Raw genomic sequence first — 56795 nt, forward strand, 5'->3', positions numbered from 1 at the left:
CTCCATCGTTTGGTTCATGGTGCTTGGCTTTCTTATGCTTCAGTTTTCCGTCTTCGACCCAATACCAATAGGGTGTGAAGTCTATGTTTCCCACGCGGTCCTGCTGGCTAAAGATAAAATCAAGGAGAACAATCTCGGTAAGCTCTTGCATCCAAAAGGTCATCTGTTGGTCACTGACATCGGGACCGAGATCCTTGTTGATCATCCGGTCTTTACGGCCTTCTTTAACGCCCTCTGCAATGGCCTCTGGCATGGGTTTCGAAGAACGCAAAGCTAAGAAAGCGGGGGTTTCCTGAAAATCGCGGTTCTGACCTTTCCCCCATCCAGATTTGCGTGTGCCGTTGATTTCCGAGCCGTATCTATGCCCAGGACTATCGAGCAGTACACCGTATATTTGCGTTCGATCCGAAGTGAATAAATCGTCGGTTGGCTGGTATGAGGCTGGGTCAGCATCCGCAGCTGCGAAGACCCGCCAGCCTTCATGGTTCATGCGTCCGCCATGAGAGCCACCAGAAATCGCAAGGCCAGGCTCGGCGACCTCGGAAAAATGCGCCTGGGTGTCCATGCTACGCCAAACGGCGACTGGAATTTTTATAGTCGTGTCGAAATATCTGGAGAAATGATAGTAAAGCAGCGACGAGGTGGAAAAGGTTCCACTGGTGCCCTTTTGGTTCATGGTGGATTTGAATTTGGCCACCCTGTCCTTGGCCAGATCTTTCGCCGCCTTCCCCTCTTTGCAAGCGTTTCTCTGGAACTCAGAACGGTTCCCCGTGTAGGGTCCTTCCGAAATATCGTAGACGGCCATTCCTGGGCTGGTGCTCCAGGTTTTCGGGCAAATAGCAATTTCGGAGGCATAGAAATCGATCTCGCAATAGGCTGTCTCTTCCTCAAGATCGCTTTTTTGATACGCGCCCGTTGGAACTTTTTCGATCCGAATGCAGCGTTCCGTAACGCCGTTGGGACTCTCAAATGTCGTGGCTTCACCGAGGACATCGTCGCTCGCCCACAAGGCAGTGGGTGCAATGAAAGCCAGTGACCCCAGAAGATTGAACCTCATTTGGATACTCCTCCCGATATCATTTGGGGCAAATCGCTGCCTGTTGTTCGGTAGAGATCGTCAAATTGGGGTCGACACTGAATTTGGAGAACTTTGAGTCAATCCACTGGTCACACCCGCCTGAACATGGGGCACCGTTACGGGCCTCATTCCAATAATCCTTGGCCCTTTCTTCCGTCCAACCGCAAAACTGAACGAGCGCCATTGCCGACAATGCTCCCGAGGAATGAACGCCCCACATGCAGTGCACCAGAACAGGACCCTTTCTAGGGTTTTCAATCACCTCATGTATGGACGCCATGACGGCACTGGGACGGGAGGATCTGGCGCTCTGATAGTCAAAGGATCCGTTTCCACAACTGGTGCGACCGTATTCAGTGTTTTTGCCAAAGTCGGCATAAAACCCGGTTGAAAACCCTTCACCGCACAGAGTTTCGCGTTGACCTTCACTCAGGCCCGTTCGATCCTTATCGCCACCTTTGAAACCAGAGCGATACAATACTCCGCTTAAGACTGGGCGAAAGAAAGCAACGCCGTCAACGCCTCCGTCGCTAGCTTTTGAGAGCATTTGACTGTTGCTTGGACCGCCATTTCGACTGGTTACGTCAGAATTCGCAGCGGTTGCGAGAACACCAATGAATATGAGGGACGTCAAAAACCGCATGCCAGCTCCTTTCTATTTTTCAGCCTGTTATGCTCACACTCTTCCCACTTGGAAATCTATTGGAGCGGCTCAATCTCAGCAGCCTTATCAAGTGCGCGACAGACTTTCCGACGTGAAGCTTTAAATCGGCCACACCAGATTGATGATAAAGACGACCACGAAGTAGGCCAGAAAAACTTTCCAGTTCAATTGGTGTTTGTTTTCTTCGTTTATCACGCCGGCCGATTTCAATGCCAGGTTTGTTACAATTAGAGCGACGATGGTAACCGCCGCATGTGCCAAGTCGAAATGCAAACTAAAGCTCCCTATTGCAGATATTTGGTTGATGAAAAATGTGTCAGCAGTCACCTGATGGCAGCATAGTTACATCTGAGTACCTTCCCTCAGACGTCGTGATCCGAGCACAAGCAACAGTATCCTTGTTAAACCAGTACGAGGTCAGCCCTTCGCTGCGGACGAGTTCAAATCCGAGACTCTGGATGCCCATTTCAGCTTGGCCCGCTTTTGCCCCTTCAAATGACGAAAGATCGCTAGAGCTGCCCACAGTTGGTGCACTTGCATCCACTGATCCACCACTGTCGTCGCATGCTGCAAGCGCAGTAATACACGCTGTGCCGATCACCAATAGGACCTTGGGTTTCATCTGTTTTTCCTTCGCTTTTTGGACTTGCGTTCCAGGGTCTCTGATTGATCACCTATTCAATTCCGAAAATTACGTTGTAGCCGACGGAAGAGTTGCTGCGATTGATGACCTCCACAACATGATCACCAGATTGCCAAAGCTGTCCTCGATACTCCTTGTCCGCCGACATCAATCCCAACAGTTCAGAACCATCGGGGTTGCGAATAACGTAGTCCAAGGAGCCATTTCGCGGAGCAACGCGAACGTAGAGGAACTGTTCGTTTTTAGCACCCAGAACGTATTGCTGCGACGCTCCGGGCGCGAGTTCACCAACAAGTTCTGCGCCAGTGGAACCAGAATCAAATTTGACACGTTGGCTACCAGTAGACCCGGCGGCGCCTGCCATGGCTCCACCGCCATCATCCATCGCTTCGACAACCGACATCTCGCCGATGCTTCCATCCTTGTACGCGATGCAGCGCCAAAGTGTTCCACCTGCATCTCGCAGCATGACGAGCGTGCCCGCTTCTGAGAACTCTGAGCTTTCAATCGTACCGGACTGACCGTCTGGCCCACCAACCTGCCGCAAATGGTCGATACACGCGTCGTCGGCTTCTGACATTGCAAAGGCAGCTGCGCCCGCGATTGCGAACATGGGTGTGAGGAGTTTGAATAAAACGAGTTTCATCAGATGGTTCCCTGTTGGCTTGTCCTTAGAGATTTGTTCCTTACAAAGCGGAACCTCACTTCGCTTCTCGTAACTTTGACAGAAATTCATCGCATGCCTGTGCGCTGCCGACGATCTCGCCCGTCGTTTCAATTCCTTGCAGTGACGCCATTTCGGAATTTACGCGGTTGAGGATCTGATCCGCTTGCTCGGCGGTGATAAGGTTCTCAGCTTGTGCTCCTTTCAATGTGGTGCAGACACCGGCGGACAAGCCTGTCGCAACGCCGACACCCACCGCGGCCCCGCCACCCAAGGTCATCGCCCCAACCACGCCGAGGACGAGCCCGATCACAATTCCCAAGATTACTTTTCCCATGTTTTCCTCCCATTCGGTGAGAAAGAGTTCAGCCACCACTACTGGCGCAATCTGCGTGCCCATCTGCAAATCAGAACCAGCGCTAACAGGTTGAGCGCCGGTGCAATCGCCGCGAACCACGGCTTGGCGGGCTCCGAAACTAAGTCCGCAACAAATATCCAAGGTAGTCCCAACGGCAGTAGGAACACTCCGGACAAAGGGTCTCGTTCCTGTCCAAACCAGCCAAACGTACCCGTCAAAAACGCAACCAACGCCAACAGGTACAGGACCGCGAATACGATGGTGGTTATTCTACAAACCAAGTAGAGCCTCAGCAGATCAAGCCAGTGCTGCGCAGCCGTTATCGGCTACGCAGCAGACTGCTCACAATGCGCCTTCGTCCCCGAGAAACTCGATACCAGCTGTCGCGCCATCACTGTAAGCAATGCAATTCCAAGGAGCACGATCCTCGCCAACGCCGACAGTGACTTGTGTTCCCGCCTCGCTAAACGCGGATGAGAGTACTACGACTTGCGAGTTGTTCGTCGCGCTGGCTACATCTCGCAAACACGCCTGCTGAGCCGGCGTGAGCTCGGCGGACGCGCTTGATGTACTCGTATCGTCGCAGGCCGCAAGCAGTGCGAAACATGTCGTGCCTGCAATCATCACCATCTTGTTAGACATTTTCTTCTCCCTCTGGTTTCCTTGAAATTAGTGAAATTGGATGGGCTTGTTTGAGTTTCTCGCGTCAGAGCAGGCTATGGAACATACTTCGACCCTGTGATTTCCCTTTCCAACAACTTGTCGCGGGGGGCTTGGCGGGCAGAGCGATTTTACGTTTACTGCTAAGACCTCCAACAACGTGAGATTTCCGAATGAAGTCACTGGCAAAGGCTAGAACAAACTCTGGAAAGAGGGCGAATACGTTAAATCTAAGCATCGCACCCTCCCAACGACTGATCCGTGTAAAGTGCCTTCCGACTGCCAGCACTCACTCCAGCGGCCGGAAGGGCTCGGCGAAGCGAGCAGCAACGACAACAACGGAGGTAAAATGAAAGTTGCGTCGAATTCGCATGTTTGAATCTAATTTTTAATTAATCAACATTTTTTCCGCGCGCAAACTTCGCTACCTTTTCATAGAATAGTTTTTTGGCGTTCAAACACAAAAGGAAGGTGGGAAAACCCAGAAGGGCAAGTCTGTTCTATTAGCTAGCGAGGCGTTCTGAGGCCGCACAGAAACTTAGAAAGGGTTGAAAATGGGGTTTGTGGAAGCAGTAAAAACGTGTTTCTCGAAATACTTCCAGTTTTCCGGGCGGGCGATACGTTCAGAGTACTGGTGGTTCTTCTTGTTTGTAGTTCTCGTGAGTGCTGCTTTAGCCGTGCTGGATACAATCATATTCGGGACTGACCCTGAAACAGGGCAAGGATCTCGGGTCCTGTCCTCTGTTTTCCAACTGACTGTTCTCATACCTATGCTGGCCGCCGGCTGGCGGAGGCTGCACGATACAGGACGACCTGGCTGGTATTTGCTGCTACCGATGGCGCTCAGCATTACAACGCTTTTTGTTATGTTGGGTGGGGTAGCGTTCTTTTCGGTATTGGAGCAAGGGACGGAAAACCCAGATGCATTGCGAGGACCTGCGGCAGTCCTGAGCGTGACCGGTATTATTGTTGTCTCAATACTTCAATTGGTTTTGTCCATTCTGATGATCTGGTGGCTGACCCGACCTTCCCAAGAAGGCGCAAACGAATACGGCGAACCTGTTTCTTGACCTGGCTGCCCGGGCAATTGGCTGGAATCTCTGCTGAACGACAGCGCGAACCGTAACTCCATGGAGAGAAAAAATGAGCTGCAAAACCATTTCCATTGGAATGCTACTGATGGCAGTGGCGACCACAGCATCAGCGGAGTGGTCGTTCAGCTCCGGGCCCAACCCCAATGCGTTTATTCAGACAGGAAACATGACGCTGGAACTTCAGTGTGACCTTATTCGCTTTGCTCCGGCTGGATTCGAGGACAGCCAGGACATTGCGGATAAGCAGGGGCTTTCCATTCGTTTCTTGAAGAACGGCACCACCGAAGTTGGAGCATTTCAGGTTGGCGCAGAAAACGCTGCCGTGCAGATCGTCGAAAACTATCCCGTCGAGGTCAGTTTCAATAGTCAGCCGGACTATGGTTTTGTTCTGGACCAGCTTGCGGCCAATGCATCGGTTAATCTGTCGATGATTGATCAAGATGTCAGCTACGGAATTTTTGACTTGAAAGGTTCCAGCGCAGCAATTCGGTCCCTTCGTTCTGCGTGCGATTCAGAAGTTAGCCAAGAGACCTCCTACGAAGCGCCCGAAGGCATCGTCTATTGTGGTGGCGGAGCGAAAAAACGCGTGATTGAACCCGTAATTTTGGACAATCCAGAGGGGGAGTGGGACGCGCGAGTAGCGGTTAACGGCGAGTCGATCAGAGCCATGACAGCCTACAGCTACTTCGGAAACTCTGAGCCACCGGCCGGATTTGTCGTCGCCCTTCTTGGTGAAGACAGGTCTGAATTTCTGATTTTTAACGAAGGCTCGGCAAACTGGCTGGAATACGGGGACTACAGGTATGAACAATGCAACTGAAGCCACCTTCCAACCGGCTTCCCAATTGGCAAGCTACTTGAAACGTTTGGTATCTGCGATCCTCCTTGGTTCGAGCCTGGTTTGGACCTCACCAGTTGTCGCGGCTGACGTTTCGCAACTTCCAACCGGTTTGCGAGCAAAGGTTGATCTGGCGGCGCAGGCATGCGCGGAGTTCAACAACGGTCAGTTTGACTTAGATTGGGGCGCGGTTGAAAGGGTCGATCTCGACGGAGATCTTCAACACGACTGGGTTTTGAATGAGTCTGGTTTTGCGTGTTCGAGCGCCGCATCTCTTTACTGCGGAACTGGCGGATGCATGTCGCACTTCTTGATTGAAGAGGAGGTTCAATCCTTGCTCAACCAGGGCTGGACGGTTGTTGATTTTGGGCGTCAACGCGTTGTTGTTGCGGATATTCATGGATCCAATTGCAACGGAATAAACCCAACGCCCTGCGTCACCGCCAGTGTTTGGGATGCGGACGCTAAGACGTGGCGCTCGTCTGCTGGCGATTGGGAATAAGTTGCATTTGAGAATTGCAGATAAGCCATAGGAGCTGGTTTGTTCGATGGGTTCTCTGTGGCACGCAAACTTATGGGCAAATCGTGCAAAGTTAGTCTAATAGTGATACTGCGTACATCGTCCTTCAAGACTTCACCGCCAGAAACATTCGTTTTCCTGAAACTGTCGAAAACGCGCACCGGTTTTACGAGCTTGGTCCCCAATCATTTGCAAGCTGCAATTCTGAGCAACGTGTATGAGATAAGACTTGGGTGAATTGAAGCTATGGGCTGGTCAAGACCAGCCCGTCGCATCACGCCCTCGCGTTTGAGGCGTTAAGATGGCTTTTTACATTGTGGAAGACCGAAGCCAGTGGTGTTGGCAAAGCTTCAGTCAGAACATTGGCACTCAGAAAAACTCCAGGACGTGTTGTCCATCTAGAGCTGCGCTAACTCACACCACGTGAAATGAACCCGCCCTTCATCTAACGGTGTTGAAGTGCGGGCTCCGGTTTTTCAGCGACGGTTCCGGATGGACTTCACCCGTGTTGTGAAGTGTCCCACCAATGCGGCTGCATGAACTGCGGGATCGCCACGGTTTTGCCACTCAGCTTCTTTACAGATCCTTCCGTCAACTCAAGCGCCATCCACGCCTCTGGTGCCGACATCAGGCCCGGATATGGTGTCTGCTTATCCGTCGGTACAAATCCATATCTAGGGTAAAACGTCGGAACCCCTAGCACGAACACCGCATCCGCCCCGACGGAACTGAGATGTTCAATGCTCGCCTCCATGATCTCTTTCCCTACGCCGTGGCCCTGATACGTTGGCAGCACCCCGCAAGGTGCCAGCAGGTAACATTTCGCATCAGGGTGGTCTAGGAAGTTAAACGGAGTGAAAAGCACGTTGCCTACGATCTCCCCGTCGCGTTTGGCGCTGACAGATGTCGTGTCCGGGATGCCGAGCTAGTCTCTGGCAAGCCAAGCGATGTCGTTGCCTTCCACTTTTCCGCACGCCAACCGGTGGACGTCTACTAACTGTCGCTGTTTCGAAGCTGCTACAATGGGGCTTTGACCTGCGTCAAAGCATAGGTCTCCTGATTGCAGCTAGGTTGGTTGGCACATGGAACAGAACCGTTGGATCAAGTACTCGCTCAGAGCGGCATTCTTGGCCTTAGTGATTGCATTGTCAGGGTGCACGGGTAGGAACCACCAAGGCAATTGGCATGGCCATGGCACAGAAGGTTGTTATGGACCTCACCACGAGGTTGATCGCCAGGTCCATTGTAGAACGCTCGAGTGAACTTGAGCCATACGCGATGCAACTCACAAAACGTTTGGCGACCAGTGTTATTTGGATTGAGATTCAGATCTTGTATCGAAACTGCCCGTTTGATGCTCAGTCCGGTAACATTGAAAAATTTGGCCTTGGCACAATATCTTTGTATTCCCATGAGGAAGCGGAGAAGAGACCAATGAAACGACGCGAATTTCTATTAGCGGGTACAGCAGCAGTGTTGGCTACTCCTTCCGTCGGACAAGAAGCCCCACTCATCAAAGTCTACAAGACTCCAACCTGCGGCTGTTGTGCCGCGTGGGTAGATCACCTGATTTCCGCAGGATTTCGTACCGATACGCTAGACGTAGGGCAGGAGCAGCTGTGGTCGCTTAAAGAACAAATGAAAATCTCAGATGAGCTTTCCAGTTGCCACACTGCATTTGTTGGGGGCTATTTTGTCGAAGGTCATGTCCCGGCAGAAGACATAAATCGACTTTTGTCCGAACATCCTGAAGGCCTCGGCCTAACAGTTCCAGGCATGCCGATGGGTTCACCCGGCATGGATTTTTCAGACGAACGAGAACCTTATGAAACCTTGCTCGTAGGTCCGGATGGGACGACGAGTTTGTTTGCTCGACACAGCTGAGAGATTGGATGAAGGGCAATCAGACTTCCTAGATCCGTGCTCAGCATCGGATAGCGCTGATTTCAAAAGGATTCAGCTGCAACCGTTGTGTTTTTTCCACATGGCTGGGTCGTGGCCTTCGGGCACATTGGAGCACGGGTCGTTCGCATACCCTCTTAGAATGCTGTACAGTTGGACTTGATCTGCGCTCAACAGCGGAGTTGTTAGCAGGTGCCTGGACAGATGAACCATTCGCAATTCGGCCCTGGCAGCTTCGGCCGCTTCAACAAGTTTGTTTAGCTCGGCTACGTCAAGCTGGTCACTGGCAAACGCTTCACTTAACGCCGCTTCGGCCTCAATAAACCGCTCACCTACGACGATTGCCTGTTCGCGCATTTCAGAATGGATCGCTTCAATTTTTTCCACCTGATCTTTCGAGAGTCCAAGTTCATCTTGCAACTCGAGCAAGTGTGCTGGGCCTGGTCTGCCATTCAGCTCCGCAGGTAAGGCAAAACCCCAACCTCCGCCGCGCCGCAGCTCTTCTAAATCGGTCTCAGATAAGCTTTTGATGATCCTGGATTGCAGACCGGCGTACGGCGTGACTTCAGCGTCGCGAGTGTGACTTTGCGCGAGTGCTACTTGAGAGTATTGGATCGTACAGAGCGCCGTTACAATCAGAAACTTAGGCATAAACTTAATCATGAAGTCTCCTTTATGGCTCACCCAAATGCCTTCTTCCATACAGTACTTCTGCCCGGCGCAGCGACATTCCTGCTCCTTTTTGACCAGTATGTCGTTCCGGATCCACGTGTATTCTAGGCCGTTGAGACAATAACCTCTGCTTCGATTTCAATTGGGAAGTTGATTGGTAGACCTGCCACCCCGACCGCCGTACGTGAATGGCGGCCAATCTCTTCTCCAAAGACGTCAATGATCAAATCCGTGAAACCGTTGAGAACCGCAGGCGTATCGCTGAAGCCAGATTTGCAATTGATCATCCCATGAACTCGGCACCACCCCGTTATTCGGTTTAGACTGCCAAGTTCGCGCTTTAGGCTGCCGAGAATAGAAAGCCCGACTTTGCGTGCTGAGGCGTAGCCCTCTTCCACAGACACATTTTCTCCGACTGCTCCAAATGGCCCGGCCGGAGTACCGTCTATTTCTTGTGGTCCATGACCAGATACGAACGCCCGGTCGCCCCGAACGTTAATCCATGGAAATGGCAACACCATACCAACAGGCAATTTCAGCGGCGCGGGTAAAATGATGTTGTGGTCTATCAATCGTTGTTCAGCGTCGATCATGGTACTCCCTCTCGCAGGACTTGCATGGGTCTTACCATAAACCATGCCCAAAGTCGGTCTCGACCACCAAACTTTGCAAGGTCCGCTTCGTCCGCATTTGAGTCAGCTGGCGAAACCGCGGCGAACGGCTGTTGTTGGTTAGGGCAAACCTTGGCCGCGTTCGCGGGCATGAATGACCGCTCATCGTGGTTACGGGTCATCCGGCAAAAAGTCTCAGATGGCCGAGACGGTCCCGAAGCGGCAATCTTTACTAAGAAAGCGAGGTCCTAAGCAGGAAGCTCTCCGCCAGACTGAAGCCATCGCGCGTCGGCTTCCGGAAGCAACTCTGCAAGACGTTTGTGAAACGCAAGAAGGTCTTCGTCTGAAAGCTTGCCCTCCCACTTGCGACTGCTTGCGCTATCGAAGAAGGCTGACGGGTCTTTGAAGGTTGTGGACCGTTGTGTTTTTTCTTTGGCACTCGCACGTGCATTGGCTTGCATGTTCTCGAACTGCATACTTTCCGCAATTGCGGCCAGCATTTCATCGCCAATTTTCAAACCAAGTACGGAAGCGAGCTTTCTAGTATGGGAGAGCAAATCGCGCCGCATATCGGCGTAATGGAAAATGTGTATGTTGGGATGTTGGATGTTTGACTTGAAGGACTTGAAGTGATGAACGATGGCCTCAAGGGTGATCCCATCGGCCATCTCCTCTCGAACGGTCTCACCAAGAAAAAGGGCGAATGAAGCTGTCGGCTCATCCGGGAACCTGTCTTGGATCAGGTCTTCCTTCAGGTTTGCCACATGTCGGCGCATCGAAAAATGTGCGTCGATAGGGTGTCTGAACACCGCGATGTAGGTGCAATCTGGATCGAAAGGAATGCCGTCAAAAGGCGTATGGGTCTTGATGCATCTTCTGTGGTTTTGAGCTTCGAACATTCGAACTATTGGGAGTTGATCTCGAAACGCAGGGTCGAGCCAAACCGACAGGTCATCCATGACCTTGTCCATACCTGGCTTTTCAAACAAGAGCGACAGCACAAGGGCTTGCGTCCATGTTGTTCCGCACTTTGGCGGTGTTGCAACAATCACATCTCCTTGGCGCAGCGCGAACATGTCCCAAATCCGATTGTCGGTGAGACGTGTTCTGTACTCGAATGCCTTTCTTGAAGACGCCCGTATCGTCATTCTGATTTCCGCCAATGGACCCTTAATGAAACGATAGCAAGCATGCGGCGCTGAACCTAGAATTTTGATGGCACCCGAGTAGGAAGGCCTTTCAAAGTGCCAAGCCAAGACCTTGCATTCGCGGCTAGAAGCTCGTTTTGCCCTCAAGGCAGTCATACGCGGCACCTTGCTCCAGTGCCTGTGCTGCGGTGTAAAGTCGAAATTACAAAGTCCGGTTTTTCGAGGTCCGCTTCTGCCTAATTTACCCAAAAGCAAAAAGCTTGCGTGTCGTTATACGGTCACTGATGTTCATTGAATATTGATCGCGATTTATGCGCGAAACCCCTAATATCCCTTTGACACTCCTTCACAATGGATACGCGGGAGGATTTTGTTTGGAGCGGTACTTGGCTGCCATTCTCGTGGCTGATGTTGTTGGCTATAGCGCGCTTGTCAGTGCTAACGAGGAAGCCGCATTGCACACATATAGGGGCCACTTTAGGGCGCTGGAGCCGCATGTCGGCCTGAATGGCGGACGCCTATTCAAAAGAACTGGTGACGGTTTTCTTGCAGAGTTTTCCTCGGTTGTAGATGCGCTGGCATGTGCGGAAACGATGCAACGTCAGATGGCTGAGCGGAACGGGGCGCGCGGGCAAAGTCCGGAGATGCAATTCCGTATGGGAATTCACGCGGGCGATGTTTTTGATGACGACGGTGATGTTCTTGGTGACGGCGTCAACATCGCGGCCCGGCTGGAAGGTCTTGCTCCTCCCGGAGGGATCATCGTTTCAGGTCGGGTTTACGAAGACCTTGTGGGTAAGGTGGATTTATCGTTCACCGAATTGGGGCCGCAATATCTGAAGAACATCACACGCCCTGTAACTGCTTACTTGGTACAAACAGCATTTGCTACTGAATCCCCGTTAACTCAATCCCGTCCTGACAGGCCCTCAGTGGCGGTGTTGGCTTTTGACAATCTGTCGCCTGACGCTGAACAGGATTACTTTGCGGAAGGTATTACCGAAGACATCATCACCAGCTTATCCAGAGTGCCCTGGATATTCGTGGTCGCCCGAAACTCTTCTTTTTCTTACAAAGGGCTTTCGGTTGATGTGCGTCGTATCGGCAGAGAGCTTGGTGTCCGCTATATATTGGAAGGGTCCGTTCGCGGCGCTGGTGACCGGTTGCGTGTCACGGGCCAGCTGATTGATGCGGAAACCGGATCTCATGTTTGGGCGGATCGATACGATGGCAAGCTCGATGATGTTTTTGAGCTTCAGGACCAGATTACCGAGGCTGTCGTTGCTTCGATTGCGCCAGGTATCCGACAAGCTGAAATAGACCGTGCTGCTCACAAGCGCCCTGACACCCTTGGAGCCTATGATCACTTCCTACGTGCGCAGTCCTTGATCTACAGGTTCAATTTCACTGAAGCAGACGACCATTTGTCAAAAGCTCTTTCACTCTCAAGTGAGTACCCATTGGCAAGCGCTCTTCGAGGTTGGATCCGCACTTTGCTATGGAACCCGGATACACGTCCAAACGAGGCCCGATTTGATTGCGCAATTCAGCTGGCACATGAGGCTCTGGCGACATCACATCTTGACCTAGAGGCGCAAGCATATGCCGGTTACGTACTCGCGTTTCTGTCGGAGGATACAGAGTACGGTTTGTCACTTGTGGATCAAGTCGTCGAGAGAAGCCCAAATTGCGTTTCAGCCTGGGGATCCAGTTGCGTACTGCATGGCCTGATGGGCCAAGCACAAACGGCACAGGCACATGCCAGGGAGGCGCTCCGACTTAACCCGAATGACCCACTAAACTACCGGGTCCACATGGGTATCAGCCTGTCGCAAATCGCGGAAGGGAACTGGCGCGATCTAAGAGAAACTGCCCAAAAAATGCGTGCATTTCATAATACTGTGACTGTCTTTCGCCTGAACGAACTTGTGGCGGAAATGGCTCTCGGCAATGGGAGCCGAGCTAGAGAACTCGCACGTATTCACATGTCACGGGAACCCGATTTTAGCGTTTCAATGTTCCGGCATATGCGCGCTCGTATCTCTATCGCAAAACCAGAAATCTATGACGCCTACTATAAAATGCTGGCAGCCGCAGGCATTCCTGATTGACGACACCAGGTGTAGACCAGCGGCAAGTCATAGCAAGCATGCAACATGTGGAAACATATTTTTTGCCGCTGGAAGAATGCCCAATTTGGTCTGCGAACAGTCGTTGAAGTGAATAGCGGCGAACGGCAATCGAACCTTCGCGGCGCTCGGCGTGAACGATTGCTCTGCGGACAAAGCTAACATTGCCACGTTAGATCAGATTAATAGGTTTGCAGTTTCATGCTCTAATCAGAACAGATGCCCATACGTGCGAATTGCATGCTGTCTGTTTTGCAGTTCAAGTTTGGCGTAGATTTTACTTGTGTGGTTTCGAACGGTTTTTTCACTCATTTGAAGACTTCTAGCAATTTCTTTACCACTCATTGCTTGGCAGATGAGTCTCAGCACGTCCTGCTCGCGCTTTGTCAAATCGTTAAAGTCCGTCGTTTGACCGGAAAATGTAAATTCAAGCAAGCTCTTGGAAAAAGCGCGCCAGGCAGGTTCATCGCGTTGGATAATGTGATTTTTTCCCTCTAAAGCAGACATTGTCGCTCCGGGAATATTCTGAGCGAGACGTTGTCCTTCTTCAAACGGAATAACCTGATCGTTCCTTGAATGGATCACCAGTGTTGGAACTGAAACCTTTGGCAATAGACTTTCAACATTAACGTCAGCGCGCGCCATAAGCAGGTCGGCCCCTGTCTCAGGCAAAACGGTCTTTTGGCAAAGTTCTGTAAACCAAGAGCGTTGTTCGGACGGCGCACCAGGAAGAAATCTTGATGTAAATACATCTTGAAACGCTGGGTTGTCATTCTCCCAACCAAGGCGAAATACATCGATAACAGTCTTGTAGTTTTTGGCGGCAACCGATCCGCGGTGGTTGCTGCCCCTTGCATAGCCTCCAACGAGTACCATCCCGGCGACTCTGCCGGGATACCTCAGCGAATACGCGATAGAAGTCGCAGCGCCCTGAGAAATACCCAGAAGATAAATTGGTTCGTCTATTTCAGCGGCGTCGATTACAGCTTCGAGATCATCAACCCAGTAATCAATACCCAGGTTCTCAACTCGTTTGTCAGATAATCCGCAGCCTCGCTCATCATATCGAACAAGGGTGAATTGACTTTCTAGCAATTCGATCCAGTGAGACCAAATTGGACTGTCTAGATCATAACTGAGATGCGTGAGCCAGTTAGCCGCCTTTACCATTGGTAGGCCGGTTCCGGATTTGCTCCACGCCAGCGACGTACCATCGCTTGAAGAAGTGTATCTAACAGTTCGCATGTCTTTTTTTAGTCAATTTGGGGCAAATGTCCCATCAATTTCCCGTCGGTTTGAGTCTAGCCGGGACATGTGTCCGATAGGTTGAAGGCCAGATGAGTGACACCGTTGTGAAACTCAGAATGGAGGTCATCACATGAATAAGCAATTTGACGCATCACTACACGCTTGGCCGTGCTGGTCCCAAATATCGCCTGCTCCCTGCGTGGGGCTACATTGTTCTGGCGCTGACGGAAGCCAGTGGCGCAATCTGTTTGCCCGGATGAGCGAAGAAACCAAAACAATAGCACCCGACCTAATAGGAACCCTGTCTAGGGGTCATAAAATCCCGGACGGGCCGTTCACATTGGAAAACGAAGCTGCTTCGATTATCACCGAGATAGAGAAGCTTGGCAGGCCCGCTCACTTGATTGGACACTCCTATGGAGGAGCACTGGCTTTGCATATCGCCAGAGCTCGACCCGACCTTGTTCGATCACTTTGTCTCTATGAACCAACTTTGTTCAGCCTACTGAAAGCCGGAGAGGTGACTGACGGTTTATTGTATTCCGAGATTGTTAGCCTCACAAACGCAATACGAACTGGCATAGAAGAGGGATGCGAAGAGTTTAGCGCACAGGTTTTCACTGATTTTTGGGGAGGACTTGGCTCTTGGCAAGCCCTGAGTCGCGAACGCAGGTGCGCTATGATTGATTGGGTTCACAAAGCCCCAAGCGATTTCGATGCGCTTCTGAAAGAACCTGACCCAGAATACATTCTTTCTGAGGGAGTTCCCTCTACGATCATTCGCGGATCGCAGACGCATGTGCACACAAAGCGCATCGCGGAACTTCTGGCATCCCAAGGCAAGCTTGTTGAACTAAAGGTTCTGAAAGGTGCTGGCCATTTGGGTCCCTTTACCTTCAAGGAAAGTTTCGAGATGGAGGTGCTGTCGCATATTAGAACTGTTGACCGCCGCGACATGGCCTCAATGGAAATCAAGCCGATCAGTAGATCGTGAGCCGGGGACACTGGAAATCTAGAAAAAACGACCGACCGATCTGGGCTCCGAGCGGTCGGTCGCTGTACAGCAGCGCTAACGTCTTATGGGCGCCCGCATTGGGCTCGATGTTGTCATTTTCTCAAACGCTAGGAATGTTCTCTTTGCGGATAAAGCAGAAATCGCTCGATCACTAAAAAACCTCAGGCGGCTTAGCCAAAGGTCCCCAAGTTTCAGGGTCTGGTAGACCGACACTTGACCATGCTTCTTGCAAAACTCTAGAGTCCGAAGACCTTGTGCGAGGTAAGTCATCCAAAATATCAAACCATGGCATTTTGCTTTCTATTCCAGAGTGGACCGAAGGAGCAAAGTTTTCTGGTTGGTCGAGGCTCGAAGTATGCAGGACCAGATAGGCCGTTTCTCTTGGCTTAACGAGCTTATAAGTTAGGCTTGCGCCGCATTTGGCACAAAAGCCACGATTTGCTATTGGCGTAGTTGCGAAATATTGAGGTTCCTCGGTGAGAAATCGAACAGCAGAAGCGGGAAAGGCCGCCCATGCATTAACTGCTGAACCAGAAAATTTTCTGCAACAACTACAATGGCAATACCCTGTGCTTATGGCAGGTGCGTTTACTTCATATCGGACCAACCCACAGATGCAGCCACCTGTCACTAAGGTTTTGGCCAATTCATCTTCATCAAAATCCAGAAAACCCCCTTCCTCTCCGGGTTCTGAAATGGTCATGTAGACATGTATTGGAGTATCAGTGCTCTTGAGTCTTTTGTGACCGCAATCCGCCAGCGGAAGATCTATCTTGCCCGCTATTTGCGCCATTACTTCTCCTGAAACCGCGATTCCACCTGGTTCCGCTATTGCCTCAAGCCGTGCGGCAGTATTTACGCCGTCTCCGAGAATATCGTCGCCGTGTACAACGACATCACCGAGCGAAACTCCGACTCGTAAAATGAGTGGGTCGTCACTGTTAGATTGGCGTGCTTCGCGCGCACACGCTCTTTGAATGTTGATTGCACAATTGACCGCTTCAAAGACACTCGAGAACTCAGCCAAAAACCCATCGCCAGTAGACTTAAAAACACGACCCCGGTTTGCTTCCACCTGCATGCCGATGATTTCACGTTCTAGTCGAACCAACTTAGCTAATGTTCCGCTTTCATCGCGTGATACCAATCCTGCGAAACCGACTATATCGGTGGCCAGAATGGCCGCTAATTTGCGTTCCATCTCCGTTGCTCCGAGCTAATAATCTCCAATTGGTGCCTGCTTACTTTAGCATAAAATCGGTCGGAGCGAGCCACGGTAGCTGAGGTTTTATTTCCAGTTTTGAAAGATCGTTCAAGGCTGCGATCAGCCAATCATACTTGCTGCGGAGAACGGCAACACGAGTCCAATTTGTTCGATGCCGCACAGCACACAAATGTCCGGCGTTGACAACTTACTCCATGGTCAGGCGACAAGGCCCAGCTCTTTGTCGGTAGCTGTCGCTGCATACTTTTCCCTTGGAGGCATGGGTCTCGATTGCCAAGGCGGTTCGAAGGTGAAACTTGAAACGCTGCGACCGTCAGGCAGGGCACCGTTTCCGGCCCCGAGCGCGTAGTCGTAGTAAAGCTTGACGATCTCTTCTTCGGTCACCTGCGCTGTTTCTGGATGCGCCATGCATGCATCACGCCACACTCGTACCCGGTCAACCTCCGCCGCGCCGCCTTCCACATTGTATTTTAGCCCGGATACTGAACTTCGCACCGTTCCCTTATGGATTTATCGCAGACTTTTAAGACACCATTCATCAACTTTGGGTTGCGGATAGCGCCTATTTAATTGAATTTTTTGCGTTCGTACCGTGCTTCCATCATGAAGGCTGAAAGATGTGGATTCTCCGGTCCTTTAGTGACCAGATGGGAAACCTGTCTCAAGCTCTACTCAGACAACAAAGCGCCGCTCAGGTCAAAATGCTTCGGGAACATCGCCCGCAGAAAACGAAAAACAATTCTCATCGCTTCGTCGCGGTCAAATGAATCCGGGTGGAGTAGGTAATCGGTCCACATGCCTTCCAGCATTGCGAGTGTGCCGTGTGTAGCGTCGCTGGCAACTTGATTAGGGTGTTCGGTTCCGGCTTCTTTCGCAATTCGAGCGAAAGCGTTGAAAACCAGATTACGAAGCTTAGCGTCGCGGGTATCTGAAAACGCAGCGATTGCTGCTCTATTTCGGGCCTCGCCTCGAAACGCGTACCAAATGGAAACGTTTTTCTTATTGAGAATAGTTTCACTCAAGTCGCCCCGAACAATCATCTCAATATGTTCCTGTCCGGTTTGCCCGGTCGTTTCCAACAAGTCATAAATTCCATTGTAGTATTGTTCGGATGAGTAGCGGGCGGCTTCGTCAACCAAGTTGTCCTTGCCGCCGAAATGAAGGTGAATCATGCCACGGGACAGCTCGGCCCGTTGAATGATTTCGCTGACTGAGGTCTCGGAAATCCCTTTCTCTGCGACCGAGTCGAGTACTGCCTCGATCAGGGAAAGGCGGTTTCGCTCGCGTATTTCTTGTCGTCTTCCAGTCATTCGATTAGGCGGCTCTGTTTGTTTTCAGTCTCTTGCGGTGCCTTCTAGCGGCCAGTGTAAAATTGGCCATCCCCGGTTTCGAAATTATCAGTTGACACAACTAGTCCAAAAATTCCAGATTTAAATGGACGATTGTCCATTTTGTGATCGACATGGTCGCGCCACCAAAAAGCAAAGTTCAGCAGGGAAGAATGGCCGGAGTACTACGAAGTGAAAAGGGCAAGGGCCTCGCACTGAGCGCACCTGCGACGCTCTACGTCGGTCTGCTTGTCGCCGTACCTCTTTGCATTCTCGTCGCTTACAGTTTTTGGACCCAGACCTATGTCGAGATCGACCGGACCTTGACTTGGGCAAACTACCAAGAGGCGTTTACCGACCCATTGGTTCGACACCTAATGATCCGTTCTGTCGCAATTGCAGGCGCGGTGACATTGGCAACGGTTTGTCTTGCCTATCCGATTGCATACTTCATCGCGTTTCGGACACAGAAGACGACCCTCTGGCTGTTGCTGATCACTATTCCCTTTTGGAGCAGCTACCTTCTGCGCGTGTTCAGCTGGAAACTAATTCTTGGCTTCAATGGGGTGTTGAACTCTGCGCTGATTTCACTTGGTTTGATACAAGAGCCGCTGACATTCTTGCTCTACAACGAATTCGCTGTTGTCCTTACGCTCGCCCACGCCTGGGCACCGTTTGCTATCCTGCCGATCTATGTATCGCTGCAAAAGATCGACCGCAGCCTATTGGAGGCTGCAACCGACCTTGGCTGCAACAAGCTTGAAAGGTTCGTTCGCGTGACACTGCCTCTGACGGTGCCGGGGGTCATTGCGGCCTGCCTGATCATTTTCATCCCAACGGTGGGCGATTACGTCACTCCGGCCTTAGTCGGTGGATCGCAGGGCAAAATGGTGGCGAACTTGATCCAAGTGCAGTTTGGTGCCGCCAATAACTGGCCGTTGGGTGCAACCCTGTCTCTTCTTGCCATGCTTTCGGTCGGCTGCGTTGCAATCCTGTTCGTGGTGGTCGTCACCGCATTGGGCCGGAGGATCAGATGACCAAGGCATTTCGTTTCTCATGGTTGCTGGTTTACGCGATTGCCTATCTGGTGTTTCTCTACCTGCCGGTTTTGCTATTGCCACTGTTTTCGTTCAACGACGGAACTATCGTAGCCTTCCCACTAAAGGGATTCACGTTGAAGTGGTACGCACAGTTGGGGCAGCAGGACACGCTGCTACAGGCTATGGTGAACTCGTTGATCGTCGGCAGTGTGACTGCGCTGATGGCAACATCTCTGGGTCTCTTCGCGGCTCGCGCCTACGTTCGGTATCGTTTCACGGGGCGTGAGTTGTCTGAGGGACTGGTCATGCTTCCACTGGTCATTCCCGGCATCATCGTGGCCAGTTCGATGCTGGTTCTGTTCATTAGCATCGGCTTGAAACCATCGCTGACCACCGTGATCCTTGGGCATGTGTTCGTAGCGTTGCCATTTTCCGTGTCGATAATGAAATCTGCATTTGACGATTTCGACCAGTCCTTGGAGGAGGCCGCGTTCGATCTTGGTGAAAGCGTCGTAGGAACGTTTCGGCGTGTTACCCTCCCAATCGTAGCGCCGGGTATTGTCGCCAGCCTTTTGGTCACGTTTACGGTGTCGTTTGACGAGTTCGTCCTGGCCTTTTTCTTATCCGGGAACAGCCCGACATTGCCGGTCTATATCTGGAGCCAGATCCGCTTCCCGGCAAAATTGCCCAACACGTTGGCCCTAGGATCGCTGCTTTTGCTGTCCTCGGTGCTGCTGTTGTTGATCGCCGAATATTTCCGCCGCCGTTCCATCCAATCGTCAGATTGAAGCCAAAGGAAACAAGCAAGATGAGCGAACAGAACATCATCGAAATCAAGGGCGTTGAGAAGCGCTTTGGAGGTTTTGTTGCTGTGTCCGATCTGAACCTGACCTTGAAAGAGGGTGAGTTCTTTTCGCTGCTTGGCCCTTCGGGCTGCGGTAAGACAACGGCTTTGCGCATCATCGCGGGTTTCCAGGATCACGAAGAGGGCGAGATCCGGATTGATGGTCGAACGATGGGAGAGGTGCCTGCGAACAAGCGTCCTACCAATATGGTGTTCCAAAGCTATGCGATCTTTCCGCACCTGAATGTCGGCGACAATGTTGGCTTCGGATTACGCAAGACCAAGCTTTCGCGGAAGGAAATTAAAGAACGCGTTGCCGAGGCGCTTGAGATGGTTGAACTGGGCGGCCTGCAGGACCGTAAGGCCAACGAGTTGTCGGGAGGTCAGCGGCAACGAGTAGCGCTCGCCCGCGCGCTCGTCATGCGACCCAAGGTTTTACTGCTAGATGAGCCTTTATCTGCGTTGGACAAAAATCTGCGCGAAGCGATGCAATTGGAAATGCGCCGTCTTCAGCAGAAGCTTGGAATAACTTTCGTGATGGTCACGCATGACCAATACGAGGCGATGACCATGTCTGACCGTATAGGCGTCATGTTTGCGGGGCAGCTCAAGCAGGTGGATAAGCCAGAGGTCCTGTATTCCCAACCGTGTAACCGGGAAGTGGCTTCTTTCATCGGTGGAATGAACTTTCTGGATGCCGAAGTGACTGCAGAGAATGCTGAAACGCTTGAAGTCAACGTTAAGGGCTTTGGGAAGATGGAAATCGGGGTGAACCCCAACGTCCAGGTGCATGACAAGGAACTTCTTGTCGGCGTTCGTCCTGAGCAATTGGAAATCAGTGCGGAAAAGCCGGATGGGTACGATGCTCTTGTTCAGGGCGAGGTTTCGGACGTCGCCTTTTATGGAGAGAGTGTCCACTACTATGTGCGCGTCGATGGTCTGAAAGACAGTATCGCCGTCGCAGTACCAAACTACTTTCACACGGTCGATCACACGCGCGGCGATACCGTCTGGCTTGGCGTTCAAAGCGCCTCGGTAATTGACTTGGGTAAACGTGAAACTTTGGGAGGAGACAAATGAGTAAAACAGCACCACTTATGGCAGCAGTAGTTGCCACCTTTGCCGCCAGCCAAGCTCTGGCGAACGCCGCTGATCTGACCGTTTTTGACTGGTCCGGATATGAGGATCAGGGTTTCTACGGCGACTATGTCGAAAAATACGGCGGCGCGCCTAGCTACACCTATTTTGGCAGCGTGGAAGAAGCGTTCACAAAGCTTCAGTCCGGTTTTGAAGCTGATTTGGCCCATCCCTGCACGGATGCCCTGAGAAAGTGGGTAGCGGCAGACATGATCAAGCCGATTGACACCAGCAAGCTGGAAAACTGGGACAAGCTGATGCCCAAGATCAAAGAGGTCGATGGCATCACCATTGATGGGCAGACCTACATGGTTCCGTTCGAATGGGGCAATACTGGTCTTATCTATCGAACAGATATGATTTCGGCAGATGACGTTTCGCTGCAATTGCTTGCTGATCCTGCATATCAGGGCAAAGTCGCTATTCCGGACGCCGCTTCCAGTGCCTTTGCAATGGCGGCATTGGCAACCGACGCCTCCAGCTATACCGATATGAGTGACGAGGAATTCCAAAAAGCGGCGGACTACTTGCGCGCGATTCATCCGAACGTGCGCTTTTATTGGTCTGACGCCGGCCAACTGGATCAGGCAATTGCCAGCGGTGAGGTCACGCTGGGTTGGGGATGGAACCAATCGGAACTGAACCTGATCTGGAATGAAACGCCAGCGGTCATGATGCGTGATGTAGACAAAGGTATCGCAACTTGGGTCTGCGGTTATGTGCATCTGAAATCTGCCAAGCAGTCGGATGAGCAAGTCTATGACATGCTGAACGCGCTCAGCTCTGCGGCAAGCGGTAAATACATCATTGAAAGCTGGGGTTACGCCCATGCCAATGAAGACGCTTTTGCACAGGCAGACCCAGAGCTGATCGAAACCTACGGGTTTTCGGATGTGGACAGCTTCTTTGAAGGCAGCCTGTTCTTTGACGCTGTTAACCCCGAGCTGGAGGCCAAGATGTTGAAGGAATTCGAGCGCATCAAAGCTGGCTTCTAAGGGCACTCTTACAACACAGCCGGGAATGGTGGGGACGTAGAAATCCTTCCATTCCCACGAACCAATTTCCAATTTCCTTGGAGGAAGCGCGGCAATGTCAGGCGCTGACGAATATTCTGTTCTCTTCGAACCGGTCAAGATCGGGCCAGTAACCGCTCGAAACCGGTTCTACCAGGTGCCCCACTGCAATGGTTTGGGTCATTTGCGACCTCAGGCCGAAGCTGCCATGCGGGCGATGAAAGCCGAGGGCGGTTGGGCGGTTGTATCCACTCAGGAGGCCGAGATTCATCCGACTTCAGATTTGTCTCCTTATTCTGAGAACCGAATTTGGGACGATCAGGATATTCCCGCACTGCGTCTGATAACCAACTCAATTCATGAGAAGGGCTCACTCGCGGCAATCCAATTGGCGCATAACGGGCACCATGCCCAAAACCACCTGACCCGCGCGCCTCTGCTGGCCCCATCAGAACTTGTCTTGCAGACTCCATACCCGAAACAGGCAAGGGCAATGGACAAGGCTGACATTCGAGAATTTCGCAAGTGGCATCGCGCGGCGGCTCGTCGCTCGCGCGAAGCCGGGTTCGACATTGTGTATGTCTATGCGGGGCATCACATGACATTGCCTCATCATTTTCTGCTGCCACAGTTCAATGATCGGACGGATGAATATGGAGGTTCGTTGGAGAACCGGGTGCGACTGACCCGCGAGCTTCTGGAAGAAACCAAGGAAGAGGTCGGAGATGATTGCGCCATTGCCCTTCGGTTTGCGGTTGATGAAATGCTCGGGTCAGAGGGGATGCAAGCGCAGGAAGAAGGCCGTGCAGTAGTCGAATTGCTGGCCGAGCTTCCAGACCTTTGGGATGTTAATGTGGCGGATTGGAGCAACGACTCTGCGACGACCCGGTTCGAGCCCCGCGACGGCTTTCAAACTTCATATATCGAGTTCGTGAAACAGGTGACTTCTAAGCCTGTTGTGGGCGTCGGGCGTCTTACGTCGCCGGACTTGATGGCGTCACTGGTCAGGAAGGGCATCCTTGATTTTATCGGCGCGGCGCGACCATCCATCGCCGATCCGTTTCTGCCCAACAAAATTAGGGAAGATCGCATCGAAGAAATACGTGAGTGTATCGGTTGCAATATCTGTGTTTCATCCGACTCTCTCGGCGTCCCAATACGCTGCACTCAAAACCCGACTATGGGTGAAGAGTGGCGGAGGAAATGGCATCCTGAGATCATTGAGCGTCGGGTAAACGAGGAAGCTGCGCTTGTTGTCGGCAGCGGACCAGCCGGACTTGAATGCGCCATGCAATTGGCGCGGCGGGGCTACGAGGTAACTCTGGCGGAAGCAAAGCAAGAGTTCGGCGGCCGTGTGATGCAGGAAGCTGCCCTGACCGGGCTATCCGCTTGGAAGCGCGTGACAGATCACAGAATCTACGACCTGCAACAACGCGGGAACGTTCAACTGTTCACCGACAGCCGTTTGTCAGCCAGTGAGGTCATCGAGTTGGGTATACCGAACGTCTTTATTGCAACCGGCGCAAAATGGCGGCGAGACGGGCGTGGGAAATCTGCATTTCACGGTGCACCAATCGGTTTAGGTTCTCAGATTTTCACTCCGGATGACATTGTGGCCGGAGTCATGCCGCAGGACGGCCCGATTGTGGTCTACGATGATGATCAAGCCTATCTCGGTGGAGTCTTGGCTGATCATTTGGCTCAGGTTGGGCGAGAGGTTGTCTTTGTAACGCCGGCCTCAATCGTTTCGCCGTTTACCGAATTGACGTTGGAGCAGACTAAAGTGCAACGCAGTCTGTTGGAAAAAGGCGTTCGTCTGAACCTGTCCCAGACCTTGGCCGGTGTCGCGCCCGGCCAGGCGACATTGCATTGCGTCTACACGGGGCGAGAGAACTCCATTGAATGCAGCTCCGTGGTACTGGTGACGCAGCGAATGCGAGAAACCACTCTTTACGACGAGCTTTGCGGTTTGACAGCAAGTCCGCTGAAAACGTTGGAATTAATCGGAGATGCTGCAAACCCCGGCTTGATCGCGGATGCTGTATATTCGGGTCACATGGCTGCCCGAAATTTCGAACGTAACGCGGACGACATCGACCGTGAATTCTTCCGCCGGGAAGTCATTTCCCTTGAATCTGCATGAGGTGCGCAATGCCAAAAGATGACCTGCAAGTAATGCGCGATTTGATGGACGCGCAACAGGAAGGGTTCGCCCTGCCTCGTCACTTCTATACGTCTCAAGCAGTATACGAGAACGATATCGGCGCGTTCTGGAACCGTAACTGGATCTGGGTCGGCCATGTTAGTCAGGTCGCAGAACCGGGGGACTATTTCCTGTTCGACTATGGGCCCGAGTCCATCATCATCGTTCGGGATCGCGAAGGCGAGGTACGCGCGCATCTGAACGTTTGCCGCCACCGGGGATCGCGGGTTTGCATTGAACGGAAAGGCAAGGCACGCAATTTCATCTGCCCCTATCATGCGTGGACTTTTGATCTGAACGGCAAGCTACGAAACGGACGTTCAATGGGGTCGAATTTCGACCCGGGCCAATACGGATTGTTCCCGGTTCAGGTGAAGATATTCCAAGGTCTGATTTTTGTCTGCGCAGCTGAAGACGCCCCACCGCTAGATGCTGCGTTGGTGCAGTTGGCCCCACTGTCAAAACCGTTCGACTTTGAAAACCTGAAGGTCGCTCATGAAGCCTCATACCCGGTTCCAGCAAATTGGAAACTGGCGTTGGAGAACTACTTGGAATGCTATCACTGCGCGCCGTCTCATCAGGACTATTCACGCAGCCATTCGTTGAAAGACCCCGCTCAGGTTCTGGAGTTCAGCGGCGCACTTCATGAGCGGATGAAAGAAGCCGGAGTGCCCGTTGAGGAGCTGGACCTGACCGGAGATAACGCGCTCGCCCCGGGTGCAGATGTCTATTGGCGCCGCTACCCGCTGTTTCCAGGCTATTTGACCGGTAGTAAGGATGGCGCTTCGTTGGCGCCGCCTTTGGGTGAACTGAAAGGTCACGATGGCGGTGCCACCGATCTGGGGATAGGGACACTGAACTACTTCCTTGTTTATGCAGATCACGTAGTTGGCTACCGGTTTGTCCCGCGCGCGCTGCAGGAAACGGATATTCAGATCGTCTGGTACGTGCGCGGCGATGCTGAAGAAGGACGGGACTATAACAAGGAGACCCTGACATGGCTCTGGCATGTCACGTCTCTCGATGATGAGCGGATCATCCGTCACAACCAAGAGGGCGTGAACTCCCACCGCTTCGTGCCGGGACCGCTGTCCGAGATGGAATGGAGCATTCCGGGTTTCTATCGCAATTACTTCAGCATGATCTGACACGCTCAGAATTCGGAGAAATACTATGACAGAATTAACGAAGCGCAGATCAAGACGGCGCGGGGGTGGGCGCGAAGCACGTGCAGCCGTGCGAACCAGCAACGTCGCTTCGCAAGCAATCTGGCCGGGCATTTCGGGTGGGCGCTACAGGCCCCTTTCAGATACTGACATGTCAAATATTCACGAGGCCGCCCTTAGCATTCTGGAGCGTACGGGCGTCGGTGACCCAACGCAGGAAGTTCTCGATCTCGTGCTGCCTAAAGGGGCGACGGTGAACGAGCATGGTAGGCTGTGCTTTCCTCGCGCGTTGATGGAAGATCTTTTGGCTAAGGCGGCCAGCGAGTTCTATGTCCATGCACGCGGATCGCGGGCCGGTAAGGATGACATGCACTGCACCAAAGACAAGGTGTACTATGCGAACTCCGGCACCGCTGTGACAACGTTTGATGCGGAAACTCGCAGTTACCGGCCGTCGACGCTCAAAGACATTTACGACTTTACCCGATTGGTTGACCGGCTCGACAACATCCACATGACCGGTGATACGGTTCTGGCAACGGATGTGCCGCAGGACTACGAGCACGACATGAGCATGCTCTACGCCATTCTGGCGGGTAGCGAAAAACCATCTTGCCTGACGTTCCGCACTCGAGAGCACATTCAGGACGCAATCCATCTGTTCGATCTGGCATCAGGCGGCGAGGGTAAATTCCTCGAAAAACCCTCGGTCATTTTTGGCGGTTGTCCCATAGTATCCCCGCTCCGGTTTGGGCGGGAGAACTTGGAAATCCTGATTGATACAGCGAAGATGGGGCTTGTCTGCGATTTGGCTGTTCCGCCACAAGCTGGGGCGACGTCGCCTGCGCCTCTGGCCGGGACTTTGGCGCAAGCCGTAGCCGAGACCCTATCTTGCGTCGCAATTGCCAATCTGATTAACCCGGGCACCCCCGTCGTCTTTGCAGCTTGGCCGTTTATTACTGATCTGCGAACTGGTTCATTCACGGGTGGCAGTGGTGAGCAGGCGTTGATATCCGCGGCAGCTATCCAAATGGGCAATTTCTACAACCTCCCGACCAGCGTCGGTTGCGGCATGACGGATTCCAAGATCCCTGACGCACAATATGGTCTGGAAAAGGCATTAACTTTCGCATTGGCGGCCCATGCCGGGGCCAACAGGCTCTGCGAATTTGGTGGCATGCTCGGTAGCCTGATGGGTTGCAGCTTTGAGTCCATGGTCATCGACAACGAGGCAGCGGGCATGATCTCACGAACCCTGCGTGGTATCGAGGTGAGCGACGACACACTGTCGGTCGACGTCATCCACGAATGTGCAATTGATCCCGGTCATTTCCTCGGCAACACGCAGACCTTGCAATACATGGAGACTGAGTATGTCTATCCAACCCTGATGGATCGGGAGCTAACCGATACTTGGGAAAAAGCAGGTCGTCAGGATATGTTTGAACGGAGCCGGTCAGTTGTGAACGATATTCTATCCAATCACTATCCAAACTATTTTGGCAGCAAGGCGGATGCGGAGGTTCGGTCCAAGTTCCCGATCAAATTGCCACCAGAGGTGATGCGGGCAGGGTAAACGTAGCGCACTTAGGCGAAGGCATCGCAACCATGAAAATTGCGATGGCGCGCCGAGGCAGTTCCTAAGGTTTAAACGTACCCTGCTGCTTTAGGTCTTCGGTTGCCAGCCGGATACCTTTTTCAAGGATGTCGAACATCTGGCTCAACTCGCCTTCCGTAATGATCAGAGGTGGGGAAAACACGCACATGTTGATAATCGGCCGCAGGATCAACCCGTTCTCCTGACAATGACGATCAATCAGAGCGCCGACAGATTTATCTAGGTCCAGTGCATTATCTGCTTTTGCGTCTGCAACACATTCGACGCAGCCAACCAGCCCCATGTCGCGCGTATCATCGACGAGCGGCAAATCTGCCAGAGCCTGGAGGCGCTCTTCGAAGAGCGGCGTGATTGCACGGACATGTTCCAGAACGCCGTCGCGCTCCATGATTTCAATCGTCTTCAGGCCTGCCGCCGCGCTTACTGGATGGCCTGAGTAAGTGAAGCCGTTTGAAAACGTGGCGTTCTGCGCATTGTCTCCGCTTACATCTGCAATCAGCCGGTCAGAGATGATACAAGCCCCCATGGGTACGTACCCAGACGTCATGCCTTTGGCGCAGGTTATGATGTCGGGCTTAATCCCAAAGACGTCTTCGGATGCAAACCAATGCCCAAGTCGCCCGAACCCGGTGACGACCTCGTCTGAAATGTAAAGGACGTCGTACTTCCGGCAGATTTCAAGACAGCGCTGATGATACCCCCGCGGCGGCACGATGACGCCTCCAGAGCACAGGATCGGTTCTGCGATGAAAGCGGCGACTTTGTCTGCTCCAGTCTGCAGGATCATGTTTTCCAGATCCGCTGTTTTCTCGTCCAGAAAATCGTCGACCGTCTGATCGGAGCGACGTGTATACGGATTCACATTCGGTAGGAAACGCGTCAGGTGACTTGCCTGGTCCAGCCAACCTTTGTCGCGCTCTTTTCCGGACACTGACGCCGCCAGATAAGTCGATCCGTGATAAGCTTTCTGTCGCGATATCACGATTTTCTTTTGAGGTTTTCCCAGCAGGTTATTGCGGAACTGTACAAACCGCAGCGCACTATCCACGGCCGTTGAACCACCGGTCGTGAAGAACACATGGTTCAAATCTCCCGGCGTTCTCTTGGCGATTTCATGTGCCAAACGGGCTGGAGTTGAGTTGGCGTTGTTGAAGGGCGAAAATACGCCATCTCTTTCGCCTGCTGAGCCATCGCATCGGCAATCTCGGTGTTTCCATAGCCCAATTGAACGCACCACATGCCAGCAGGGCCGTCTATCAGGCGCTTTCCGTCCTCTGTGACGACATGAACGCCAAGTCCGCTTTCGGCAAAGGTTCGTTCATTTTGGCCAAGGTGTGACATACCTTCCCACGGGTGCAGGAAATGTTCGTTGTCCCATTCTCGTATGGACCGAAAGTCGGAGTTGAAAAGGGTCATGCAGCACCTTAATGTAATATAAATCACAAAATGAACAAGCATTCATTCAATGTCAATCCTTGAACTGTCGTATTGCTAAATGCGAGAAGACAAAGGCGACTACCCCAGCGAAGGAGAAATAAGATTACTCTCGAGCGTGATACCCCAACCAATGCCCGAGATCTGGGTAAATTGCAGAACCGAAAACAGCTGATCCAATCGGCTGCGGACGCCATTTATAGATACGGAATACGCGGAACAACTTCGGCAAGAATCCAAGAGTTGTCGGGATTATCGCAAGGGATGGTCAACCTACACTTTGGTTCCAAGGAAAAGCTGCTGCTTGCGGTGGCTGAGGAACTATCAGTCCGCTACGCGGAGCAGTGGAAGGCCATTGCAGTCAATCCGGAGTTAGACCCGGCAGACAAGCTAGTCTCTATCATAAAGGCAGATTTCGACCCCTTGGTCCTTAATGCGCGGGACGTCGCGATCTGGTTTTCCTTTCGGGCTGAAGCGCTCTCAAACCCTCACATATTTCCTTTTATCGACTCGCGAGACAAAGGTTTCCGCGCGGTGATCCTGGAGTTGTTGGAACAAATAAAGCGCGAAGGCGAGTACGAGGATGTAAGCGCCAAACTTGCAACAGACGCGTTGGTTGCTTTGCTGGAAGGGCTTTGGACCGACTACCATTTGCACTCAGATATTTTCAAACCCTCGGAGGCTTTGAGGATCTGCCTGTTTGTGCTGCAGTCGATGTTTCCTAAACACTTTAAGCCGTCAGAGATTGACGAGAGGTGTTGAAACACTGGTTAGGGTCGCCGTTGCAAACAGGATCAGGACAACGGTCAACATTTCTACTGAAATCAACCGCCGGAAAATAATTGACACGCCACGCTTCTCAGCCCTGAGAGCTGGAAGAAGCCGCAGCTTGTTCAGCGCCGCCAGGCCAAGAAGCATTCTGAAAACCATTTGTTTCATCATATCGAACTTTTTGGCTGTTCAGAACTCAGGCTGCCGACAACCGGTAAAGCTGCCGGCAGTCTTCAATCGTCAACTCGTCATGATTTTTGGGCTATGGCGATGATCAGCCAGACTTCGCCATGAACTCCGCGAACGCTTCCTTATAGTCTGGATGCCATCGGCTGAGAGGTGGGCGATTTTCAGTGATGTCTCCAGCGCTCCAAGCGATGCGTTTCTCGTCAGTGTCGCGTGAAACGTCATTGTCGGGGCAGAGGATGTAGAAATCCCCGCGGTTCACGCTTTCGACAAAGAAGTCGACAGTTTGCTCAGCGGTCCAGGCAGAGGCAGGCTTCTCAGGCGCCGAGATCATGCCGGTATAGACGAATCCAGGGATCAGTAGATGCGCGGTAATCTGATGACCTGGACCCGTTCTGAGCTCGTGGGACAGTGCCTCGGAAAAGGCTTTGAGAGCCGCCTTTGAGACATTGTAAGCCGGGTTACCTGGCGGGGTCGTGATGCCTTGTTTGGACCCTGTATTGATAATTGCGCCTGGTCTGCCACGGGCGATCATGTTTGGCGCGAAGACCTGGGTGCCGTGGATCGGACCCCACAGGTTTACACCCAGCATATTGTCCCAAGCCGCGGTGTCCCCAATGGTCGATGAATTGCCTCCGACACCGGCATTGTTCATCAGGATATCTGTCCCTCCGTAGCGGTCTGCCACCATCCGCTCCAACGCCTCTAACTGCGAACGATCACTGACATCTGTCTGAGACGTCATGACATCGGCCGCGCCAGCGGCAGACACTATGTTTGCCGCGGCCGCCAGTTTCTCGGTGTCTCGATCAATAATAGCAATGCGCATTCCCATTTGCGCGAACTTCACTGCGGCGGCGAGGCCAATGCCGGAAGCACCCCCGGTGATCACGGCCACAGAGTCTGAGGTAAATGCGGGGTGTGTCATCGGCCAAGCTCCTCCTAAGCCTGTCTTGGATCGAAAGGTCCGTAAAATCCAAACCCGCCTGATGGTATTAGGCAGCGTTGGCAACGTTAGTTTTCAGCTTCATCATACCTTCCATATCGTAGGCGGTGAATAGCACCTCGGTTGCCTTTTCCGTTTGCAAGCTTGTCGGAAAGACAGGGTCTGCCATACCTCTCTTGGCCACTTCATTTTGGAATTTTTACTACCTAGGTGTGGTATGGGTTGAGTCTAGCCAATTAGAATACACTTTTGATTGAGATTTGGCGTGTTTAAGTTGATAGAGTGGCGCTACAACAGCCCCCGATTTAGTGTGTGTGTCGCGAAACGCGCAAACTTTTGGGTAAATCGTGCAAAGTTATGCGCAAATGCTGTGCAATATCATGGGCAAAGACACCCATATTTTCTGAACAAAATTAATGGTAGGTATGCAACGTTATGCGCGCACCTACACTGATATAGGCGCGCCTTGCGCCTATATTCTTTCTGTTTGGGTTCAACGACACCGGGTCATCTTTTCCCAGTGCCATAGCGAAGGTATGAGAGGCAGCCGCAGACCGAGCTATTTAGTTCTCAAGCGTGTTTTTATAGATAACGCCATCTTTCATAATGATCAGAAAGTTAGCTTCGGGTTCGACCAGCAGGTTGATGTCCTCAACCGGATCTCCGTCAACGAGTATCAAATCGGCATATGCCCCTGCCTCAATCACCCCCAGCGGACCTTGCTGATAGGGATTTCGTGGACCTGACATCTCGACGAGTTTTGCTGTGTTGTATGTGGCCTGTTGCAAGACTTCTGCCCCTGACCACCAACGACCACGACGCTCGAATTCAAGGTTCTGCATGGCCATAAGCTCGGGCGCGCCAAACAGGTCCACGCCAAAGGCAATCGGAAGGTCGTACTTTTTGATCAAAGCAACATAGTTTTCAACATTTTCGCGCAGCGGTGCGCCCTTTTCGATGGTAGCGGGATCACCCACGGCCAACATCTCTTCATCCGGCGTGAAAATAAGAAACTGCGGGTTGAGGATGGCACCAGCATCGCGAATGGCGCGAATGGTTTCCTCCTCGAATATCATGTTGCCGTGATCGATGCTCTTTACGCCACCCCTGAGCGCCCGAATGACTGATTCATCAGTGTAGGCATGAACAATGACGTAGGTGTTCCAATCCTCAGCAGCTTCCACCGCGGCGCGGATTTCTTCTGGGCTGTAATGGGTCGTATCCAGGGGATCATACGGGGTCGAGTTGCCCCCGCCCAAGCTGATTTTCACCTGAGTGGCCCCAAGGCGCAGCACCTCGCGCGTCGCCGCCCGCACTTCGGACACTCCGTCGGCGATGAATGACCATTCTCGCTCGAATGCCGTGCGTTCAGTGCGCTGCCGGTGATGTGTGTCATTGTAGAGGCGGAAATCAAAGTGACCCGATGTCTGGCCGATCCAGTGACCCGAAGTAAATATGCGGGGTCCGGGAACGATACCGTCGTCGATGGCCTTGGCGATGCCATAGGATGGCCCGCCCGCGTCCCGCAACGTGGTGAAGCCTCGCATCAGCATTCGTTCGGCCTCACGCGTGACAAGGGCGCCGGTGTATGACCAGTGGAGGTTATATGCCAAAGCCAGAGGAGAGGTCGGCAGCATGATATGGTTGTGGCCGTCTATCAGCCCTGGGATCAAAGTCCGCCCTTGGCCGTCTATGACGGCAGCACCATTCGTTTCTATTGGGTCGGTCGAAACCCTGGAAATCAAATTTCCTTCGACAAGGACGTTGGCGTTTTCGATGACGGCGGCGTTTTTGCTGTCAAAGACGTCAACATTCACAAACAAAACCCGAGACAGGTTTTCTTGCGCGGTCGCTTCGACAACAAATAAGAACGTGAGTGCAGCAGAGAGAATTGCCCGTATTGAGGCGGCAGTCATTGATTGAATCCATCCGTATATGTTCGACCTCGATCAAGAATTGCTTTCGAGTGCCTTGAAGTCAATGTCGCCTCAAACCTCAGACCGATGCAAACTGCTGAAAAGCCGACAGAAGGTTCATTAGGGGGTTCGTGCAGACAGCAGAACGGCCTAGAAAACCGCATCCAATTTATGTGAGAGTTCCCTCATGGCCGCAGCGGGTGATGCATCTGGATGAAATCTCTCAGGCTGGCGAATGAATTCGGAATTGGAGTTTATAGTGAGTGGCGAAGATAACAAACCGATCCCAGCACATGTGGAGCTAGACCCCGATCACGAAGACGCCATCGTTCGATGGTGCAACCGCATGATCCGCCACGGGGTTAGGGCGCTGTCCGTGCTCATGCTCGGCATCATCCTTTTGGCAATTATCGATGCGGGCTTCACAACCTACCAAAAGTTGCTGGAGCCGCCTGTTTACATCTTGGAGGTCAGCGACCTGCTTGCGGTTTTCAGCGCTGTTCTGGTTGTTCTTATCGCAATCGAGATCTACACAAATATCACTCTTTATCTGACCGCTGATGTCATCCACATCAAGCTGGTTGTCGCGACAGCATTGATGGCGGTTGCGCGAAAAATCATCACCCTCGACGACAAAAGTTTAGACCCGGAGTACTTTCTGGGCTATGCAGCAATCGGTCTGGCGCTGGGCTTAACATACTGGCTTATAGCGAGAAAACCCTGAGGTCCTCGGCCAACACCACGAAAGACAGCTCTGTCGCGCGTCTCGCGTATGGAACCTGCTTTAGGTTTCGCCCAAGACGCTAAGGGCAACGGTTCGATCTGTGACCGCAACAATCGAGGTATTGGGTCGGGGTCAGCCGTGGGCGGTTTGTGCGGCGACAGCCCTAACCTCGCAGGGAATGTCAAAGAGACCCGAATGAATTTCGTCACTTGGTCAGGCGATCTTCCCCATAAATTTCAGGATCGATCAGGGCGATAATGTCCTGTCCGCTGTCGACTAGACCCAGACCTTCGCAAAGCCGCGCTGAAGGGGTGTTTCCCGGCGCGATACCGGTCTTGAAGCCAGTTGCGCCAAGAACTTCGTGGGAATGGATCAATGCCCTTGCTCCCAGCACCTTGGCAATCCCCTGACCCAGACGGTCCGGTCTGGTCGACAATTGTCCCCATTGCGCGCGGCGGTGGAGCGGGCTGCTTGGGGGATGGCAAAGGACCGACCCGGCGGTGGCGACCGGAGAACCTGAGTTGTCAATGGCGACCATCGCAAAGCCCGGGCGGGAAATGCCGCGCATCACCGGGCCGATTGGAGGCAACACCCCGTGGATCATTGCAATTTCAGCAAAGGCTTCAAGCCATTCAGTCGGGGATTCGCGATCAATTATGCGAACCGTCAGATCGTCAGGCAGTGACCGAGTGGCCAATACTTCACGCGCGCGGTCGACGCTGCCAAGGTCGCCCAGATAGCAAGAGATGACGTCTGATTTCAGACCTTGCCGCTCAATTTCGGTCCGAGTTTCATCCACCTTGGCGCGCTGTACGGACTCGATCGCTGTGATGCCGAGAACGCGGGCCAATGCGATCGCATCTGTCAGTGCGCCGTCGTATTCGTTAGCCACCTGAATACCGCGCCCGTGGCTGCAAAACCTTGGATCGTCACCGATCAGATTGATCAGGTGCTCGCCAGCGACGGCCATACGTTTTTGCGTGTCGGTTCCAAAGGCTTCCAATGTTACTTGTTCTCACTCTGTCGATCGCTGGATGATCATGACTTTAGCCGATCCGAAATACAACTGCAGTGCCCCGATCAAGCGGACCGCGAACGGCGGCTAGGTCCAAAAACCCAGAGTGGCCAAACTTGCCTGCCAATCAGTTGAAAGCGGTCCATCAGATTAGGCCTCTCAGAATGGGCTGGTCTACTCTACAGACGGGCTAAGTTGAGCGGCGAATTTGCGGCTCAGTCCCGCGGCGGTTGCGTCAGTATTTCCCCAAGGTTTCACGGATCAGATCCCGTGTTGCGTCATCGTTGTGAAATATCCTGTCTACCAGAAATTCCGAGGGAAATTCGGGCCACGTTTTGTGCAATTCCTTCACGAGCGTTTCTGCCTCGGCAGAGTTGCCTAACTTATCATGTGCGACTGCTTGGAATATTAGAGATGGCGCACTTACCGGCGCACCTGCGGCGGGTGCCCCTTGAAAGGCTTCGACAACATTTTCGTAGTTTCCCAGCATCAACTGTGAGACCCCCCAGATATTCCTTGCTCCAAATCTGCCGGATCCGGTTCTGGGTCTCTCAGGGTTGCTGGCTTCTGCGGCGAGGTCAGGGGCATTGGCAACAATGGCCGTAATGCCAACAAGGTCCAGAACATGGCCATCCACAGGCGCAAGTTCGGCAGACATCCTTGCGAATTTCAGGGCTTCGCCTGGTTGATCCGAAATGGCCGATACCCAACCATTTGCGGCGTTTGCCCAGGCATCTGCCGGGGACAAATCAAGCGCCTTGCCGGACATTGCCAACGCTTGAGTCAGGTAATCATCTCTTTGTGTTTCATCCGGGGACAACATGGCCAGGGTCGCCAAGACCTGCGCAGACCCGGCATACCCATCTGGCAGCGCTGGGTCGAGCTCTGTCGCGTGCTGAAACATTCCCAAAGCCATTTGCTGACGTTTGACATCGAAAACGGGGAAAAACATGCCGCGCGCCTGGTCCGCAAGGTTGGCTGCCTGTAATCTTGTCAACGACTGCTCACCAAGTGCGGCCCGTTCTGCCTGCGCGCTGGAGTGAGGGGCTGGAAGGCGCTCGGCGCTTTCGCGAGTTATCAAGAAACTAAGGAAAGTGACGCTTACGAGGACCCCCAAACCAGCCAATAACAAGCGCCGCGACGGTGTATAGGGCACGCTATGACCCGGTTTGCCCGAGATGCCCTCTTTTTGCGAGGGGTCGTATGAAAAACGGGGCTTGTATCCGCCGGGATCGACAAAGATGCGAACACCAGTTCCGTCCCAGTGATCCTCGTAAAACTCGCGTAGCAAACGGCGCAGTCGCCGGGCTTCGACGCGAACGAGATTTTGACCGCCGGTCCCGTCAATGCGCCGGCCATAGACTTCGACGGCGATAGCCTTGCCTCGTATCTGCGCCCCTCGACCCGCCAGCGTTTCCTCAACGACGTAAGTGAGGAACTGCTGGAGCCGAGGCGATGCTTGAAACTCGTCGCTGGAAACCACGCGACCAAGCGCCTGTCGGACCAGATCCGGTGAAGGTTGTTCAACATCTTGATCTATCAACAAATCACTGGCTTGGTTCAAAGCAAACTTACCCCCAACTCACGGTGACTCACTTGGCCTTGGTGGTCAACCGAACTCAACTCAATGCGAGAATAGATAGTGGGAACCGGGAATTTTCCAGTGTCGGTAGAGCTGAGTGTAGAGATTCCAGAACTTTCTGATGCGCTGTCAGGGCGTGTCAAAGCGGATGCATTCCTCAGCGAGGCCATTGAAGACTTCAGGAAAGTCTCAGCGCTGCTGGATGACGCATCAATCACGGCCGCTGAGCGGGCGGAATGGACCCACATCAGATCTGAACTCGTGAACGAACTTCGTCGGATGGCGAAGCGAAATCTCCGTAACACTTCCGATTGAGGGCATCGCAATGACAACAGAAGATAATGGCAAGGATCACGAAACCGAACAGAACCAGCAAGCTGAGGAAGTTCAAAACCCTTCGCGTCGAAAAGTGATACAGGGTCTGGCAGCGGGCGCGGTGGCAACAGGTGCGGTCAGCTATGGCTCGGGACCGGCACAGGCGCATCCCGGCAACGGTCCGCTGGGGGAAAACCTGGCCAACCCATATGGTGGCCGACCGGCTGGCGGCATTACGCTGCCAGAGTATTTTCGACCTACAAAATACATGACCGGTTCAAACGCGAACTACTTCCCGCTGTCTGAGGAGATCGGGCCAGATGAAATGCGGATTTCGTTCTGCGGGTCAACGCCGTTTCCGCCGCGTGAAGATCAGGCCGGCACCTGCATCATGGTCGAGCTGGGGAACGGCAAGCGGTTCTTCTTTGATTTCGGGTCCGGATGCGTTCGCAATATCATCGGGATGCAGGTGCCCGGTCAGTTGATCAACGACATATTCATCACGCACCTGCATATCGATCACTACGCGGATATCCCTTACATTTATCCGTTCCGGGCGTGGTCCGGTGGCTATACTCCGTTGCGTATTCACGGCCCTTCGGGCCGGACGCCCGAACTTGGAACAGCGGGAATGGTCAAGGGGATGCAGCAGATGCTCAAGTGGCATCTGGAGGCTTTCGACGTGTTCCCGATCGGCGACGGTTACGAGATCGACGTCAACGAATTCGATTTCCGGCAGGAGGGCGGCATTGTCTATGACGAAGATGGCGTCACAGTCCGGTCCTGGCCCAGAAGCCACGCCAAAGATGGCGCCGTGGGGTATCGGCTGGATTGGAACGGGCTGAGTTTCGTTTGGACCGGTGATGGTCGCCCGGACGAATTGAGCCTTGAATACGGCAAAGGCGTCGACGTGTTTGTGACCGAAATGTCCGGTCAGGATATCGGCCAGCTCATGACGTACAAATACGGCCTGCCGCAAGAGCTGTTCAACTACACAATCGACACCCACCACACGTCGCACTACGCGGTCGGCAAGATGATGGCCGAGGCACGCCCGCGCCTGGCCATGGTGACTCATTATACGCAGGACGAAGATATCGACGCCGAGATGCTGGCAGGTATCCGGGCGCATTACGACGGGTTGTTCGCTTGGGGTCTGGACGTTGCCGTGGTCAACGTCACCAAGGATTCAATCTGGTATCGCAAGGCCACGCTTCCAGGGAAATCGGGATCGGTCGCGCCGTTCCGCGAATTGGGCAAGATGGAGGCCGAAGGCCGCATTTCGCTGCCGGATGAAATCAAACCGCCTGCGCCCCGGTCCTCGCGTGCCGAACAGCAGGATCAGAAATACCGGGACATGGAGATTGATCCCAAGGAATACTATCCGACCGATGTGTTCCGCGCGCCCAATCCCGAATGGCCAAGCGACTTTGTCATCAAAACTGACGATGTCATCCCCAACCGCAAGAAAAAGGCGGAGTGATGGTATGATTGAATTCGGCTCGACTTCGGCGATCCCCGTCACGATCCTGACCGGCTTTCTTGGGGCCGGTAAGACCACCCTTCTGAACCGTATCCTGACAGGAAATCACGGTTTGCGGGTGGCGGTTCTGGTCAATGATTTTGGATCAATCAACGTGGATGCCGACCTTGTGGTCGGTCTTGAAGACGATGTGCTGAGTTTGGCGAATGGTTGCGTTTGCTGTTCCATCCGGGATGATCTGATCGAAACGGTCGAGGCGGTTCTCGCCCGGCCCGAGAAACCGGAATATATCGTTCTTGAGGCCAGCGGCGTCTCGGACCCGTCTTCAATCGCGATGACCTTCACCGATCAGAGGTTTCGGGACATGATCCGTCTGGACAGCCTCATGTGTCTGGTCGACGCCGAGCAACTGTTCGCTGCGCCAGAGCAGATGGAACTGAAGCTGCGCCAGATCGCGTTCTCAGACATGGTTATTCTGAACAAGGTCGATCTTGTGGACCGGGCCACCGTTCAAAAGGTGCATGACTGGCTGGGGTCTCGTTTTCGTCGGTATCGTCTGGTCGAGGCGGTCAATGCCGACGTTCCGCTGGACATATTGCTTTCCGTAGGTCGGTTCGCCGCCGAGCAGCTCGAAGCGGAAATACCCGGCCATCACGAGCATGGGCCGGATTGCGGGTGTCACCATGGCGATCATTCTGACAGCTTTTCAACGACCATGATGAAGGCCGAACGCCCGATAAGCCTTTCATCGCTTCGCAGCGCAATTCGGAATCTGCCGGGCGAGGTTTATCGCCTCAAGGGTTTCGTCTTCAGTGAGGAAGATCCCGAACATCGCATACTCGTTCAGGTCGTGGGCAAACGTATGGACATCGCGCAGGACGGAGCTTGGGGAGATGTAAAACCTGAAACAAGACTTGTCGCAATCGGCGCGCCGGGGGCCCTTTCAGAACACGCTCTTTCCGATACGCTGTTGGCAACAGCATAGCGGCCAGAGCGACAACACTTTGGCCCAAGTGAGGAGGGGTGTCTGATTGCCTGAACGTACAATGAGAATAGGTAAAGCGCGTGCATTATTCTTGACCGCCACTGTTTTTCTATTGTCTGGCACAGTGGCTTCTGCTCAGCAGGTCTCTAGCTGGGAACTGATGGATACGACGCCAGACGCGAACCTGCCAAGCTCGGCAGGAGGGCAAACCGCCGAGTTATTGTCGGCTTTCCACGGGTTAGAGGCGCTTCCCCTAGTATCCAACCTTATTTGCAGGGGGTCGAGAGGCAAACACGGGATGCCGGTGGTATTCTCGACCGAGGTAGACTTGGAAACCGTGCAGGCCGGAGACTTCCAGGTTGTAACAGAGTCAGGACAGATCGGTACAATGCACTGCGTATCAGTGTTGCCCGCTACCGATCCGGGCGAATTGCGTACCGTGCTTCTTATCGGTGATTTTGGAGACGCGGCCAAAGACCCGCCTGTTGAGGTCAGGGTCGTGGGGCACTTGTATTCCATAGACCGGGCACTCGACTTCAAGGGGGCCAATGTAGAAGTAACTCCGCTTGAGGACGGGCCTTCGATTGTTCTTGCTCAAGAGGTTGAGGATTGGACGTTGGTCGGAAACCTGGGACCCCGCCGCACAAGAGGTAGCCTCTGTCCGAGCGAGGACATCGTTCAAGCTGTCAGGGTAACTTGGGCGGGTGGTGTCACGCTGGCCAACGGCAAGGATACTGGCGCGAAGGAACGTGACTTGTACAGGGTCACCGTAGAGGCCAAAGATGGATCTCGGCGTAACATCGCGCCCGCGGCGCTTGCTGATCTAGGCGACAGAGACAACAACCATATGCTCTGTCTTGATACAGAGGATCGGCCTGTCTCGGTGTCCTTTCCATCCGGCGTTCTGACGGACCCGAACGGCGATCTGAACCCTGCAACCAGTAGGACTATCGATTAAGTTCCGTGATTGGCGAATGGCCAGGGCAGCCTTTTCTTGTGCGCAGATTGAAGGAAAACCTGCGCGCCAGCGCGGTATTTTCTATGCCTATGGGTCAAGCTTGCGAAGTGACGAGAGGGCTGATTTCAGTATCTCAAAACTTTCGGCGCGTTCTTCGGGCGTCATCGATGTCGCGTCAAACGACAAATGAAAGTTCGGCGTGTCGCATGTCACGCGTCCTGTGTGGGTCCTTGATCCCTTTGCGCCCAGAACGCGATAAGTGATCACGGGCTGGTTTACGCCCTTGACTTGAATGGGGCCAACTTCTTCGGTCTCTATTTCGTCGTTTACGTGCGCCCAGGTTTCATACGCGATGAAAATCTCACCTTCATCGGCCTGATGCTCGAGCCGAGAGGCGATGTTCACGGCCCCGCCAATTATGGTGTAGTCCATGCGGTCGTCACTGCCAAAGTTTCCGACTGTGCAGAAACCCGTGTTGATCCCTATCCGGCATTGCAGTTGTTGTCTAAGTCCCTGATGCCGCCAATCGGCCTGCAAATCTGCCAGCTTGTCCCGCATCGCAATCGCCATGCGCACGCAGGCCAACGCATCTTCCCTTACGCCGTTCGTTTCGGGATCGCCAAAAAAGACGAGTATCGCGTCGCCTATGAACTTATCTATGGTCGCACCGTGTTGCAGGGCGACCTGCGCCATCTCGGTCAGATAGCTGTTCAGAAGTTGCGTCAGGTCTTCCGACTCCATCTGATCGGTAAGCTCTGTGAACCCTGCCACATCCGAAAAAAACACGGTCAGCTTCTTTCTCTGACTGGCGAGCTTCACTTCCTGGCGGCCGGAAAAGATTGAGCTGTAGACCTGTGGCGAGAGGTATTTCGCGAGCTTGCCCGACAATGCCTCAAGTTCTTGGTTCTTTCGGGTAACTTCCTCGGCCGCGACCCTCTGTTGTTCGGCCAGCGCGTTCAGTTCACGCTCGTTACGGTCGCTCAACCGCATCATGCGACGCGTGGTTTTCAGCAACTTTCTGTATTCCCGGATCAGGTTTCTTATTGAACTGCGCGTTGCGTCATCTGGCAATTTTTCACTGTCCAACGTCGCTTCGGCGGTCTCGAGCACCTCTTTCTCACGAGAAAAAAGATCGTCGATTGTCATCGGTCCGACAACTTTTCCAACGAGAATTTTGCGTGTTCCAGGTCTTCCCCGAATTCTTCGCCAAGCTCCTCCATGGTTTCGTCTTCGGGGTCGTGGAACCAGTAAACTTCGATGCTTTTGCCCATCTCAGCGGCGGAATCCAGAAGCTCCATGATCATCATGATGGCCTTGGCGCTGGAGGAGTTGAAATAGATGAGCTTGAAATCAAACCGGCAGTATAAATTCGCGTCGCTTGACAGCCATTCTTTCAGAGCATCAAACAATGGATTGTAGAAGGTGGTCACATCCTCTGGATAGGACTCGCCCATCAGTCTGAGGTGCCCGGTATCGAATTCAAACTCTACGGTCGGGGTGCGATTTGTCGGAGGGATTTCAATATTCTGCATGCGTCCCTCTCAGACCGTGGCTTTGAGCGCAAAGAACGCGTGTTGATCGTCAACTCGCATGAAATCGAACTCGATTGGCTTTGAGGCCCGGCGTGCGATCTCGATCAACCCGATACCGGCACTGTTGCCAACGCTTTGAGCGTCGGACCGAAGTTGGTCCTTGTAGGCAGCCTTGAGTTCTTCGCGGCTCATGTTCTGCAAGGCCGACAGGCGGCTTTGCATAGTGTCGACATCATTCAAAAGAACCAGATTTCCAGCGTGCACGACGTACCTGTCCGCTTCGTTTCCGATCGTCAGGATGCCATAGCTGATATCCAGAACTTCTGCTTCGCCGTCCGTGGACAGCCGTTCGGCCGAATACCGGATGATATTTTGCATTTGCTCAACAAAGACCGCAAAGACGCTGCGAAGGGTCTTGGTGTCTGCATCTTCGGAAACCAGTTTTTGCTTGAGCGCGTCGCCAACGCCGCTGAGGATGCCCTCGGTTACATACCCGCTATAGGCAAAAACGACGCCTTGCTTACGCAGGTTTGCGCGCAGTTCATAGACTTCGCTGGCAAGCATCTGTTCCCCTTGTCTGGACTGGAACGGGCCAAGTTTGTCTATGCTTAATATCATAATATACACATTTGTGCAGGTTTAGTGTATCACTTGAGCAGGGTTTTCAGATGGGAGGTCAGTATGAAAAAGCTACTATGCGTCGTTGCTTTGCTGCTATTTTCCGGCCCGGTGATGGCGTCCGATATACCGACGGAAGTGAAGGCAAAGCTACAGTCTGCCATGATATCGCATGTCGATGGGGTCATGGTTGACGGGGCTTACACATATCTGGACACAACCACCAACGCGTTCGAGACCGTATACCCTGCAAACGTTCATCCGATGGTCATTCCGGCAGGAGGTGACTATTTCGTCTGTTCCGAAATGATTACCGAGGACGGCGATACCGTGACGGCGGACTTTCTGGTCCGAGAAGTCTCGGGGGACTACAAGGTTGTTCAAATGATCGTCAACAACCGCGGTGCGCTGCAGGCTGCGATGAAGAAAGTCGGAAACTAGATATCTATTGGATTTGGGGCGTTTATTGCTTGGAATTGGGACATTTCTAAAACGCCGAATTTTCCTAAAGCACATTCTGGCCACCCTTATGATTGGGGGTGTTTTGAATGCGGTTGTCCTGCTGTTTTACTATGAGTTCAAAAAGCAGGCCCAGACAGATCAGGTTGCGGCTGAAATGGCCACGATCGCCAATCGCATCGCGCGGCCACTTGCCGAGCTTGTTGAAACGGAAAACCTCTCTCAGGCCACAAGTCTGTTGGCGGTGTATTCCGGGTTCCCCTATGTGATCTGCGCAGAACAAAAGCTCGAGCAAGGCCCGGAGGTTCTGGTCGCCTGGCCTGCCATAGGGTGCGACAAGATCAAAAAGACGGGCTTGGACATCGTCGTTTCCGTACCAACCAGCGCTGGCCCGACGACGATGCTGGCGCGGATTGATCAAGAGATCCTCAACCGAGAGCTGCGGACAGAAGTTGGGGTCGTCGTGCTGCTGGGCTTTATCGGTGGGCTTGCCCTGATTTTGGCTGGTGCTGCCGCGTTTCTATGGTTGATCAACCGGCCCCTTGGTCAATTGTTGAACGCCATTGAGCGGTTTGAACTGCACGACGATCCCAAGAAGGTGGCATATCGGTCAGAAGATGAGATCGGCAAAGTCGTGCAAAGCTATAACTCGATGCTCGATCGTGAGGTCGAGCGCGTGACTGCGATCCGCGATGCCCACCAGCAGATTGTGGAAAGCGTCAACTATGCCACGCGTATTCAACGCGGGCTATTGCCACCCGAAAGGCAATGTGAAGCCGCCTTTGCCGAGTTCGCGGTCAAGTGGGAGCCACGCGATCTGGTCGGCGGAGATATCTATTGGCTTAGAACGGCAGGGCCGGTTTCGACGCTTGCGGTCATTGATTGTACTGGGCACGGCGTTCCCGGAGGGTTCATGACAATGCTGGCCATCGCGACCCTTGAGCGACTTTACTTTGAAAACGAGAGCCTGAACCCTTCGTCAGCTTTGTCCAAGTTGAGCGACCTGACCCGCGCCCTGCTGAATCAGGATGCATCCAACGCAAGCTCTAATGACGGTATGGATGCCGCAATTTGCCAGATTGATTCAGAGAAAAGAACAGCGACATTTGCAGGCGCGCGCATGTCCTTGTTGGTCAAGACGGGCGAGGGGGTCAAACGGATCAAGGGTGACAAATTAAGCCTTGGCTATGCGGATACTCCAAGCTCTCCAGAATTTTCTGAACACGTAATCGCTGTGGACAACGATGTGACCATGTTGATTTCAACGGATGGTCTGATCGATCAACTGGGCGGGGCAAAACGTTTGGCGTTTGGCTATCAAAGAGTAATTTCCATATTCGAGCGGGGCAACTGGTCGAGTTTGACAGACCTTTTGCAGACCATCGACAGCGCGTTTCAAGCCCATAGGAACACGGAAGACCGGCTGGATGATGTGACGGTGATCGCCTTCCGTCCGGCGTGACCGGTTGAACGGCCCATGATATTGGCCGGATGAAAGGTCGCCAAATGGAAACGCGCCAAAAACTGCAGAACCCAACCGCCGGCATCACGTTTATCCTGATCGGAATATTGGCGATTTCCGTCAATGATATGCTGATCAAATTCCTGTCGGGCGGGTATCCATTGCATCAGATGGTATTTACAAGGTCTCTGATTGGAATCGGGTTTGGCCTTGCATTGGTGCAGATCGAAGGCGGCTGGCGCATCCTGAAGACGGATCGGCCGGGGCTGCATCTATTGCGCGGGGTGCTCATAGTTGCGGCCAACCTGACTTTCTTTACCGCTTTGGCCGTAATGCCTCTGGCCGAAGCCACAGCCGTCTTTTTCGTTGCTCCTTTGATGATCACCTTGCTGAGTATCCCGCTTCTTGGCGAAAAGGTCGGCCCGATGAGGTTGGGCTCTGTTGTCGTCGGTTTTTTCGGCGTGATCGTGATGACTCGGCCCTGGCAGACCGGGGTTGAAAGAGACGTTGGGCTGCTGATGTATGTTCTGCCCGTCGTCGCGGCCTTTACCTATGCTCTCAACAGCGTGCTGACTCGGTTTCTGGGCGCAAAGTCCAAGGCGTCGGCGATGGCGGTCTATATTCAGACGTGTTTCATCGTTGTCAGTTTTCTGTTTTGGCTGGTTGCCGGGGATGGTCGATATGCCAGCGCTTTTGAAAACGAAAGCGTGATTTTCTTGTTGCGTGCGTGGGTTTGGCCCGATGATGGCGACCGCTGGTTGTTCGTTGGCCTTGGGTTAAATTCTGCAATCGTCGGGTATTGTCTGGGGCAGGCGTATCGGCTGGCAGATGCGGCAACAGTGGCGCCGTTTGAGTATGTTGGTCTGCCTCTGGCGATTTTTTGGGGGTGGGTGATCTGGGGTGATCTGCCAGACCTGCCTGTCGCAATCGGGATCACACTGATCCTGGGGTCAGGTCTGTTTGTCTTTCTGCGCGAACGCCAGAAGGACGGGCAGGCCATCAGCCGAAAGAGTGTGCATCGTCGCTACTAGATCCAAATCTGGCGATTGCGTCCAGACAGTTCGCCGAGGTCGTTTCGGCGTAACAGTTCGACCCGCTCGCCTTACGCATACCACGGGGTGACGAAAACCCTGCGCTCGCGAGGAACACGCGCCAAGGCTTGTGCTATTCGACTTTTCCAGGCTTCCGGCTTCCCTTGAAACGTGCCATGTGGCGGTGCTCGCGCAGCGCCTTCCATTCCGGACTCGGGGTAACTATTAGGTCTTCGCGTTTCAGCGGCTCGCGGCAGGTCGGACAGATTGGCGAGACCCCGGGATCGGTCCCGCAGGGTTTGTGAACATGACGCACGGCCAGTGGCTCATCAGCCTCTTTCTGCCAGGTTTCCCCCCATTCCCGCAGCGCCATCAGAACCGGATACAAAGCCCGGCCACGTTCGGTCAGAACATATTCGTACCGCGTTTTGCTGCCTTCAAGAGAACGCCGCTCCACCAGATTTGTCTCGACCATTTTCTTCAGCCGGGTCGATGCCATTTGCGGGGTTATGTCCGCTTGGGCCTGAATTTCCTCAAATCTGCTGTTTCCTGAAAACAACTCGCGCAGAATTCGCATGATGTATCGGTCTCCGATGATCGGGTCAGACCGCTCGATCGGGCAAGGAGAGGGGTTTTGGCTCATTTGACCTCCGGTGCAGCAGGTGAATTTCACCCTACTTGACTTTAGGTATGAAAACCATAGGGTATAGTTAGATATGAAAATCATACTGAAATTTCGACCCCTAACACCCCTGGAGGCCCACCATGACCAGCCCAAACTATTCCCCTGCCGATACCGGCTATTTGCTGGTGGATCCCTGCAACGACTTCATCTCTGAGGGTGGCAAGCTGTGGGGGCTGATCAAGGAAACAGCGGAAGAAGCAAACCTGCTGCCAAATCTCAGGGCGTTGGATACCGCAGTGCGGAGCGCCGGAGTTCAGGTCTTCTATGTCCCCCATCATCGCTCTGAACCCGGTGACGTTGAAAAGTGGAAAAACCCCAGCCCGTCCCAGGCGCGGGTTGCTGAGCACCAGATGTTCGCCCGGGGTGAGTGGGGCGGTGAATGGCACCCTGATTTTGTCCCAAAGCCCGGCGATATCATCGCGCAGGAGCATTGGGGGCAGAGTGGATTTGCGAATACCGACCTCGATTTCCTGCTCAAGCAGTGTGGAATCAAGAAAGTGATTGTTGTCGGTCTGGTCGCGAACACCTGCATTGAGTCAACGGCGCGTTACGCGATGGAATTGGGCTATCACGTTACATTGGTCAAAGACGCAACCGCGGCGTTTTCAAAGGAAGGTATGCACACGGCGCACGAGGTGAACGGACCAGCCTACGCCCATGAAATTCTAACCACGGCTGAGCTGATTCAGGCGCTGCCGGTTTTGGAAGTCGCTGAATAGGTAGGCGCTGGCAAGGATCGCCCAACTGTTCCCTGCGACAACTTTTATCGAAGACCGGGAAGCGCCTTTTGTAGCCAAGGCGCTTCCACTCCGGCCCCTTGATACATGGCATGAAGAAAACGATGCGCCGTAACCGGGTCGCTCATGAAAGGAGAAACCCGCAGGTTGCCCTCCTTGGTCTCAGCCGTGGCTTCAAAGATTATCGTGTCTTCCTTGATGGTCGCCACGACGCGGTTCTCATCCAGCTTTTCGGGGTCAATAGCGGTCGGGTCCTGCGCCAGCAGTACAAAGTCTGCAAGTTTTCCGATTTCGATTGATCCCTTTTGATCTTCTTCAAAATGCTGCCACGCGGGCCAGATGGTCAACGCCTTCAGCGCGGTCATCACGTCGACGCGTTGGTGCGGACCGAGGATGTCGCCAGAGCGGGTCCGGCGAGTAACCGTCGCGTCGAGTATGCGCATACTGTCCGGGAAGGCGACGGGTGCATCATGATGCGACCCGAACATCATCCCTCGTTCGACCAGCCAGCCAGTGGGTGAAATGTTCTCGGCATTTATTGGGCCAACCGTGTGGTCGCGATGCCAGTCGCCCCAATAGAATGTGTGCATTGGAAAGACCGAAGGAAACACGCCCAGACGCTTGTACGCTGCAACTTGATCTTCGCGCAGGAACTGACCGTGGACCAGCACCGGGCGGTTTCCGGGGTCTCCGTAGGTCATCCGAGCGACTTCCAAGGCAGCGATCAACATATCCGAAGCGCCTTCCCCGTTGGCGTGGGTGATGATTTGCAGACCTTTTTCAAAACACCAGTTCACGGCGTCCTGTACCTGCTCCATCGAAACCGCGGAATAACCGGCATACCCTGCCGGGTATTCGCCAACGGGATCGTAGTATGGGCGATCTCTGAGTGCGGTGAAGCCCTGAGGCGATCCGTCTATTGTCAGTTTGCAGCCGCCAACGCGGATTCCGTCCACGTAGTTGGACGAGGCATTTTCAGCAATATAATCCTTTGCTTCCAGAACATCGGGAAAGGACACCACATCAACCGGTATCTTGCCGTCGGCGGCCGCCGACTTGAGCGCCTCGACAACGTCTGCGGATGATCGCCCGTCCTGCGCGGTCGTATAGCCGAATCTGGCCCACAGGTTTGAACCTGCCTCGGCAAAGGCCAGCAAAGCCTCGGGACCAAGCTGCGCAAGGACCGGAACCAGCGCCGCAAAGAACGCATATTCTTCCAGTACGCCGTTTGGCTCTCCGTTTGCGTCCCTTTGAATGACGCCGCCTGCGGGGTTTTCCGTTGACGCGTCAAACCCGATAACCTCCAGCGCTTTCGAGTTTGCAACGCCCAGATGCCCGGATTGGTGAACGATGATGACGGGCAGGTCGGACGACACCGCGTCGAGGTCTTCGCGGGTCGGGTGACGAAGTTCGGCAAGTTGGGCATTGTCGTAGCCAAAGCCTATGATCACTCCGGTTCGTTGGACCGCATCTGCGTTGTCCTTGACCCACGCGCGCAATGTGTTCTGCAGGCTTGCGATATCCGTCACCGCGCCGTCTGGTGGTGCCAGCAGATTGGCAGACAGCGCCTGTAGTCCGCCAAACACAACATGGCCGTGACTGTCCACAAAGCCCGGCAGCATAGTACGGCCGTCAAGGTCGAAAAGATCAGTCGTGTCACCCTTGCTTGTCATGACTTCGTCAAGGTCGCCAACGGCCAGAATTCTCCCATCCTTGACGGCGACAGCCTCGGCGGTCGGCTGATCATCGTCGATGGTTAGGATCGGCCCTCCGGTGTAGATCGTGTCGGCAACCTCCTGTGCCGAGGCGTGCCCTGCAACGATCACAAAACTGGAAAGAAGTATCGCTTTGAAAGACTTAAAATACATTCCGGGAACCTCTCGGTTTAAACAACGACCCTTTTCCAGAACATAGTTCATCTGGGACCTGCGTCAGCCGAAAAGGTATCGGCTGAGTGGCGCGGTACTGGCGCTAGGTCTGATTGAAGGAAGAAACCGGATACTTCAGGAATGTGGAGGTAAATCCCGAACAACGCCCGCCCGGCCTGCCGCATCGACCACGCGCTCGTCACCGGCCTGGATGCAATCAACCGGGAACTCGCCGCCCAATTCCTTTCGCGGGGTCGTTATCCAGAAGGCGCGCTGCCAAGGGGTCATTTCGCATGGCAACGCCTTGAGCACTTTTTCCATCAGGGGCAAAGGGGTGCCGTCCTCGGCAAACTGGAAGGACGGAAAGGCATTGGCGCCTTCGTGCGGAACAGACAGGACTTTGCCGGTTCTTTTCCAGATGTCCCCAATACGGGTGATCTGCCAAGAGCCTTTTTTCCATTGTGCATGAACCGAGGCGTCATCCAGCAAGGGGTACTTTCGGGCAAATTCGTTTCTTTTAATGTCATTTGCGGCGCTGCAATGCGCGCCGATATTCGATGCATACATCTATCCACTCACAAAAACTCGTCAAACATTGGACGAGCATATTGCCTGAAAACGATTCTGGGCAAAATGAAACGCTTCACACATCCACGTCGTCGCCGCAGCGTGGCCAATATGCCCCTGCAGGAGACAGCGTTTCCAAAGAATGTAAGTCAGGCTGTTCGCTTTTGTTCGGTTTGCCCTAGGTTGCCCCAAGTGGATCACGATCTGCATGTTGCTTCAGGAACGGTTCGATTTCCTGAAAAAACTCATCAAAGCCTGCATGCCCTCGTATCATGCAATGATTGGCCCCCGGCAGTTCAACAAACTCCGCCGTTGGAATTTCGCGCGCGGTGTCCCGGCCCTCGCTGATCGGGGCGGCCATGTCGCCCTGTGCATGTAGAACCAGCGTCGGAACTCTCAGGCTCTGCGCGTCGGCGCGGGCGTCGACATGGGCGTTCATTTCCATGATACGAAGCGCTGTTTTCGGGCTGACAGAAATCCGTTGCATTTCATCGAAGCTGGCACCCTCTTCCGGGGTTGCATCCGGCATGTAGCAAGACGTGAAAAAGTGGCGATAGACAGGATTGGGTGAACCCCATCCGGCGGACACCATCGCCCGGGCCGCTTGATAAAACTGCTCGGCTTCGGGATCCCCTCGAACCATGCGCCCCCTGACATAACCCCCAAGAAGAATAAGAAACTTCACACGCTCTGGGTGCCTCGCGGCAAATCGAACGGAAAAGGCAGAGCCCTGACTGATGCCGAACAGCCCGAAACGGTCCAGCCCCGCCGCGTCAGCCACGGCGATCATGTCGTCGATCATCCTTTCTTCCGAAATATCCTCGACATCCCAATCGGACAGCCCATTACCGCGCTGATCAAATCGGACCAGCTTGCACAGTTTGGACATCTCGGACAGGAAATCCCCCCAGACCGGACTGGTCCATTCGTATTCAATATGATTGAGCCAATTGGGACTCTTTAGCACGGGTGTCCCCTGGCCGGTGCTCGCCCAAGCAAGGTTAACGCCATCCGCTGACCGGCAAAACCGCACGCGCTGCTGATGAGAGATGTCGGGCGCTTTTCGTTCCGGTGCAGCCTGTGGCGACCAGTGCCAGACGCGGATCGGGCGACTTATGTTCTTGACGCGCTGTCCGCCCATGTCGCGAAACGCTGCTTCGACCCTGTCCTGAACGGCCTGATGCACAACATCCGAAACGCAGACTCCGCCCGGTTCCGCCAGACCCTCCAGCCGCGCGGCCACGTTCACCCCATCGCCGAATATGTCTCCGTCATCGAAAATGACATCGCCAAGGTTGATGCCGACGCGGAACCGGATTCTCTGATCGTCATCCAGTTCGGTTTCGTTCCGGTTCATGGCTGTCTGGATGTTGACGGCACATTTGACCGCGTCCTGCACGGATTCAAACGTGGCCAGCATGCCGTCGCCGGTGGTTTTCACGATACTACCGCGGCTGCGAGCGATCTCGGGGTCGATCAGTTCGCGGCGGTATTTCTTTTGGCGGGTCAAGACGCCCAGCTCGTCGATTTCCATCAGGCGCGAATAGCCCACCATGTCGGCTGCAAGAATGGCCGATAGCCGCTGTTCCATAACCGTTTCCTCCACCCGGCCTGTTGTCCCTGGCTTGAATGACGGTCGCCGCGTGACCGCGCACAGGCGCAACATTTCTAGCGGAGTATACCCGAAAATCGGCCTGGATGCGGCGCTGAATGAATATCGCCGCCATACGAGGGGAATGCTGGCGATCTGGGGGTCTTCTTGGCTATAGGCTGAAGGTTCCTGCCTATAGCTGTGATCCGATGGGCAGCAGGGCAAGAAAACCGGCGAGGATATGGTCCCATGCCGATCCTGTCGGTTCCGCGTCGTATTCTAAAACAGTGCCGTCCTCGTTCCGGGTCTTCCACTTTAACTGGCCCGCTCTTTCAAGCGTGACGCTATAAGTGTAGGCGGGCAGCGCATTGTCCAAAGCGGCCATTGTCTGAACTGTAAGTGCGGGTGAGTCGATCAGGATGCCCATTTCGGTGTTGATGTTCACGGATCTCGGATCCCAGTTGAACGATCCTACGAACAAGTAGCGATCGTCGATCGCAAATGCCTTGGAATGCAGCCCCGAGCGGGACTGTGCCCAGTTTATTCCGCGCCTTTGAACCTGATACGCGTCAGGGCGCAGTTCATACAGCTCGACCCCTCCGCGCAGCAAAGCACGGCGTTTCTTGGCATAGTGCGCATAAACCGGCGCGACATCGTTGGATGCAAGCGAATTGGTTACGACCTTCACCTCGACACCACGGTTTTCCAGTTCGGTCATCCACCTGACGCCATTGGTGCGCGGGACAAAGTAGGCCGAGACGATGTTCACCTCGCGCGTAGCATCTTCAAAATAGGGCAGCAACTGCGACGCGAGGATGGGGTCAGAGCTTTCGGCCCCTGCGGCTTTGGACGGTGGGTCGGCGTACAGTCGCGCTGGGACCCAATCCAGTTTCAGCGCGCCGTCGGCGAAATTTTCTTCGGCCGACCGGCGCAGTGCCGACCCATAGCGCGTTTGTTTCGCGTCTTCGACGAACTCGGTCAACCGAAGTCGGGCCTCTGTAAGAGAGATGGCTTGTGGCTCGTCGATGACCACGCGGGCAGGGACGGCAAACGCGCTGTTCCAATAGGCATCAAAGCTGTCCGAGACCTGACGAACGACCGGGCCTGCGGCTAAGACATCCAGATCCGCATAGTTCATTTCTTTCCGCGCCAGGAAGTATTCGGCCCCGATATTGCGGCCGCCCACAATGGTGAACGCGTTGTCTGCGGTCATTGACTTGTTGTGCATGCGACGGTTGATGCGTTTGAAGTCGGTCAGACCGGCGACCAGCAGGCTTTGATCGCGCCAGAATGGGTTGAACAGCCGGATTTCGATATTCTCGTGCTTGTCCAATGCTGCCGTCATCGCATCGTAGCTGGACGTATCCATGTCATCCAGCAACAGGCGAACGCGGACACCTCGGTCGGCCGCTTGCAATAGGCTGGCGGCGAACAGGTGGCCTGTGGGATCGTTGTGCAAAAGATAGTACTGGGCATCGATTGTCTGCTGGGCGGCGGAGGCCAGCACTAGACGCGAAACAAGCGCCTCTTCTCCGTCGCTGATGAGTTTGACGCCCGATCGTCCGTCTTTCGGGTCTCTCAACCTGTTCGCGGCCTGAGACAGGGCGGTGTTCGGTCCGGTCGCGACAGAGGTCGTTACGGTCTTTTCATAGGTTCGTGTTTTCGGCGCACAGGCGGCCAGAACCGCAGCGCAAATGACCAGACCCACTCTTGACCACGCTTTCATGCCTCTCCTCCAACCGACATCCTCATAGTGGCATGGCAAACGGGTGGTGATGCAAGGTTCTTCTTGGGGCGTTGCGGCGTTTCAAGCTACACTGTCGCTTGTTCGCTATGCGGCAGGCGGGCATTCAGCGGCCGGGGAACGCAGGGCTAATCCAGCTTGGCGATCGACACGCGCGGAACCTTAGTTCAGGACAAGTGTTTGAACATGTAGGTGGTAGGCTCTAGCCGGTCGTCAAAGGGATTCCGGCAATAGTTCGGAATTTCCCCCGCGATCTGAAACCCTAAAGTTTGGTAAAGGATACGCGATGGGTCCGAGCTGCGTGTGTCCAGCACCAGCATTGTTCGACCCACAGCTTTTGCCCGTTGCTCGAGTGCTGCCATCAGCGCACGCGCCAGACCTTTGCGCCGTGCGTTGGGGTGAACCAGCAATTTGGCTACGTCCGCACGATGAGGTTGATTTGGCATGGATGCAGGGATTAGCTGCACCGTTCCAGAAACACGGCCAGCGTCATAGGCGGCAAACAGGTCCAAAGCACCTGATTGCGCATCGGGCCAAACTCGGTTTAGCCAATACCCTCGGGCCTGACTGGGCGAGAAAGGCAGAATGAACCCGACGCTGGCCCCGTCATGAACGCAAGCGTGCAGGATGTCGGTTAGATCATCCAGCGCATCGTCGAGCTGGGTTTTGGCTAACCGTGAGATCATATCAGAACCAACATGTAACGCGCGCCTCGGGTTGGAGGCGTTTCAAACCGGGTGGGGCCAGAGAGGTGATAGCGCAGGCAGTCGCCTCCGGTCAGATCATGGGCAACGCCGTCGACTGTCAGAGTCATTGCGCCGTCCAGAAGGATCACGTGGTGTTCCTGACCCGGCTTCGGAGGCGCATCATAAGAGATCACCGTATCCGGCGGCAGGTGACCTTCAAGAACCTCGCCGCTGAGACCGGTGGCAGGGGGCGAGACGGATCGGCGTGTAAAACCGGTTTCGGGATCGCGCCATTCGGGTTGACGCTCGAACGGGACGCGCGGGTCAAAGCTGTCTTCAACCATCATCAGCAATCGGGACATCGGCAGACCATAGGCGGCGCATAGCCGCCCCAGCGTTTCTGCGGTCGGGCTGACATCGCCTTTCTCCATACGGGACAGAGTCGCCCGGCTGATCCCGCTTTGATCTGCCAACTGGTCCAGCGACAATCCCCGTGACCGGCGAAGCTCGTTCAGGCGGCTGGCAAGGCGGTTCGAGAGATCATCAAGCATGAGTCGGAGATAAGAAATATTCTCGCATATGAGAATAGTAACGCAAAAATATAGAAATACAAACGAAAACGGGCGTGGAATCACCCGCGCCCGATCTCTGTTCATGAGTTGGGGAAATTACTTCCAGCCAACCTCGTTAAAGATTTTCTGAGCTTCTGGGATGTTCTTTGCCACCTCTGAAAGGTTTACCTCATCCGCCTTGAACTCACCCAAAGCTGCGACGTTGTCCGCCAAGGCTACGCCTTCCACTGCCGGGAATTCGTCATTTCCGTTCGAGAAATAGACCTGTGCCTGATCGCTCGCCAGGTATTCCAGGAACTTGATCGCGTTGTCCTTGTTCGGTGCATGCACAGCAACCCCGGCGCCCGACAGGTTCATATGCGCGCCCTCGGCGTCTTGTGCGGGGAACTGCACGCCGATCATGTCGATATCCGCGCTCAGACCCTTCACGTCCTTACGCAGCGCGCGGGCGAAGTAGTACGAGTTTGAAACGGCGATCTCACATTCACCCGAGACGATCCCGCGCAACTGATCGGTGTCACCGCCCTGCGGGTCGCGTGCCATGTTTGCGACGACGCCTTCGGCCCAGGTTTTGGCTGCTTCGCGACCGTGGTTTGTGATGATCGAGGCCAGCAGGGTCTGGTTGTAGGTGTTGCTGGACGACCGGATGCAGACCAGACCTTTGTATTCCGGTTTGGCGAGATCAAGATAGCTTGCGGGCGGGGTGGCGACGTCGGCCTTGTCAAAGAAGATAATGCGCGCGCGTTGCGAGAAACCGTACCACTGGTTGTCTTCGTCCTGCAGGTTGGCGGGAATGCGGTCTTCCAGAACCGCGCTGTCAATCGCCTGTAGGATGCCAGCGTTCTTGGCGCGGGCCAGACGCGAGGTATCCACGGTCAGCAGCACATCAGCGGGCGAGTTCGCACCTTCGGCTTCCATCCGGGCGATCAGTTCGTCAGCTTTGCCTTCGATACGGTTGATGGTGATTCCGGTTGCCTCTTCAAAATCGGAATACAGGCGCTCGTCGGTGTCATAGTGGCGCGAAGAGTAAAGGTTCAGCTCGCCTTCGGCAGCGGCAGAAGTTGCGATCAGGGCCGTCAGAGCGGCGGCAACACAGGTAGAGGATTTCAGCATCATATGTCCCAAAATTGAAAAATCGCGGCGGGGATAACCCGACTGATTTGGTCAATTAAACGATTCTGAGGGGGATGCAAGGAAATCTGACAAAATTACTTGGGAAAGTGGTCGCGGGTTAAGGCCTGAGCCATCCCGATTTGCGTTTTTCTTGGTGGACGAGGCTGAAACGGTTAAATTGTCAGATAGCTTCCGGGCAACGACTGCGGATTATTTGTATTGATCGCCATGCGAAAGGACACATTTGATGACGGAAACGCTGGCTGAAAAGCTTGAGAAATCAAACCTCGGTCATTGGATGGCGCGGTTCGAGGGGTTCATGGTTTTCGTCGGAGTGGTCGGTCCGTTTGCAACGCTGCCGCAGCTCATGAAGCTGTATTTCACACATTCCCAACACGCGAGCGGCCAGTCCCTGCTGTCATGGTCACTTTATGCGGGGCTTTCGATGCTGTGGTTTATCTACGGGTTGGTCGTCGGAAAGTTGCCGATTTATGTGGGCAACGGAATCTCGATGATTCTGAACATTTTGATGGTCATCGGTATTCTGATCCATGCCGGGATCACGTTCTGACATACAAAAAAACCGCGCTCTGAGGCGCGGTTCTTTCTATTCGTATTGAGCGGTTCTTAGCCCTGGCGAGCTTTGAACTTGCGCTGCGTCTTGTTGATCACGTAGACGCGGCCTTTGCGACGCACAATCCGGCAATCACGGTGCCGGTTCTTGAGCGAGCGGAGCGAGTTCTTGACCTTCATGGGTCTGTCTCCAATCTGCGGCGCCTTCATCAAAGACGTGGCCAGCGCCTGGGTTAGCGGGTGCCCCGGTTGCCCGGAACAGTGAAACGATGGTGGGCGGTACAAGGATCGAACTTGTGACCCCTTCGATGTCAACGAAGTGCTCTACCGCTGAGCTAACCGCCCACTTACCTTTGCGTGCCCTGCCCCATAACGAAATGGGGCGCGGAACCCCGCGCCGGTAGCGGGGTCTATAAAAGGAGTCGCAAAGGGGTTCAAGGGGTTTGGAAGAACTATTTTCCAGTCTATGTTGGACGCGAACAAGGAGTCGTTATGCAGAACACCGCCTATGTATTGGATTTGCCCGCCAAGCGCACTTCTTGTGTTGTGTATTCCTCTCCTCATAGCGGTCGGAATTACCCGCAATCGTTGCTGCAACGGACAGTTCTGAGTCGCGATGTGATTCGATCCTCGGAAGATGCCTTTGTGGATCAGTTGTTTTCGCCTGCTGCCGAATATGGCGCGCCGCTGATTTCAGCGACGAAGCCCCGCGCCTATCTGGACCTCAACCGCAGTGCCGAGGAACTGGACCCGGCTTTGATCGAAGGCGCGCGCCGTCAGGGTCACAACCCTCGGGTGGCGTCGGGGTTGGGAGTGATTCCGCGGGTCGTTGCCAATGGCCGTGCGATTTATCGCGGTAAGCTGACGATGGACGAAGCGCGTCTACGTATCGACACCTGCTGGCGGCCTTATCATGCGCGTCTGAAGTCCTTGTTGAAGGAATCGTTGGATTCTTTCGGGCAGGCGATTCTGATCGATTGTCATTCGATGCCGCATGAGGCGGTTGCAATGGCCGGATCAAGTGGCACGCGGCGACCTCAGATTGTGTTGGGCGACAGGTTTGGAGCCTCAGCCTCGCCCGAGATCGTAGATCGGATCGAGGCGGCGTTTGTCGCTGCCGGGTTGACGGTCGCTCGGAACGCGCCATTTGCAGGAGCTTACGTGACGCAGACATATGGACGGCCCGGGCGCAATCAGCATGCAGTCCAGATTGAGATCGACCGTTCGCTTTATATGGACGAAACCCGGATCGCGCCAAATGCCAATTTCGCCCCGTTCCGGGACGCGCTGCGGCAGGTCATCATGGATATCTCACAGATTGACGACGAGTCTGTGCGGCTGGCCGCAGAGTAACGTCACCGCAAGGCACGACCCTTGACGATGGCGTCGGTTCCGAAACGGCGTCGGATTTCATCCGTGGCGCGTTCCGCCTGCGACCGCTGGGTGGCGTTGGGGTCCAGCAAGTCCCCCGATATATCGGCCTGATCTTCAGAGCAAAGATCGGAGATGCCACAACCCAACAGGCGGTATGGGCCCTGATCCCCTACCTGATCGAACAACCCACGAGCCGTGCGGTAAATACGATCCGCGATCTGGGTTGCATCTCGCAGCGACACGCGCCGGGTTAGTACTTTGTGGTCGGCTTTTTTCAGCTTCAGGGTCACGACCCGCCCCGCCAAACCTTTGGCTTTGGCCCGGTCAGCCACTTTTTCCGCCATGCGCCACAGGTGGCCGTCGAGGATGTCCAAGTTGGCTGTATCTTCAAAGAACGTGGTTTCGTTGCTGATGGACTTCATCGGCTCGTGCGCAGAAACGCGGCGCTTGTCCTGTCCGCGCGCCAGATGCCAAAGCCGATAGCCCATTGATCCGAACCGCGCGGTCAGCGCCTCTTGATCCCAGCGCAACAAGTCGGAAAATGTGCGGATGCCGGCACGATCCAGCGACTCCTGTGCGGCAGGGCCGATGCCCCAGATCAGGCGGACGGGCTTGTCATGCAGAAAGGATGCCGTTTCTGCCTGTCCGATCACTGAAAACCCGCGTGGTTTATCCAAGTCCGATGCAACCTTCGCCAGGAACTTGTTGTGCGACAGCCCGATCGAGCCTGTGACGCCCAGCTCGTCCTTCATGCGCTTTACAAGTCCGGCCAGCATGACAGCGGGCGGCGCACCGTGCAGGCGTTCGGTGCCAGACAGATCCATGAACGCCTCGTCCAGAGACAGGGGTTCGATCACGGGGGTCAGTTCATCCATCATGGCGCGTATCTCGCGCGAGACCTCGGCATAAGCTGACATGCGTGGTTTGATCACGACGGCGTCCGGACAGAGTTGCAGCGCCTTGAACATCGGCATCGCAGACCGCACCCCTCGGATGCGGGCAACATAGCACGCGGTTGAGACGACACCACGTTTACCCCCGCCAATGATC

Annotated in this window: 55 protein-coding genes, 1 tRNA gene and 1 pseudogene (1 of these 57 running past the window's edge); 24 read left to right on the plus strand and 33 right to left on the minus strand. The window is 54.1% G+C overall.

Annotation, left to right across the window (positions count from 1 at the left end; all coding sequences use genetic code 11):
- The 5 genes from ACR0KS_RS19185 to ACR0KS_RS19205 all read right to left on the minus strand — a co-directional run.
- A partial coding sequence (locus ACR0KS_RS19185) for a hypothetical protein (protein ID WP_480693304.1) occupies window positions 1–1057 on the minus strand: 1057 nt, incomplete at its 3' end.
- Window positions 1058–2058: 1001 nt separating this feature from the next.
- Window positions 2059–2364: a hypothetical protein gene (locus tag ACR0KS_RS19190; protein ID WP_082643644.1), complete on the minus strand. Its 306-nt coding sequence runs from the start codon at window positions 2362–2364 to the stop codon at window positions 2059–2061.
- Between the two features lie 52 nt (window positions 2365–2416).
- On the minus strand, window positions 2417–3031 hold the full coding sequence (locus ACR0KS_RS19195; RefSeq protein WP_170568101.1) for a hypothetical protein: 615 nt from the start codon (window positions 3029–3031) through the stop codon (window positions 2417–2419).
- A gap of 55 nt (window positions 3032–3086) precedes the next feature.
- Window positions 3087–3449 (minus strand): hypothetical protein, encoded by a 363-nt coding sequence (locus tag ACR0KS_RS19200; protein ID WP_058282224.1) that lies wholly within the window; start codon window positions 3447–3449, stop codon window positions 3087–3089.
- A gap of 300 nt (window positions 3450–3749) precedes the next feature.
- On the minus strand, window positions 3750–4049 hold the full coding sequence (locus tag ACR0KS_RS19205) for an RFA2 family protein (RefSeq protein ID WP_170568100.1): 300 nt from the start codon (window positions 4047–4049) through the stop codon (window positions 3750–3752).
- A 572-nt stretch (window positions 4050–4621) separates the two neighbouring features.
- Between ACR0KS_RS19205 and ACR0KS_RS19210 the strand changes: the two genes are divergently transcribed.
- The 3 genes from ACR0KS_RS19210 (at window position 4622) to ACR0KS_RS19220 (ending at window position 6501) form a co-directional block, all read left to right on the plus strand.
- A complete protein-coding gene (locus ACR0KS_RS19210; RefSeq protein ID WP_170568099.1) occupies window positions 4622–5137 on the plus strand; it encodes a DUF805 domain-containing protein in 516 nt (171 codons plus the stop codon).
- A 73-nt stretch (window positions 5138–5210) separates the two neighbouring features.
- A complete protein-coding gene (locus ACR0KS_RS19215; protein ID WP_170568098.1) occupies window positions 5211–5981 on the plus strand; it encodes a hypothetical protein in 771 nt (256 codons plus the stop codon).
- On the plus strand, window positions 5965–6501 hold the full coding sequence (locus ACR0KS_RS19220) for a hypothetical protein (protein ID WP_170568097.1): 537 nt from the start codon (window positions 5965–5967) through the stop codon (window positions 6499–6501). Before ACR0KS_RS19215 ends, ACR0KS_RS19220 begins: the two co-directional genes overlap by 17 nt.
- A gap of 517 nt (window positions 6502–7018) precedes the next feature.
- On the opposite strand, the gene ACR0KS_RS19225 is transcribed toward ACR0KS_RS19220, so the two are convergent.
- On the minus strand, window positions 7019–7438 hold the full coding sequence (locus ACR0KS_RS19225; protein ID WP_480693311.1) for a GNAT family N-acetyltransferase: 420 nt from the start codon (window positions 7436–7438) through the stop codon (window positions 7019–7021).
- Window positions 7439–7710: 272 nt separating this feature from the next.
- On the opposite strand from ACR0KS_RS19225, the gene ACR0KS_RS19230 reads away from it, so the two are divergent.
- Complete coding sequence (locus tag ACR0KS_RS19230; RefSeq protein WP_480693305.1) at window positions 7711–8403, plus strand: DUF411 domain-containing protein; 693 nt, start codon at window positions 7711–7713, stop codon at window positions 8401–8403.
- Window positions 8404–8475: 72 nt separating this feature from the next.
- Here the strand turns inward: ACR0KS_RS19230 and ACR0KS_RS19235 are convergent, their stop codons facing one another.
- From ACR0KS_RS19235 to ACR0KS_RS19245, 3 genes are all read right to left on the minus strand, one after another.
- Window positions 8476–9123 carry a Spy/CpxP family protein refolding chaperone gene (locus ACR0KS_RS19235; protein WP_480693306.1) on the minus strand — a complete coding sequence of 216 codons (648 nt, stop codon included), beginning with the start codon at window positions 9121–9123 and terminating at the stop codon, window positions 8476–8478.
- Window positions 9124–9197: 74 nt separating this feature from the next.
- On the minus strand, window positions 9198–9686 hold the full coding sequence (locus tag ACR0KS_RS19240; RefSeq protein ID WP_170473725.1) for a RidA family protein: 489 nt from the start codon (window positions 9684–9686) through the stop codon (window positions 9198–9200).
- A gap of 266 nt (window positions 9687–9952) precedes the next feature.
- Window positions 9953–10780: a sulfotransferase domain-containing protein gene (locus tag ACR0KS_RS19245; protein ID WP_170568095.1), complete on the minus strand. Its 828-nt coding sequence runs from the start codon at window positions 10778–10780 to the stop codon at window positions 9953–9955.
- 458 nt (window positions 10781–11238) lie between these two features.
- Here ACR0KS_RS19245 and ACR0KS_RS19250 point away from each other — a divergent pair, with 458 nt between their 5' ends.
- On the plus strand, window positions 11239–12963 hold the full coding sequence (locus tag ACR0KS_RS19250) for an adenylate/guanylate cyclase domain-containing protein (RefSeq protein ID WP_170568094.1): 1725 nt from the start codon (window positions 11239–11241) through the stop codon (window positions 12961–12963).
- Window positions 12964–13191: 228 nt separating this feature from the next.
- Here the strand turns inward: ACR0KS_RS19250 and ACR0KS_RS19255 are convergent, their stop codons facing one another.
- Window positions 13192–14226 (minus strand): alpha/beta fold hydrolase, encoded by a 1035-nt coding sequence (locus tag ACR0KS_RS19255; RefSeq protein ID WP_170568093.1) that lies wholly within the window; start codon window positions 14224–14226, stop codon window positions 13192–13194.
- Between the two features lie 133 nt (window positions 14227–14359).
- Here ACR0KS_RS19255 and ACR0KS_RS19260 point away from each other — a divergent pair, with 133 nt between their 5' ends.
- Window positions 14360–15223 (plus strand): alpha/beta fold hydrolase, encoded by an 864-nt coding sequence (locus tag ACR0KS_RS19260; RefSeq protein ID WP_170568092.1) that lies wholly within the window; start codon window positions 14360–14362, stop codon window positions 15221–15223.
- A gap of 172 nt (window positions 15224–15395) precedes the next feature.
- Here the strand turns inward: ACR0KS_RS19260 and ACR0KS_RS19265 are convergent, their stop codons facing one another.
- The 3 genes from ACR0KS_RS19265 to ACR0KS_RS19275 all read right to left on the minus strand — a co-directional run bounded on the left by ACR0KS_RS19265 (window position 15396) and on the right by ACR0KS_RS19275 (window position 17779).
- Window positions 15396–16445: a GFA family protein gene (locus tag ACR0KS_RS19265; RefSeq protein WP_170568091.1), complete on the minus strand. Its 1050-nt coding sequence runs from the start codon at window positions 16443–16445 to the stop codon at window positions 15396–15398.
- A 222-nt stretch (window positions 16446–16667) separates the two neighbouring features.
- Entirely contained in the window at window positions 16668–16877 is a 210-nt protein-coding gene (locus ACR0KS_RS19270; RefSeq protein WP_480693307.1) for a hypothetical protein, read from the minus strand.
- A gap of 260 nt (window positions 16878–17137) precedes the next feature.
- On the minus strand, window positions 17138–17779 hold the full coding sequence (locus ACR0KS_RS19275; RefSeq protein ID WP_170568090.1) for a TetR family transcriptional regulator C-terminal domain-containing protein: 642 nt from the start codon (window positions 17777–17779) through the stop codon (window positions 17138–17140).
- Between the two features lie 191 nt (window positions 17780–17970).
- Here ACR0KS_RS19275 and ACR0KS_RS19280 point away from each other — a divergent pair, with 191 nt between their 5' ends.
- The 7 genes from ACR0KS_RS19280 to ACR0KS_RS19310 all read left to right on the plus strand — a co-directional run bounded on the left by ACR0KS_RS19280 (window position 17971) and on the right by ACR0KS_RS19310 (window position 26776).
- Window positions 17971–18834 carry an ABC transporter permease gene (locus tag ACR0KS_RS19280; protein ID WP_170568089.1) on the plus strand — a complete coding sequence of 288 codons (864 nt, stop codon included), beginning with the start codon at window positions 17971–17973 and terminating at the stop codon, window positions 18832–18834.
- Complete coding sequence (locus ACR0KS_RS19285) at window positions 18831–19625, plus strand: ABC transporter permease (protein WP_170568088.1); 795 nt, start codon at window positions 18831–18833, stop codon at window positions 19623–19625. The genes ACR0KS_RS19280 and ACR0KS_RS19285 overlap by 4 nt, the downstream gene beginning before the upstream one ends.
- Window positions 19626–19645: 20 nt before the next feature.
- Entirely contained in the window at window positions 19646–20761 is a 1116-nt protein-coding gene (locus ACR0KS_RS19290; protein ID WP_170568087.1) for an ABC transporter ATP-binding protein, read from the plus strand.
- On the plus strand, window positions 20758–21813 hold the full coding sequence (locus ACR0KS_RS19295; RefSeq protein ID WP_170568086.1) for an extracellular solute-binding protein: 1056 nt from the start codon (window positions 20758–20760) through the stop codon (window positions 21811–21813). Before ACR0KS_RS19290 ends, ACR0KS_RS19295 begins: the two co-directional genes overlap by 4 nt.
- Before the next feature lie 94 nt (window positions 21814–21907).
- Window positions 21908–23974, plus strand: a complete 2067-nt coding sequence (locus ACR0KS_RS19300) for an oxidoreductase (protein WP_170568085.1) — start codon at window positions 21908–21910, stop codon at window positions 23972–23974.
- Window positions 23975–23982: 8 nt separating this feature from the next.
- Complete coding sequence (locus ACR0KS_RS19305; protein WP_170568084.1) at window positions 23983–25182, plus strand: aromatic ring-hydroxylating dioxygenase subunit alpha; 1200 nt, start codon at window positions 23983–23985, stop codon at window positions 25180–25182.
- Window positions 25183–25207: 25 nt separating this feature from the next.
- The gene (locus tag ACR0KS_RS19310; protein WP_170568083.1) at window positions 25208–26776 is read left to right on the plus strand and encodes a trimethylamine methyltransferase family protein; all 1569 of its coding nucleotides are present in this window, start codon (window positions 25208–25210) and stop codon (window positions 26774–26776) included.
- A 64-nt stretch (window positions 26777–26840) separates the two neighbouring features.
- Here the strand turns inward: ACR0KS_RS19310 and ACR0KS_RS19315 are convergent.
- Window positions 26841–28234 (minus strand): annotated as a pseudogene (locus ACR0KS_RS19315) (aminotransferase).
- Window positions 28235–28405: 171 nt separating this feature from the next.
- On the opposite strand from ACR0KS_RS19315, the gene ACR0KS_RS19320 reads away from it, so the two are divergent.
- Window positions 28406–29014: a TetR/AcrR family transcriptional regulator gene (locus ACR0KS_RS19320; RefSeq protein WP_170568082.1), complete on the plus strand. Its 609-nt coding sequence runs from the start codon at window positions 28406–28408 to the stop codon at window positions 29012–29014.
- Here the strand turns inward: ACR0KS_RS19320 and ACR0KS_RS19325 are convergent.
- From ACR0KS_RS19325 to ACR0KS_RS19335, 3 genes are all read right to left on the minus strand, one after another.
- A complete protein-coding gene (locus ACR0KS_RS19325; protein ID WP_170568081.1) occupies window positions 28991–29194 on the minus strand; it encodes a hypothetical protein in 204 nt (67 codons plus the stop codon). The genes ACR0KS_RS19320 and ACR0KS_RS19325 overlap by 24 nt on opposite strands.
- 103 nt (window positions 29195–29297) lie before the next feature.
- The gene (locus tag ACR0KS_RS19330; RefSeq protein ID WP_170568080.1) at window positions 29298–30137 is read right to left on the minus strand and encodes an SDR family oxidoreductase; all 840 of its coding nucleotides are present in this window, start codon (window positions 30135–30137) and stop codon (window positions 29298–29300) included.
- A 581-nt stretch (window positions 30138–30718) separates the two neighbouring features.
- On the minus strand, window positions 30719–32071 hold the full coding sequence (locus ACR0KS_RS19335) for an amidohydrolase family protein (RefSeq protein ID WP_170568079.1): 1353 nt from the start codon (window positions 32069–32071) through the stop codon (window positions 30719–30721).
- A gap of 259 nt (window positions 32072–32330) precedes the next feature.
- Here ACR0KS_RS19335 and ACR0KS_RS19340 point away from each other — a divergent pair, with 259 nt between their 5' ends.
- A complete protein-coding gene (locus ACR0KS_RS19340; RefSeq protein ID WP_480681920.1) occupies window positions 32331–32795 on the plus strand; it encodes a phosphate-starvation-inducible PsiE family protein in 465 nt (154 codons plus the stop codon).
- 205 nt (window positions 32796–33000) lie between these two features.
- On the opposite strand, the gene ACR0KS_RS19345 is transcribed toward ACR0KS_RS19340, so the two are convergent.
- Together ACR0KS_RS19345 and ACR0KS_RS19350 are read right to left on the minus strand one after the other, a co-directional pair.
- Window positions 33001–33798: a hypothetical protein gene (locus tag ACR0KS_RS19345; protein ID WP_170568078.1), complete on the minus strand. Its 798-nt coding sequence runs from the start codon at window positions 33796–33798 to the stop codon at window positions 33001–33003.
- 247 nt (window positions 33799–34045) lie between these two features.
- Window positions 34046–35353: a hypothetical protein gene (locus ACR0KS_RS19350; protein WP_170568077.1), complete on the minus strand. Its 1308-nt coding sequence runs from the start codon at window positions 35351–35353 to the stop codon at window positions 34046–34048.
- 364 nt (window positions 35354–35717) lie between these two features.
- Here ACR0KS_RS19350 and gntH point away from each other — a divergent pair, with 364 nt between their 5' ends.
- The 3 genes from gntH (at window position 35718) to ACR0KS_RS19365 (ending at window position 39133) form a co-directional block, all read left to right on the plus strand.
- Complete coding sequence (gntH, locus tag ACR0KS_RS19355) at window positions 35718–37190, plus strand: guanitoxin biosynthesis MBL fold metallo-hydrolase GntH (RefSeq protein WP_170568076.1); 1473 nt, start codon at window positions 35718–35720, stop codon at window positions 37188–37190.
- A 4-nt stretch (window positions 37191–37194) separates the two neighbouring features.
- The gene (locus ACR0KS_RS19360; RefSeq protein ID WP_170568075.1) at window positions 37195–38175 is read left to right on the plus strand and encodes a CobW family GTP-binding protein; all 981 of its coding nucleotides are present in this window, start codon (window positions 37195–37197) and stop codon (window positions 38173–38175) included.
- A 61-nt stretch (window positions 38176–38236) separates the two neighbouring features.
- Complete coding sequence (locus tag ACR0KS_RS19365) at window positions 38237–39133, plus strand: hypothetical protein (protein ID WP_170568074.1); 897 nt, start codon at window positions 38237–38239, stop codon at window positions 39131–39133.
- 87 nt (window positions 39134–39220) lie between these two features.
- On the opposite strand, the gene ACR0KS_RS19370 is transcribed toward ACR0KS_RS19365, so the two are convergent.
- From ACR0KS_RS19370 to ACR0KS_RS19380, 3 genes are read right to left on the minus strand one after another with little or no spacing between them, the layout of a single operon-like run.
- On the minus strand, window positions 39221–40279 hold the full coding sequence (locus ACR0KS_RS19370) for an adenylate/guanylate cyclase domain-containing protein (protein WP_170568073.1): 1059 nt from the start codon (window positions 40277–40279) through the stop codon (window positions 39221–39223).
- Entirely contained in the window at window positions 40276–40665 is a 390-nt protein-coding gene (locus ACR0KS_RS19375; RefSeq protein ID WP_170568072.1) for a DUF1987 domain-containing protein, read from the minus strand. Before ACR0KS_RS19375 ends, ACR0KS_RS19370 begins: the two co-directional genes overlap by 4 nt.
- Before the next feature lie 9 nt (window positions 40666–40674).
- Complete coding sequence (locus tag ACR0KS_RS19380; RefSeq protein ID WP_170568071.1) at window positions 40675–41229, minus strand: SiaB family protein kinase; 555 nt, start codon at window positions 41227–41229, stop codon at window positions 40675–40677.
- Window positions 41230–41346: 117 nt separating this feature from the next.
- On the opposite strand from ACR0KS_RS19380, the gene ACR0KS_RS19385 reads away from it, so the two are divergent.
- The 3 genes from ACR0KS_RS19385 (at window position 41347) to ACR0KS_RS19395 (ending at window position 44235) form a co-directional block, all read left to right on the plus strand.
- Window positions 41347–41724: a hypothetical protein gene (locus tag ACR0KS_RS19385; protein ID WP_170568070.1), complete on the plus strand. Its 378-nt coding sequence runs from the start codon at window positions 41347–41349 to the stop codon at window positions 41722–41724.
- A gap of 88 nt (window positions 41725–41812) precedes the next feature.
- Window positions 41813–43204 carry a SpoIIE family protein phosphatase gene (locus tag ACR0KS_RS19390; protein ID WP_170568069.1) on the plus strand — a complete coding sequence of 464 codons (1392 nt, stop codon included), beginning with the start codon at window positions 41813–41815 and terminating at the stop codon, window positions 43202–43204.
- A gap of 29 nt (window positions 43205–43233) precedes the next feature.
- The gene (locus ACR0KS_RS19395) at window positions 43234–44235 is read left to right on the plus strand and encodes a DMT family transporter (RefSeq protein WP_480693308.1); all 1002 of its coding nucleotides are present in this window, start codon (window positions 43234–43236) and stop codon (window positions 44233–44235) included.
- 133 nt (window positions 44236–44368) lie between these two features.
- Here ACR0KS_RS19395 and ACR0KS_RS19400 read toward each other — a convergent pair whose 3' ends face one another.
- Window positions 44369–44878, minus strand: a complete 510-nt coding sequence (locus ACR0KS_RS19400; protein ID WP_170568068.1) for a winged helix-turn-helix transcriptional regulator — start codon at window positions 44876–44878, stop codon at window positions 44369–44371.
- 122 nt (window positions 44879–45000) lie between these two features.
- Here ACR0KS_RS19400 and ACR0KS_RS19405 point away from each other — a divergent pair, with 122 nt between their 5' ends.
- Window positions 45001–45639, plus strand: coding sequence for a cysteine hydrolase family protein (locus tag ACR0KS_RS19405; protein WP_170568067.1), 639 nt, complete (start codon window positions 45001–45003; stop codon window positions 45637–45639).
- A gap of 44 nt (window positions 45640–45683) precedes the next feature.
- Here the strand turns inward: ACR0KS_RS19405 and ACR0KS_RS19410 are convergent, their stop codons facing one another.
- The 7 genes from ACR0KS_RS19410 to ACR0KS_RS19440 form a co-directional block, all read right to left on the minus strand.
- Window positions 45684–47525: an amidohydrolase gene (locus ACR0KS_RS19410; protein WP_170568066.1), complete on the minus strand. Its 1842-nt coding sequence runs from the start codon at window positions 47523–47525 to the stop codon at window positions 45684–45686.
- Window positions 47526–47660: 135 nt separating this feature from the next.
- On the minus strand, window positions 47661–48092 hold the full coding sequence (locus ACR0KS_RS19415) for a hypothetical protein (RefSeq protein WP_170390084.1): 432 nt from the start codon (window positions 48090–48092) through the stop codon (window positions 47661–47663).
- Between the two features lie 178 nt (window positions 48093–48270).
- A complete protein-coding gene (locus ACR0KS_RS19420) occupies window positions 48271–49683 on the minus strand; it encodes an alpha/beta fold hydrolase (protein WP_170568065.1) in 1413 nt (470 codons plus the stop codon).
- Between the two features lie 193 nt (window positions 49684–49876).
- Window positions 49877–51409 (minus strand): phospholipase D family protein, encoded by a 1533-nt coding sequence (locus ACR0KS_RS19425; RefSeq protein ID WP_480693309.1) that lies wholly within the window; start codon window positions 51407–51409, stop codon window positions 49877–49879.
- Window positions 51410–51594: 185 nt separating this feature from the next.
- Window positions 51595–52113 (minus strand): GNAT family N-acetyltransferase, encoded by a 519-nt coding sequence (locus ACR0KS_RS19430; RefSeq protein ID WP_170568063.1) that lies wholly within the window; start codon window positions 52111–52113, stop codon window positions 51595–51597.
- On the minus strand, window positions 52110–52664 hold the full coding sequence (locus ACR0KS_RS19435; protein ID WP_170555100.1) for a helix-turn-helix transcriptional regulator: 555 nt from the start codon (window positions 52662–52664) through the stop codon (window positions 52110–52112). The genes ACR0KS_RS19430 and ACR0KS_RS19435 overlap by 4 nt, the downstream gene beginning before the upstream one ends.
- 117 nt (window positions 52665–52781) lie before the next feature.
- The gene (locus tag ACR0KS_RS19440; protein WP_170568062.1) at window positions 52782–53798 is read right to left on the minus strand and encodes an extracellular solute-binding protein; all 1017 of its coding nucleotides are present in this window, start codon (window positions 53796–53798) and stop codon (window positions 52782–52784) included.
- 247 nt (window positions 53799–54045) lie between these two features.
- On the opposite strand from ACR0KS_RS19440, the gene ACR0KS_RS19445 reads away from it, so the two are divergent.
- Window positions 54046–54369, plus strand: coding sequence for a SemiSWEET transporter (locus ACR0KS_RS19445; protein WP_170568061.1), 324 nt, complete (start codon window positions 54046–54048; stop codon window positions 54367–54369).
- A 56-nt stretch (window positions 54370–54425) separates the two neighbouring features.
- Here ACR0KS_RS19445 and ykgO read toward each other — a convergent pair whose 3' ends face one another.
- Together ykgO and ACR0KS_RS19455 are read right to left on the minus strand one after the other, a co-directional pair.
- Window positions 54426–54551: a type B 50S ribosomal protein L36 gene (gene ykgO / locus ACR0KS_RS19450; protein WP_008755722.1), complete on the minus strand. Its 126-nt coding sequence runs from the start codon at window positions 54549–54551 to the stop codon at window positions 54426–54428.
- A gap of 90 nt (window positions 54552–54641) precedes the next feature.
- Window positions 54642–54716 (minus strand) — tRNA-Val (locus ACR0KS_RS19455).
- A 147-nt stretch (window positions 54717–54863) separates the two neighbouring features.
- Between ACR0KS_RS19455 and ACR0KS_RS19460 the strand changes: the two genes are divergently transcribed.
- Complete coding sequence (locus tag ACR0KS_RS19460) at window positions 54864–55724, plus strand: N-formylglutamate amidohydrolase (protein WP_170568060.1); 861 nt, start codon at window positions 54864–54866, stop codon at window positions 55722–55724.
- A gap of 2 nt (window positions 55725–55726) precedes the next feature.
- Here the strand turns inward: ACR0KS_RS19460 and ACR0KS_RS19465 are convergent, their stop codons facing one another.
- Window positions 55727–56795: the 3' portion of a DNA polymerase IV gene (locus ACR0KS_RS19465; RefSeq protein ID WP_170568059.1), read on the minus strand. Its footprint extends 185 nt past the window's final position; the window shows 1069 of its 1254 coding nt (coding positions 186–1254); its start codon lies off the right edge, out of view; it ends in the stop codon at window positions 55727–55729.

The sequence above is a fragment of the Ruegeria sp. BC7 genome (assembly GCF_056539165.1).

Bases quoted from the DNA above. Each gene is read 5' to 3' on its own strand.
- ACR0KS_RS19190 (WP_082643644.1), bottom strand. From the start codon at position 2,364: ATGAAACCCAAGGTCCTATTGGTGATCGGCACAGCGTGTATTACTGCG.
- ACR0KS_RS19195 (WP_170568101.1), bottom strand. From the start codon at position 3,031: ATGAAACTCGTTTTATTCAAACTCCTCACACCCATGTTCGCAATCGCG.
- ACR0KS_RS19200 (WP_058282224.1), bottom strand. From the start codon at position 3,449: ATGGGCACGCAGATTGCGCCAGTAGTGGTGGCTGAACTCTTTCTCACC.
- ACR0KS_RS19205 (WP_170568100.1), bottom strand. From the start codon at position 4,049: ATGTCTAACAAGATGGTGATGATTGCAGGCACGACATGTTTCGCACTG.
- ACR0KS_RS19210 (WP_170568099.1), top strand. From the start codon at position 4,622: ATGGGGTTTGTGGAAGCAGTAAAAACGTGTTTCTCGAAATACTTCCAG.
- ACR0KS_RS19215 (WP_170568098.1), top strand. From the start codon at position 5,211: ATGAGCTGCAAAACCATTTCCATTGGAATGCTACTGATGGCAGTGGCG.
- ACR0KS_RS19220 (WP_170568097.1), top strand. From the start codon at position 5,965: ATGAACAATGCAACTGAAGCCACCTTCCAACCGGCTTCCCAATTGGCA.
- ACR0KS_RS19230 (WP_480693305.1), top strand. From the start codon at position 7,711: ATGGCACAGAAGGTTGTTATGGACCTCACCACGAGGTTGATCGCCAGG.
- ACR0KS_RS19235 (WP_480693306.1), bottom strand. From the start codon at position 9,123: ATGGAAGAAGGCATTTGGGTGAGCCATAAAGGAGACTTCATGATTAAG.
- ACR0KS_RS19240 (WP_170473725.1), bottom strand. From the start codon at position 9,686: ATGATCGACGCTGAACAACGATTGATAGACCACAACATCATTTTACCC.
- ACR0KS_RS19245 (WP_170568095.1), bottom strand. From the start codon at position 10,780: ATGTTCGCGCTGCGCCAAGGAGATGTGATTGTTGCAACACCGCCAAAG.
- ACR0KS_RS19255 (WP_170568093.1), bottom strand. From the start codon at position 14,226: ATGCGAACTGTTAGATACACTTCTTCAAGCGATGGTACGTCGCTGGCG.
- ACR0KS_RS19260 (WP_170568092.1), top strand. From the start codon at position 14,360: ATGAATAAGCAATTTGACGCATCACTACACGCTTGGCCGTGCTGGTCC.
- ACR0KS_RS19265 (WP_170568091.1), bottom strand. From the start codon at position 16,445: ATGGAACGCAAATTAGCGGCCATTCTGGCCACCGATATAGTCGGTTTC.
- ACR0KS_RS19270 (WP_480693307.1), bottom strand. From the start codon at position 16,877: ATGGCGCATCCAGAAACAGCGCAGGTGACCGAAGAAGAGATCGTCAAG.
- ACR0KS_RS19275 (WP_170568090.1), bottom strand. From the start codon at position 17,779: ATGACTGGAAGACGACAAGAAATACGCGAGCGAAACCGCCTTTCCCTG.
- ACR0KS_RS19280 (WP_170568089.1), top strand. From the start codon at position 17,971: ATGGCCGGAGTACTACGAAGTGAAAAGGGCAAGGGCCTCGCACTGAGC.
- ACR0KS_RS19285 (WP_170568088.1), top strand. From the start codon at position 18,831: ATGACCAAGGCATTTCGTTTCTCATGGTTGCTGGTTTACGCGATTGCC.
- ACR0KS_RS19290 (WP_170568087.1), top strand. From the start codon at position 19,646: ATGAGCGAACAGAACATCATCGAAATCAAGGGCGTTGAGAAGCGCTTT.
- ACR0KS_RS19295 (WP_170568086.1), top strand. From the start codon at position 20,758: ATGAGTAAAACAGCACCACTTATGGCAGCAGTAGTTGCCACCTTTGCC.
- ACR0KS_RS19300 (WP_170568085.1), top strand. From the start codon at position 21,908: ATGTCAGGCGCTGACGAATATTCTGTTCTCTTCGAACCGGTCAAGATC.
- ACR0KS_RS19305 (WP_170568084.1), top strand. From the start codon at position 23,983: ATGCCAAAAGATGACCTGCAAGTAATGCGCGATTTGATGGACGCGCAA.
- ACR0KS_RS19310 (WP_170568083.1), top strand. From the start codon at position 25,208: ATGACAGAATTAACGAAGCGCAGATCAAGACGGCGCGGGGGTGGGCGC.
- ACR0KS_RS19325 (WP_170568081.1), bottom strand. From the start codon at position 29,194: ATGATGAAACAAATGGTTTTCAGAATGCTTCTTGGCCTGGCGGCGCTG.
- ACR0KS_RS19330 (WP_170568080.1), bottom strand. From the start codon at position 30,137: ATGACACACCCCGCATTTACCTCAGACTCTGTGGCCGTGATCACCGGG.
- ACR0KS_RS19335 (WP_170568079.1), bottom strand. From the start codon at position 32,071: ATGACTGCCGCCTCAATACGGGCAATTCTCTCTGCTGCACTCACGTTC.
- gntH (WP_170568076.1), top strand. From the start codon at position 35,718: ATGACAACAGAAGATAATGGCAAGGATCACGAAACCGAACAGAACCAG.
- ACR0KS_RS19360 (WP_170568075.1), top strand. From the start codon at position 37,195: ATGATTGAATTCGGCTCGACTTCGGCGATCCCCGTCACGATCCTGACC.
- ACR0KS_RS19365 (WP_170568074.1), top strand. From the start codon at position 38,237: ATGAGAATAGGTAAAGCGCGTGCATTATTCTTGACCGCCACTGTTTTT.
- ACR0KS_RS19370 (WP_170568073.1), bottom strand. From the start codon at position 40,279: ATGACAATCGACGATCTTTTTTCTCGTGAGAAAGAGGTGCTCGAGACC.
- ACR0KS_RS19375 (WP_170568072.1), bottom strand. From the start codon at position 40,665: ATGCAGAATATTGAAATCCCTCCGACAAATCGCACCCCGACCGTAGAG.
- ACR0KS_RS19380 (WP_170568071.1), bottom strand. From the start codon at position 41,229: ATGCTTGCCAGCGAAGTCTATGAACTGCGCGCAAACCTGCGTAAGCAA.
- ACR0KS_RS19385 (WP_170568070.1), top strand. From the start codon at position 41,347: ATGAAAAAGCTACTATGCGTCGTTGCTTTGCTGCTATTTTCCGGCCCG.
- ACR0KS_RS19390 (WP_170568069.1), top strand. From the start codon at position 41,813: ATGATTGGGGGTGTTTTGAATGCGGTTGTCCTGCTGTTTTACTATGAG.
- ACR0KS_RS19395 (WP_480693308.1), top strand. From the start codon at position 43,234: ATGAAAGGTCGCCAAATGGAAACGCGCCAAAAACTGCAGAACCCAACC.
- ACR0KS_RS19400 (WP_170568068.1), bottom strand. From the start codon at position 44,878: ATGAGCCAAAACCCCTCTCCTTGCCCGATCGAGCGGTCTGACCCGATC.
- ACR0KS_RS19405 (WP_170568067.1), top strand. From the start codon at position 45,001: ATGACCAGCCCAAACTATTCCCCTGCCGATACCGGCTATTTGCTGGTG.
- ACR0KS_RS19410 (WP_170568066.1), bottom strand. From the start codon at position 47,525: ATGTATTTTAAGTCTTTCAAAGCGATACTTCTTTCCAGTTTTGTGATC.
- ACR0KS_RS19415 (WP_170390084.1), bottom strand. From the start codon at position 48,092: ATGTATGCATCGAATATCGGCGCGCATTGCAGCGCCGCAAATGACATT.
- ACR0KS_RS19420 (WP_170568065.1), bottom strand. From the start codon at position 49,683: ATGGAACAGCGGCTATCGGCCATTCTTGCAGCCGACATGGTGGGCTAT.
- ACR0KS_RS19425 (WP_480693309.1), bottom strand. From the start codon at position 51,409: ATGAAAGCGTGGTCAAGAGTGGGTCTGGTCATTTGCGCTGCGGTTCTG.
- ACR0KS_RS19430 (WP_170568063.1), bottom strand. From the start codon at position 52,113: ATGATCTCACGGTTAGCCAAAACCCAGCTCGACGATGCGCTGGATGAT.
- ACR0KS_RS19435 (WP_170555100.1), bottom strand. From the start codon at position 52,664: ATGCTTGATGATCTCTCGAACCGCCTTGCCAGCCGCCTGAACGAGCTT.
- ACR0KS_RS19440 (WP_170568062.1), bottom strand. From the start codon at position 53,798: ATGCTGAAATCCTCTACCTGTGTTGCCGCCGCTCTGACGGCCCTGATC.
- ACR0KS_RS19445 (WP_170568061.1), top strand. From the start codon at position 54,046: ATGACGGAAACGCTGGCTGAAAAGCTTGAGAAATCAAACCTCGGTCAT.
- ykgO (WP_008755722.1), bottom strand. From the start codon at position 54,551: ATGAAGGTCAAGAACTCGCTCCGCTCGCTCAAGAACCGGCACCGTGAT.
- ACR0KS_RS19460 (WP_170568060.1), top strand. From the start codon at position 54,864: ATGCAGAACACCGCCTATGTATTGGATTTGCCCGCCAAGCGCACTTCT.